The sequence below is a fragment of the Archaeoglobus neptunius genome (assembly GCF_016757965.1).
Taxonomy (GTDB): domain Archaea; phylum Halobacteriota; class Archaeoglobi; order Archaeoglobales; family Archaeoglobaceae; genus Archaeoglobus; species Archaeoglobus neptunius.
The window spans coordinates 56,521-108,347 of sequence record NZ_JAEKIW010000005.1; the positions used below are offsets into that span (position 1 = coordinate 56,521).

The window sequence follows — 51,827 nt, forward strand, 5'->3', positions numbered from 1 at the left end:
TGTGTTTACCACCCTCACTCATATCTCAGCTCCAACCACTGTTTGAGTCTTTGTAACACCCTCAATCGTTCTTATCTCGTCAACCAGCCTGTTGAGATCGGAAAGGCTCTTGGTGTCTATTATGACAACGAAGTCAAACTCTCCAAAAACGTGATAGACCTCTCTCACATCCTTCTTGTTCTTGATTTTGAGATAGACATCTTTCTCCTTTCCCGGAGCGACATTGACCATCGTTACTCCTATTACCATGAAATTCCGTGTATTTCATGATTTAATAGTTTTTCCATCGAGTCCAGTTCATTCGGGTAATTAAAATCTAATTTCAGCAGGCAAATCAACCCTTCTCTCCATCTGGCTCGATCATGGGGCGGTTTGGTTTGAGTAACCTTTTTATCTTCCAAAGCAAAATTAACGTGATGAACACGGGAGAGATCCGCATCGAAATTGAATATCCTGTTTTCAGGAAGATCAAAGGAGAAAAAGATGTAAGCTTAGAGGAAGTCAGAAGGATTCTATCAAAAATTAAAGGCTCTCTTGCTGAAGAAGTCCTGAAAGAGAGGGATGAGGAGTGGAGATAGCCTATTTAGATACAAGCGCTCTGGTCAAGAGATATCACAGAGAGGAGCATTCAGATACAATTGACGAGATTTTCGAAAAATCATCATCGCTATTTCTGAGCTGTCAATTGTCGAATTCACCTCGGCTTTAAGGAGGAAGGCTGACGAAAGGGTGATCAGACAAAAAGAGGTCTCTTACGTCCTTACTAAGTTTCATGAGGATCTCGCCAACTTCATCATCCTGAAATTCGATTCAAACGTCATCAGCAATGCCGTTGAGTTCGTTATGAGGCACCGCCTCAAAACTCTCGACTCTCTGCAACTGTCTTTCGCAATGAAACTCAAAGAATATGACCCTCTTTTTGTTAGTTTTGATCGAAAATTGCTTGATTGTGCGAAATTGGAGGGCTTTAGAGTTCTGGACATTTAGATCTCCCTCAGCTCCCTGAACAGCATCGACCTCGCAAACCAGACAACCATCAGCAAGCTTAAGATGGAAGCGTGCTGACACCCATTCCTCAGAGCTAAAATCATTATCACTCCCGATAATCCCAACCAGAAACAGCGGGAACAAAGTAACGGATTCATTCGGCAACTTAAACCTCTCATTCTCAAAGCTGTAAGCTTGCAAAAACTCAACCAGCTTCTTGTTCTTCAAAGCCTTCCTCCCGTTCTTCACCCCTATCCACCGAGCCTCAACCTTCCCAGCCTTTATCAGATCATCTAAGGAAAAACAGAATCTTGTTACTGTTATCACGATCTTACCTGCAGAGAAAATGTTTAAGGAGTGTAACCGAATATGGGAAAACCCTGTTGGAACTACCGGCTTGTAGTCAAGCAGTAGCCCAACTCTAACCTGTTCGCGAAGCTATCCATATGTCATAGTTCCCGAATCTGTCGGTTGTAAAGGCAACCTTCTTACCATCTGGACTGAAAATCGGAAGCATGTCATGTCTGCTTTTCGTAAGTTCAATCTCCTCCTTAGAGTTCAGACACAAAAGGGTCACGTTGAAGCCGTAATCATGGGCCAATAAAGCGTCATATAGCGTGTAATGTCCAACTCTCTCGGCAATGGTCTTCTGCTCTCTGCTCTCCACATTCGCGCAGTAGAGGGCGGAATTATTGAGGAAACACAGCTCACTTTCTGATCTCCACTCAGGCTGCACTCCGCTGCCGATCCTTCTCTTCCCGCTACCATCGGCATTCATCACCCATATCCCCCTTTTACCCGATATTTTCGCAGAGAAGGCTATTTTGCTCCCATCCGGGCTCCACTTCGGGTTCAGATTTTTGCCGTTCATTTCAAAGCACTCCGTAACTCTTGTTTCGTAGTCCATAACGCAGATATCTGAGCTATCGTTGTGAATTGAAACAAACACTATCTTTTTGCCGTCAGGACTGAACTTGCCGTCGAGAAAGGTGCCATTTTTTGTAAGCCGTTCTCTGGTTTTGCTGTTTAAGTCAAAAACCCAGACTTGGTTCCCGGAGTTATATACATCTTGCTGCTGTCCGGGCTCCAAGAGATGAAGAACTCGTTCTGAGGGGGGATGTGACGGGTGTAAATTCAGCGTTTTGAAATGCCTTGCAGCTGTCTGGAAGGTGTGAACTGCAAATGGCCAAAGCCAGTCCAAATACGCTTATAGCAGTTACGATTGCCAATAAGTTTCTCTTCAACATAAACGCCACCTATAATTTACTGCTTACAGTTTCACCTCCAAAGAAAGCCCAGCAATCGCAAAATAAATCTACGAAACACTCTGGAATATCCTCCACATCAAACCTTTTTGAGGTTGAAGTGAGCGTCCAAAATGCTGTGGGTGTATTTATCATGCTAAATGTTGGTGTGTTACAATTTAAAAATATTGTGCTTTGTTAGACTTTGGGATAAACCAATCTCACTACGAATATGTTTGCAATGGTGTAAAACAGGGCAGTTCGGTTTGTTTATCAGGTACATTGGCTGGAGATCGTCGTCAGGGATTAGGAGAATTTTTGTCCCAAACTACCATGTTATCACGTCCTATCTTGGAATCCCACACAACTCTTTTTTCGAAAAAGGAATTATTTAGAATCGACAATTATAATGGGCCCGGAGGGATTCGAACCCTCGACCGCCCGGTTATGAGCCGGGCGCTCTGACCTGGCTAAGCTACGGGCCCACCTGTTTCAATGTTCAGTTATGGGTTTATTTGTTTTTTGCTTACCGGTATGCGGGGGGAGGGATTCGAACCCTCGAACCCCTGCGGGACTGGACCCTAAATCCAGCGCCTTTGACCGCTCGGCAACCCCCGCTCTTTCGGTCTGTGTGTGCTTATTTTTATAAATTTTACATTGTTTTTGAGCTTTTTGGTAACTGGGAAATCTTTTATACCTTCTTTAACCCTCACCAGATATGGACAGCAGGAAACTGAGCTTGATGATGTTTGCGGGATTCATGGTTTTAGTTATTTTCGCCCTGTATCATTTTGCGTCTCCTTACAAAACACCCTCAGATTTGATTAAAATGGAAAGTGCCGAAAATGTACAGGTTGTGGGTAAAATTGCTGATGTCAGAGCCAATGGTCACGAAACCAGGTTTGTCCTCACAGATGGTAAAAATGAAATTGATGTAGTATATCAGGGGGAAGTGCAGAAGTACGATACTGAGGTTGTTGTTGTTGGTGATTGGAAAAATGGCGTTTTAATAGCCAAGGAAATTCTGAGGAAGTGCCATACAGAATACACAGGTGGTTAGTTGGAGCTGGGAAACTTTCTTCTGCTCTTGTCATTTTTAACGTGCATTGCATCATCGCTTCTGTTTTACGGGAGAAGACGCCTTGTTATAGCCGAAAATTTGCTTTACGCATCATTATCCTTCCTGCTTGCATCTCTTGTTCTGCTCATATATTACTTTGTGACCGACAATTTTCAGATTTGGTATGTTTATGCGAACTCGGATGCAGGGATGCCCCTTATTTACAAAATAAGTGCGGCCTGGGCTGGAAAGGAGGGCAGTCTACTTTTATGGGCTTTCTTCAATCTGTTTCTCCTCTCCATATATCTAAATTCGGGTAAAAAAGACGACTCAAAAGCAATCACGGCCTTTATCGTGACGGTATTCTCGGCCTATCTCTTGCTGATACTTTTTCTCGTGTCAAATCCTTTCGCAACTCTATCCTATGTTCCTTCTAACGGTTATGGACTGAATCCACTTCTGAGAACAATTGAGATGGCTGTGCATCCTCCAGTAGTTTTTCTGGCATATTCTCTCTCAACTCTACTCTTCGCAATCCACCTTTCGAATGCTGAAAAGTCCTACATCGTAAGCCGGGTCACGTGGCTTACCTTAACTCTGGGCATAGTTATTGGAGGGATATGGGCTTATAGGACTCTCGGCTGGGGAGGGTTCTGGGGTTGGGATCCAGTTGAGAATGCGTCTCTCCTGCCCTGGTTAACTCTGACTCTGTATTTTCACGTCAAAAAGAACAGGGAATTTTTTGCATATGCCACATTCACTCTGGTTTTGCTTGCTACTTTCATTACAAGGAGCGGCATCATAAGTTCTGTTCACAGCTTTGGCGGGGAGTATTCAGATTACTTCTATGTTGTCCCGTTTACCGCATCTCTAGTACCCGTCATTCGAAGAGCGATGAGATTCGGTGAATTAAAGAGTGTTTGCTTTTCTCAGCTTCCTGTAGCATTTTCAGCAATGCTTATTGTGGTTTTGCTCGGTACGCTGGCAAATCTTATCGTTAAAGTGGAGAAAGCTTACTACCTGGTGACGTTCCTTCCAATTTTCGCTGTGCTGGCATCTGTCGCTGCTTTGAAAATCAGAAATATGGACACTGCTCGAAAAATGCTTCACTTTGGTATGATACTTCTTTTTGTTGGTTCAGCTTCGGTCTGGCTTTTTGAGCAGCACGAAACGGTAAATCTGGGTAAAAACACTGAGTTCAAGCTCATGGATATGTGGATTGGAGAAGATGCTGAAAAATTTACGGTTTATTCTAAAATTTCCACACCTTATGGCGAGATTACTCCGAAAGTGTTGATATACAAAATTGATAGAGAAGATAGACGGGTTTCAACAGTCAGTGTCATCAGCTATCCCTGGATGGATCACTATTTTGCCATCACATCTTTCGATTTGAAGTCGGGCAGTGTGACCATCGAGTACTACCGTGTACCGTTGATTTTGGCGGTCTGGGTTGGCTCGGCACTCATGATTGCGGGAGAGATGTTCAGATTGAGAGGTCGTGGTTGATTGCGTCAGATGTGACAACAAAGTTTTTAAATTGGGAGTCGAAGTGAGGACATGGGTAAGACAGGCAGTGTAACGTGGGTTAAGATAAAGAAGAGAAACAGTAATGAGTACAGGCTCGTTCCCACAAAGTGGCAGGACTACAAGAAGCCTGGACCGAACCAGAAGTATACATCTGATGGCAAAAAGAGGAGAAGGATAAAGAGATCCCAGAAATCCATCCTTGGAGTGCGGAGTTAAATTTACGTTTTAAATGCTGCCAGGTAGTGGAAAGGCAGCTCCTCAAACTTAACCATTTTGTAGCCCGATAAGTCTGTTATCTCTTCTAGGCTCAGTCTTTCGTTTACCGGTGGTCCAAACTCCGTCTCCTCTTTTTTCCATTCTGCAACAACGACGTAGTCTGCTCTGCTCCCCCATTCAAGGTATTCCTGCGGGTTTTCCATTTCATGGAGAACGTTTGAAAACAGAACAAGGTCAATGTGAAAGTCTATCTCAGGTGGCTTTTCTGAAACTATTATTCCAACATTCAGCACCTTCTCATCTTCAATCCTTTTTCTCAATTTTTCGGCCATTTTTACGTTGATCTCAACAGCATATACTTTTTTGAACATTTTTGCAAGTGGCACTGTGAGATAACCTGTACCAGCCCCGATATCGAACGCAATATTTTTTCGAAGCCCCTCGATGTCGTCAATGAATTTCATTACTCTGTCTGGAGGAAATACTTTTTTTCGCCATTCTGACTCCAGGATATGGGCTTTTTCGGGGTCGAAGATGTGAGGCATTCGTTCACATCTTTATGGCTGAACTTTAATTTTTCCCCAGTTTTCAACATTTTTGATTATTAGGAATAGTTGAAAGGTATTTAAAGTGCATGCTTTCAAAATAATTCGGTAAGGTTAAATTAAGTAAAAATCAGGGATCACATGCTTCTGTCCAGAATGTACGGGGATGTCGAAGCGGTTAGGGTTGGCACTGAGGTTCGGGGGAGAGTTTTTCACTGGGTTTATCTCTACCACTACAGAGGTCTTCTCTTCGATACCGGCTGTGTCAACACCGCACTGGAGGTTTTTCAGCATTTCAGGGAAAGGGAAATAAAGGCTGTACTCATTACACACCACCATGAGGATCACATAGGAGCTGTCAGCCTTTTCAGGAACATTACTGAGGTGTATGTCCCACCGGATTCGGTTGAAATACTCAAAAATCCGCCCGACATTCCGGAGTACAGAAAGATAAGCTGGGGTCAGCCCGAGAGCATCGTGGATGTGAAGGTTGCTGGAGAAAAGATGGTTTTTGATGGACTGGAAGTTCTGATGATTAAAACTCCCGGTCACAGTTTTGACCATGTTAGTTATCTTGTTGATGACAAGCTTTTCTGCAGTGATCTGGTGATCAACACCGCCCAGATGGTCTGCATGAGGGAGGAGGATTTGCTCGAAACCATCGCATCCATTGAGTGGGTTTTGGAATACGATTTTTCCCGTGCGTACACAGGTGTTGGGGTTTCAACGAGAGAGGAAGTTGAGGAGTATGTGGATTATCTCAGAGGTTTGAAGGCGAGGGCCGAGGAACTTTATGCGTCTGGCAGGGGTATCGATGATATTGTTAATGCAATCTTCCCCAGTCCTTCTCAAAAGGCAATTTTAATGGAATTTGTCAGCGAAAAAGAGTGGGCGAGAGAAAACATGGTGAAATCACTTCTCGGTTTGCCCAGAGAGTGATGAGTCGAGCATAAATGCATAGAGGAGAGGAAGTGCGATTGTTGCATCACAGTAGACTGTAACAGCTTTCGCATCTGGCTTAAGCTTGCACCAGCTTTTGGCTTCCTCAAGTGTTGCACCGCTAAGGCCACCCCACTGTGGAGAATCCGTGGTGATCTGCACCGCATAATCAAAGCCATCGGCCAGAAGCATGGCCTGAAGGGTGAAATTTTTTGGAACACCCCCTCCAACAATAATCACACCCATCCTCCTTTTCTGGAAGCAGAGGTCTATCATTCTGTTTACATCTCTAAAAAAATCTATCTGCAGGTCTTTTCTGTATATTGAGACATGCAGGCCGGCTATCGAGTCGTGGAGGGTGGGACAGAAAATAGGAATTTTCTTCTCCCAGGCTATTCTGAGAAAAGAACTGCTGTCGTCAAGTCTTTTTCCAATTTCCCACAGAAATTCGTAACTCGTGTAAGTTCCATCAAGCTCGGTGATAACCCCTGAAAGGAATTCCTCAATTTTCTCAAAAGCCTCCTGAGCTATGAACACGTCGTAAATTCTGTTTATGTTTCTTTCAGCCAGTTCCAGGTCATTGGCGTATGAGGAGCCGATCTCATGGCCAAGCCCCAGAGATTCAGAAATCTCATGCACGATATTTGCCCCGGTTGTTACAAGGCAGTTTACGAACCCATTTTTGAGCATTCCTGCTATTATATTTCTCATACCGGCAGGAACCATCGCCCCTGCAACAGTCATAAAAACGAAGGTGTCGTTTTTTATCATCTCATTGCAAACCTGTGCGGCTTCACCAAGCCTTCTTGCATTGAATCCGGTTCTTTTCATCATTTCTATTAGTTCTGAAACTCTGATTCCCCCTCTGATTTCCGGACTCTGAACTTTCATGAATCTGCATTTCGGCAAGGGTTTAAAGTTCTTTCAAAAGGCATATATACCAGCCAATAAACAACCTCTTGATGAAGGTACTGGTTAGCCCCATGAGTATTGCTGAAGCTGTTGAGGCCATTGAGGGTGGGGCAGACATTATTGACGTGAAAAACCCCGCCGAAGGGTCTCTTGGAGCGAATTTTCCCTGGGTAATCAAAGAAATCTCTGAGCTCGCCAAAAAACATGGTAAGGAGATCAGCGCAACAACCGGGGACATGCCATACAAACCGGGTACAGCGAGCCTTGCTGCATTGGGTGCTGCTGTTGCAGGGGCGGACTACATTAAAGTTGGACTCTATGGAGTTAGAAACGCAGAAGAAGCCTATGAAATGATGATTGCGGTGACGAAGGCCGTGAAGGAGTACAATCCCGATAAAAAAGTTGTTGCCGCAGGGTATGGGGATTTCTATCGGATCAACTCCGTGAATCCACTGGAACTTCCCGATGTGGTTTCAAAGGCTGGAGCGGATATTGTGATGGTGGATACGGCAATAAAGGATGGCACATCTCTTTTCGACCACATGAAGGTGGAGGATGTTAGAAAGTTCATTGGGCTGGCAAAGGACAGCGGTTTGATGGTTGCGTTAGCGGGGAACATCGGCTGGCATCACATAGACCTCCTGAAGGAACTTTCACCGGATATAATAGGCGTGAGGTCAATAGTCTGTGAGAGGGACAGGAACTCGATGATAAAAAGGGAATTCGTTGTAAAGCTCATGGAAGCTGTGCACGGGTAGAGCAGAGCTTCAGAAGCTCACTCTCCCCCTCTCTTGTTCCCTTTGCAATGAGTAAATCACCGCTGAAAATCTTGGTGTTGGCAGTGGGTTTTGTAATCCAGTCATTTTTCCTCTTTATGGCAATTACGTGCATGCCTGTGTTGCTCTCAACTCTTGCCTCTCCAAGTGTTTTTCCATGCAGCGGGGAGTTTTCCGAAACCGTTACCAGCGTGAGCACCTCGTCTGTCTCTCTCATTGCCGCTTTGAAGATCGCTGGAACATCCATTTTGTCCAGTAAAATCTCCGATATGTCTCTTGCTGCATCTGCTATCTGTTCCGAGGAGTAGGCTATTTCGATAATGGACATGAGCGGTTTGAGCTGCTCTCTGTCGAAATATTTGCTGCAAAGCAGGATGTTTCTCTGAATTTCAAACTTCATATTGTCTATTATCTCTTCCAGATAAACTACCTCAAGGGCGATTTCATCATTTCCGTAAATTAAGGAGGAGTAGGCAAGGTCTATTGCGAGTTCGGATAGGTTTTTCATCTCTATAACCATATCAACAGCCCTGTCCAGCTCCTCAATCTGTATATCCTGCGGTTCCGGTGTTGCTGGCACAGGTTTACCCGTTACGTATTCGTAGAACTTCGGAACTGCAGAAGGATCACCTCTTGCAAAAATCAGGTCTTCCTTGTAAACGATCGTGTCTCTATCGGGATTGAAAATCCAGCTAAATCCCCTTTTTATCGCTATGATCCTCATACCTGTTTTGGTATGCAGTTTTAACTCGCCAAGTGTCTTCCCAGTTATGTCCGAATCCTCCGGAACCCTAACTCTAACCACCGTCTCCTCGGAGTGGTAGAGTATCAGCTTCACTATTTCCTCGGAAAGCTTGAAGCCCCTTAAAACGAGTGATGAGATATCTCCTGCAGCACTGCTTATCTTCTGTCCTGCATTGGCGATTGTGAGTATTGACGAAACCTTTTCTGCATCCTCCACCCTTCTTGCTGCAAGAACCGAAACGACCCGTATCTGCTTGAGCAGGTCAAGAACTCTCGATTCCAGCTCAAGAACTTCCTCAGCAATATCCTCGTTGTTGTAAAGAATTGCAGAATATGCGAGATCGACCATAAGTTCTGTTGTGTCTTTAATGTCCACAAGCAGATCTTTAACTGTTCGAGGCATTTCAATTCCTATTAAATTCTTATCCTATATTAATCTTCTTCAACCACCTCAAGTTCAACTTCTTTGCCGCTTCTGTCGTAACACTTCCAGTTGTTCTCTCCGTATGGATAGCAGACAATTATGTGGTATTTTCCAAATCTGGTGAACAGCGACATATCCTCATCCGATGGTCTGCAACTCGGCGATGGATGGCTGTGAACCGTTCCAAAAACCCTCATACCTATCGGAAGCATGTCGAGATGTATGACCGCAGAGACCGAGCCTGAAACAAAAGGGAGGAAGATGAGTTCGCTCATCACTCCTTTGCTGCCACCGAGCAATGCTATGAACTCGTCCGGGTGGGAACTTTTCGCTGCTTCGAGTATTGTCCTTAACAATTCTTTTGAGATCTTCATAGGAACTCTCTCGGATCTGCGATGACACCTTTTACAGCGCTTGCTGCCGCGGTTGCCGGGGATGAGAGGTAGATGTACGCATTTGGGTTTCCCATTCGTCCTTTGAAGTTTCTGTTCTGTGTTGAAATGCAAACTTCCCCATCAGCCAGAATTCCTTGGTGGATGCCAACACAAGGACCGCATCCGGGGGAGAGCACCATACCGCCCGCTTCAACAAAAATTCTGAGCAGCCCCATCTCCATTGCCTTCAGATAGACTCTTCTGCTGGCCGGGACAACGATGAGTCTCACACCATCCTTTACCTTTCTCCCTTTGAGGATCCTGGCCGCTATCTCCAGATCGGAAAGTCTACCATTTGTACAGGTACCTATATAGACCTGATTGACTTCCGTACCCTCCACATCCTCTATCTCCGCAACGTTGTCAACGTTGTGCGGTTTGGATACCATCGGGGCGAGGTTGGACACGTCAACGGTTATTTCTCTCTCGTATTCGGCATCCTCATCGGCAAAAATCTCTCTGAAATCCTGCTCTCTTCCAAGTTCCGCCAGAAATTGTCTTGTTCTTTCATCACTCTCAAAAAGTCCTGCCTTGGCACCGCATTCAACCGCCATGTTGGAGATTGTTAGCCTTTCTTCAACACTCATTCTCTCAGCACACGCTCCATGAAATTCCAGTGCTTTGTACGTCGCTCCACTAACACCAAGATCGCCAATAAGCTTCAGAATAACGTCTTTAGCGTAAACGCCCTTCGGAAAGTAGCCGACAAGCTCGATCCGGAAAGACTCCGGAACCCTGAACCAGTTTTTACCCAGTGCGATGGCGATAGCAACATCGGTGGATCCCATTCCTGTTGAAAACGCCCCAATTCCGCCATATGTGCATGTGTGACTGTCAGCCCCAACCGCAAGGTCGCCCGGCTTAACGTACCTCTCAACCATTAACTGGTGGATGATTCCCTCTCCAGGTGGGTTGAAATCCGCCCCAATCTTCTTTGCAAACTCGAATATTAGCTTCTGGTCGTTGCTCAGTTCTTTCCTTGGAGAGGGTGCTGCATGATCGACGAAGAAGTGCGCCCTTTCTGCTGCTTTGATCTCGGTTCCCAGTTCCGCAAGCTGTCTTATTGCCAGAGGAGCGGTCCCGTCCTGGAGAGCTATCTGGTTGATCTCAGCAACCACAAGATCGCCAGCATAAGCATCGCTTTTTGATTTTTCACTGAGTATCTTTTCCGCAATAGTTTTGCCCATACATTAAAATCAATTCATGGCTTTTTAATCTTTTGAGTTGGAGGCAAACTTTATAGGGTTTCGTGAGTTGAGTAAATTATGAGACATCCAAGAGTTGCTGGTAGCTTTTATCCCTCAAACAGACAGTCACTGATAGCGATGCTGGAGGAGTACACATCACCCTCCAAGGACGAAAGAGTGGTTTCATGTGTTTCCCCGCACGCAGGCTACGTATATTCTGGCAGAACGGCAGGAAGGGTCCATTCTCTTCTCCCCGATGCGGAGACTTTTGTAATACTCGGACCGAACCACACGGGTATGGGGTTGCCGGTCGCAGTTTCGAAGGATACCTGGCTTACCCCCCTGGGGGAGGTTGAGGTTGATGAGGATTTCATAGAGGCGATGCCGGGAATAATCATTGATGTTGACGAGACGGCTCACAGATACGAGCACTCCCTTGAGGTTCAGGTTCCGTTTCTGCAGTTTCTGCACGATAACTTCAAAATTGTTCCCATCTGTCTTGGATTGCAGGATGAAGAAACGGCCAGAGAGGTGGCGGAAGAGATAAGTGCGGCGGAAGAGGAAACAGGTAGAAAAATTGTTGTTATCGCATCCTCGGACATGCATCACTATTTGCCGGATGAGGAGTGCAGAAGACTTGATGAAAAGGTGATCGACGCAATACTTTCGATGGATGTTGGGAAGTACTACGATACAATCTATCGACTTCAGGCAAGTGTTTGTGGTTATGGCTGCATAGCTGTGGCAATGAACTATGCACTGAAAAAGGGGGCAAAAGCCGAGCTTGTGGACTACTCAACGAGCGGTGACGTTGCAGACAGAAACCAGGTTGTTGGTTATGCCGGGATAGTATTCAGGGTGTAAATTTTATCAGTGCCATTCAACTACTTTAAATTACGAATTTCGAACAAAAAACTTATATAACTGGAAAAGTAGTTTTTATTATGAGCGATGCGAAGCAGCTCGTGCTCGAAGCGATGAAGAAGGCTGGAAAACCTGTAAGACCGGGTGAGATAGCCAAGGAGACCGGACTAGACAGCAAGGAGGTGTCGAAAATTATAAAGGAACTCAAAAAAGAAGGTCTGGTCCACTCTCCTAAAAGATGCTATTATGCCGTTAAGGGGTGAGGTGGTATTGTGAGTACGGATGAGAATTTAAGAAACGCATATGCGGGGGAAAGTCAGGCAATGGTCAGGTACAAAATATTTGCGGAGATTGCGAGAAATAAGGGACTGGAAGGTGTGGCAAGAGTATTTGAAGCAGCTTCCTTTTCAGAATTTATCCATGCCAAAAACCATTTGAGGGTTCTGGAGGACTTGAACGACGTTAAAAAGAATCTGGAAACAGCACATGCAGGAGAAACCTATGAGATTACGGAGATGTATCCAAAATTTTACGAGGAGGCTTTGAAGGAAGGGAACAAAAGGGCGACGTCAAGCATAAGGTGGGCTCTTGAAACGGAGAAAGTTCATGCAGAAATATTTAAAAAACTGATAGAGAGCGGAGAGGACTTTGAAGGCAAAATTTATGTCTGTCCTGTCTGCGGGTACGCAATGGAGGGCGAGCCACCGGAAACCTGTCCGCTGTGCAACACATCTAGGGATAGATTTGTTGAATTCTAATTTTTTAAATTTTTGAATTCCAGCTCAAGCAGTTTCATCTTGATTCTTAACCCGCTGGAATATCCGCCAAGCCCGTTCTTTGCCACAACACGATGACACGGAATGATGACGGGGACGGGATTCCTTTTAACAGCCTGACCTACAGCTCGTGGTGAAGATTTCAGTTTTTCTGCAATTTCTGAGTAACTCAGTGTCTTCCCGTACGGTATTCTGGAAACCTCCTTCAGCACCTTACGGGTGAAATCCGAAACTTCAATGTTCAATGGTATCTTGAGCTTTTTTCTCGTGCCTTCGAAGTACTCCTCTATCTGGGATCTGTACTCACCGTCAGACATGTCGAAAGCGGGGGCAGCGGAAAAAAAGGATCGAATTACGGAACCATCTCTCACGACCACGTTGAAGTATATTCTGTCCCAGCAAACCGAAAAGCTCATCAGAAATCCCTGCCGGATATATCCCTCAGCCTTTTTATGCCGTCGATTTCCCGTATTATCTCCGCCACGGCTTTGGGGACGTATTTCTCCCAGTCACCACCCTCGAGCATTTTCTTCCTTATTTCTGTACCGTGGTATTCATTTCTGTTGTACATTCTTGTGTGCATGACATTGAAACCTGCCTCTTTGAAAAGTCTGTAGACAAGCGGATTGTTCGTGTACACAACATCGAAGGGCGGAACCATTGAGCATACATGAGATACCCACAGGCTGTTTCGGTAAATATCCTCAAGCGGAATAATGTAAATTTTCGTATTAACACCCAGCTCGTCCTTTATCTCATCCACAGCCCTTGAAATCATCAGAACTCTTTCGCCGGCTGTGAAGGGATTTTCAATGGAGTGGCTTTCCTGTGCGCTGCCAATCCCTATTATCAGTTCGTCCACCTCTGTGATGATGTTCCTTACAACCTCGTGATGTCCGAGATGGTAAGGCTGAAATCTGCCTACGAAGAAAGCCCTTTTCATCGTGGTCTCCGTACAGGTCTTTTTATGTCATCCTTTAGCTTTCTACCCGTTTTCCTTTCCCACTCCTCTATCGAGATTCCGTACTTTTCATGTATCGCATCCCTGTATTTCTCGGGTATAACGTTGAAGGTGCAAAACGGAATTATTCTGCCGTCAGGACTGCCGTAGTGAATTTCGCACCTTTCAACCCTGGCTATGTCGTAATTGTACAGATCCTGGAAATGCATCATTCCGATGAACAGGGATTTGAGGTGGAACTCACCAAGAGTGGAGTAATCGTGCTTCACCAGCACATCGTACAGTATTCTGGAGACGTTGAAACCTTTTGGCGCTTTTGAGCTATCAATGAACTTTCTCAAATCGATAACGTTTTTCAGTGCCTTTACGGTCTTCATTCTGCTCTTTGCAATTTCCTCTGCCTTCTCGTTCAGAAACTCAAACAAACCCTCAACATCCACAAATCTCGTGATCGGAATCAATCTGCCCCCATCTTTGAATATGTATGTTGCCATTCCACATGCAAAGTGTGTCGTCAGCTCGTACTGAGGCTCTCCGGAAATAACCTCCACGAATCTCGATATGGGTGCTACACTCGGGACAGGATAGAAGTCTTCTCTGCTTATTTCTCCGTTAGTTTGTTCTTCAATAGCCTTAATGCAGTCGGGAATTGTAATCCTGAACTCCTCTCTCTCCTTTTTCGGCATGCTGCCAACCAAGCTGACCGGCTGGAAGTTCACCCCTCTGACGATGTCTATGTTGTCAGCAGCGAATCTTATGATGTCCCCAAGCTGATGGTCGTTAACACCCTTGATTACTGTGGGGACGAGAACTATACCCAGCTGTGCCCTCCTGCAGTTTTCGAGAACTTTCGGAACTTCATGATGATTTTTCGGATTTGTTCTCTCATCCACACCGTCAAAGGAGAGGTAGACTGTATTGACACCTGCAACCCTTACTTTGAGGGCAAGGTCCTCATCCTCCGCAAGCCTCACACCATTGGTGTTGAGCTGGATGTGGTCGTAGCCTTCTTCCTTGATCACCTTTATAATTTCGATTAGATCGTCCCTCAGTGTTGGTTCACCACCCGTAAGCTGCACAGCGTTGCATCCGATAGGTTTCATGTTTTTCGCAATTCTGACCATTTGCCTAACTTGGTCAATCGTAGGCTCGTAGACATAACCGGCTCTTCTGGCATAGAAAAAGCAGTACCAGCAGGCCAGATCGCATCGATTGGTTAGTACTATGTTGAGCAGAGCGGTCTGGCTTTTGTGGTTGTTGCACAGACCGCAACTGAACGGGCAGGTCGTATTTTTTGTGATCGGAGTTGCGATTCCGTGACCGTCAGCAGCAAACCTTGCTGCTTTTTTGAACATCTCTGCGTCTCCCCAGTAGACATCGACAACTTCTCCGTGCTCGTCGCAAATTTTTCTGATCATTATCTTTCCGTTTTCCTCGTAAACCTCAGCTTCCAGGACTTTCAGACATTCAGGACAGAGAGATCTGGTTTTATAAGGAAGCCTGATATTCTTTAATTTCGATTCTGTATGCAACATTAGGATTAAAACTGTGCGCTAAGTATATCAAGTTTTCTGTATGGCGTGGGTGATAACACTTTTATTCCCAATTCTGAGACTCTGTAGAGTCTTCAATTTCGAATCCGTCCATTATGAAGTGATTATCATAATACTTTCTCAAAAGTCTTGCTGCATTGTGTCTGGCCTTTACAATGTTGCATCCAAAAAACGAGAAGAATGTCTCGACCTGCTTTCTCGTCCTCATTTCGTACTCGTTTTCGGCCGCTGTTGTAACCACAAACGGCACGTCAAACTTGTTTATCACCGTGACCTCCTCTCTCAGCCTCTCAAACAGTTGCATTCTCCGGTAACCCCTGTTTCGGATAAATTTGGCAATACCGAGCTCAATCAGAACGTCTTTTTCTGCAGCCAGCTTAATGGTTGCGTAGTCCAGCTGCCTGTCGTCGTGGTCAAGTATCATGTCAACCTTCCTCCTCATCACAGCCTCCTTGCATACGGATTCACTGCCGGTAACCCCGACGATTTTCTCTCCTTTTATTTTTTTAAGCTTCTTCCTGAGCTCGTCTGGTGTGTTAGCCTTCACAACCACTCCGCAGGAATTTGGGTCTTCTAACATGAAAACATAGCCCCTGAAACCGAGATTCATGAGGTTACGTGGAATGAACCTCAGGAAGTCGTACATAATTCCTTTGCAAGCTGAATGACGTTCTCTCTCTTTGCAGGAAATGTAACGAGCTTTACCTTGACCGCAATGGGGTCTCCTCTCTGACTCAGCACAACCTCTCCGAGATAGGCTTTCTGCTTATCAATGCGGATGTGCAAAACGTTCTGCTCGTCAACCCTGTCTTCAACGGTCTCGATGACTTCCTTGACCTGTTCCCCCAGCAGATCAAGAAAATGATTCCAGAAGATCTTTATCTCCCTGTTCCTGCTCAGCTCAACCTCGAGGTATTCTATCGGGTTTCCGTAGTGTCCTTTGGCCTTGCTCACCGCAATTTCAAATTCAAAAGGAAAAAGAGTTGCTATTGCTTCACCAACCTTATTGCGATCTTCTGTAGAGTGGACAACCGCGGATATTTTTATCCACTCTATTCTGCCCTTCATCTGTTTTTGTTCCTGAAATTGGACCTGAGGCTCGGTCTGACCTTCTCTGCTCCCCTGCCCTTTCTTCTTAGACCTCTGGCCTTTCTTCCTGCGGAGGTCAGGCCTCTGTAAACTCTCCCTCTGTGCCTGCTTATCCATGATAGCTGCCTGTCGGATCTGATTGCGGGATGATCCCTGTCCACAAGTATCACCTCGAACCACTTGTATCTCCCGTCTTCTCCGACCCAGTAGGAATTCAGAACCTCCATGTTTGGATACTTTCTGTTTGCCCTCTCTTCCGCAATCCACTGAAGGTTCTTTTTAGGTGTCCTCTTGTTAACCATCAGTCCCTTGCTCTTCCTGCCCTTGTTGGGTCTCGTTGCCCTTCTTCCACCCCTTCTCACTCTAACTCTGACCACTATGATACCTTTCTTCGCCTTGTAGCCCAGAGACCTTGCCCTGTCCAACCTGGTTGGCCTCTCTATTCTAACCACAGCCGGTTCTCTCCTCCATTTTTGCAGTCTCTGCCACATGAGCTCCCCAACGTATCCCTCATACGGCCTCTTCCAGGCTTCCCTGATGTACGCATACATTGATTTCATACTCATCACCACGCAAACTAAGCTACTGCCTCGACAACAGCAGGCTGGGTTTCAATACCTTTAGGCTCTTCAAGAAGCTCTATTTTTCTTATCTCAACCCTTCTGATCGGGTAGATGTGTTTGGCATTTTTGTAGATCTCTGCCGGAACTTTGCCCAGTACGCACTCCTGCAGAAACTGGACGAAGTTAAGCGAACTGCTCTTTTCCAGAACAATGTTTCTCATTATGGCCCTGATTGCCCTCTTCTGACTTGTCTTGCATCTTCTAATTGTGAAAACCACTGTCTTAACCCTTAGCCTGTAGCCGTCTGCTGTCGTAACATCAACAATGTCCTCTATTTTGCTCGTTCTTCTTCTGGTCAGACTGTTCAGATACTCCCTTGTGAGTTCGAACCTCCAGAATTTGGTATAGGCGTTTTCTCCAGCAACTCTGTACACTTTGAAAATTAGCTTCTTGTAGGTGTTCTGGTTTGAGTAATCGTTTGTCAGCTCGGCAAGCGTCGTTTCTACTGTCCTGCCAATGACCTTATTGGCATCATCCGCTGGAGTTTCGCCCAGCTCGGCCATTCCGAAGTACTCAGGAGCGATTAGCGTGAACCACTTTTTCATCGTCCACTTATCCTTAACTCTTGCAGCTCTTCTCTTTCTCGCCATGCTTTTGCAGTTTAGAGGGGACAATTAATAAAACTTTTGGAGACAATAAACCATGAACGCTTTACTGATGTGTGGCGGAAAAGGGACGAGGCTTGGGAGTGGAGAGAAGCCACTTTTCGAAGTATGCGGTAAAAAGCTGGTTGATCATGCAATTTACGAGTTTGACAATTTTGAGATCGTAGCTGTAACCTCTCCGAATACCCCTCAGACTGAGAAATATCTGGATGATTTTGGAATAGATTATTACAGAGCATCGGGAAAAGGCTTCATTGAAGACTACAGAGAGGCCTGCACAGAACTGTCAATTTGTGAGCCAGTTGTAGTTGCCTGCACGGATCTGATTTACTTAAAACGTGGAATTCCGGAAAAAATTGTTGAGGCTTATCTTAAATCGCCTAAAAGGGCTCTGGCTGTATATGTGGACTCCAGTCCGGCTGGGATAAACATAATTGATGCTTTTTTTATTGACGAGGAACAGGAAGAAGAGATATATATTCTCGGGAGAAACAGTATAGTTAATATAAACACAGTTGAAGACGTGAAGAGGGCTGAGGAGTTATGGACTACGATGAAAGGAGGGAGAGGCTCGCAGAAAGGCTGAGGTATGAGCTCAACCTCAGTCAGAGAGTTTACAATGCGATGAAAAATGTGCCGAGACACATCTTCGTTCCCGAAAGGTATAAGATCGAGGCGTACTCCGATACACCTCTGCCCATTGGGTTCGGTCAGACGATCAGTGCCCCGCACATGGTTGCAATAATGTGCGAACTTCTTGATCTGAGGGAGGGGGACAAGGTGCTCGAGGTTGGGACTGGCTGTGGTTATCATGCTGCCGTTGTGGCCGAACTTGTTGGTAAGAGTGGCAGGGTTATATCGGTGGAGTACATTCCGGAGCTTGCAGAAATGGCGAAAGCCAATCTGTCTGCACTTGGTTATGACAACGTTTATGTCGTTGTCGGAGACGGCAGCAAAGGTTACCCTCCGGAAGCCCCATACGATAAAATCTACGTCACAGCATCTGCCCCGGATGTTCCGCAACCCCTGGTAGAGCAACTAAAGCCGGGTGGAAGGATGGTCATACCGGTTGGTGAACACGCTCAATGGCTTATAATTCTCGAAAAGGATAAAAAAGGAAACATAAGGAAGAAGAACTGGGGATCCGTTAGATTCGTGCCACTTCGAGGAGAGTATGGATTCAAGAGTGTGAGATACTGATGCTGGGAGACGCCTTATCCTTCCTGACAACGATTCCGGTTAGGGGCGATGTTGAGGTTCTTCGGAGAAACCTGTGGATGTTCCCATATGCAGCGATAGTAATCGGACTTGTAACCGCAATTCCCGCAATTGTCTATCGGTATGCTGGATTAGACATTCGATTTCTTGCTGTGGCATTTTATGTTGCGATTGAAGGGATCAACCACATAGATGGCCTGGCAGATTTTGGGGACGCCCTCTTCGCTCCTGAAAGCAGAAAAATGGGAGCCTTAAAAGATCTCAACACCGGTACGGGAGGGGTGGTGACGCTCGCCATTTACTTCATTTTGTTGTTCCACATTCTGGCAAGGGCCGAATTCGTGGAAATCGTTTTTTCACAGGTTGTTGCGAAGTACTCAATGATTCTGATAATGTTTGCCTCAAAACCAAGCTGGGAGGGGATGGCATCTTACATGATGGAGTTCACCAGTTTGAGAGATGTTGCTGCCGGAGCCATACCACTTATAGCTCTCTCGTACTTCACCGGCATTAAGTCGGTTTACGCTTTATTTTTTGCGTTTGTAGCTGTTTTTCTGCTGAAGAGATATTCCGAGGCTAAATTTGGTGGAATTAACGGCGATGTCATAGGTGCAGCAAACTGCATTACATTTGTCCTATCTCTCATCACCCTTGAGTTTTGAAATGAAGAATCCTGAACTGTTGTGAAGGTGCGGAAACGACCTCACAACTCTGTTCCAGTCCCTAAAAACCTCGCCTCTAAATTCCTTTATACCTCTGGAAAAGGGTGAATCCAGTTTGACAACCCTGGCCCCAACAGCATTCAGGTTTCCCTCGTTTTCCTCAAACATAATCGAGCAGGTTGAGTAAACCACCTCGTCAGCACCGTTCAGAGCATTTTTCAGCATTTTCCTCTGAACAGCAACAGTCCCCTCAAACTTCCTCCAGTCGAAACTCCATTTAACATTGGGCTGTGATGCGTAGCTTCCTGTCGAGGAGCATGGTGCATCCACGAGAGCCTTATCAGCCATGAAACTAAATCTGCATCCATCACCAAGCTTTATTTCTACATTTTTTACACCGAGCTGTTTAATCTTACTTTTCATCCTTTTTATCCGTTCTTCAGAATTGTCAACGGCAATAATCCTCCCTCTGTTTTCCATCAGCATTGCAATGTGGCTTGTCTTCATCCCCGGAGCGGCTGCAAGATCGACCACAACATCCCCCGGTTCGGGGTTTAAAGCATGGGATACGAAGCAAGAAGCCAGATCCTGAATCACGTATTTTCCCTCAGCATGCCAGTCAAACGATGCCGGATGGACAGAATAGCTTTCAACTCTGAATACCTCATCCATAAATGTGGGAGAAAGCCTTACGCCACGATTTTCAAGATATCTCAGCACACCTTCAATCGATCCCTTCAGCTCGTTAACCCTGATATATGCCGGCGGTTGCCGTAAATTGGCCCGGATTAACTCCAACGCTTCATCTTTTCCAAGAAGCTCTATGGTGTATTTCACGAACCACTCTGGATGGAAGAAGTTAAGAGAAATTCTTTCAATATCGTTTTCGGCGTCAATTTCCAGCTTCTCGACATTCCTCAAAACTCCATTCACGAGCCCCACCAGTTTTGGATTCCGTTTTTTCACAATCCTAACCGCCGAATCGGTGGCCAGTGCAGGATGAACGTCTTTGTACTTCATTTCATAAACGGCTATCCTCAGAAGGTTTTTGATGAAGGGATTGAGAAGGTCAAATTTTGGTACCGTTCTGCGGAGGAAGTGATCTATAGCATTCAACCTTCTCAGCGTTTCAATACTGTAGGCGTGGACGCTTCCTCTAATTTTGTAATCATATCTCCCGGCAACCCTTGCAACGGCTGTTTTAATCGATATTCTGCGTTCCTCAACAAGGGTCAGCACGTCGGCAGCAATCTCCTGAGTTGGGATCACATTACTACCATCTGGGCGTGGGGGCATCCTGCTATTTTTAAAACCCGATTTTTGTCTATAATTCCAATTTTAATTGCCAGATCCACAGCCCTGCTCCCCGTTATGTTGGCGATGGTTGCATTTCTCAGAGCCCTTTTAACTTCCTCTTCGTCAAATTCTTCAGTTCCGTAAAAGCTCTCCTTGACCTCCAGTTTCAGATCTCCCTCTCTGAAGACTTTACCAACTATGTCAGCATCACAAACCGCCACGAGCATTTCTCCCCTTATCCTGTAAACTTTCATTCTGAACATCAGATATTCCTGACGGGATGTTTGGCTCCGCAAGCAAGGCAGCGAATCATCAGAACCCTCTCTTCTTTGACGAACTCGGTATCAGGGGCACCGCATTCTTTGCAGAGAACGTAAAGTCTTACGTAATCGTCAATTTCCTTCTGTATTTCGCTTTCCGTAAACTTTCCGTTCAGAACAAGTCTACCATTATCAACAAAACCGGCGGTACCAAGAGACTTCACCATGTATTTGTAAAGGTGCTCTTCACTTCTGTTCAGGGCTTTTGCGATCTGCGAAAAGTTCTTGAGTGTTGTTCTCGCCCCCTCGCGAACAATGCTGACTCTCGGTATCTCGAACCTCTCTCTCCTTACAACATCCTTATCCGCCAGTTTTTCCAATGCTCTTTCAAGGAGTTCCTCATAGCTTCTCATCACCACTTGTTGGTGTGGAATGGATATATAATTATCGGGTTCCGAACAAATGAAGCTATTAATCCTTACCGTAATCCTCAAAAAACTTTTAAATGCTGAAAATCAGTGTTTGCATGGGTATTGAGAGGGAAGTTGAGAGGCTGATCCGGGAAGGCAAAATTTTTGACGCTTTTGAATATGTGAAGGAGAACGCTCCGGAAGATTTGAGAGACACAATAGAAAAATCATTCAGAGATGCAGAAGCCATAAAACAGCTTGATGGATTCTGGAAGAAGATCATGCTGATTCTTCACTTTGCATACGCTTCGCAGGACGCTTTGGAGAGGAATGATAAGCAGTCACTTGTCTCTTGCGTCGTTTCGTCAGTTAATGCGATAAAGCTGAGCGTTGAACTCGGAATGAAGAGCATCACTCCGATGCTAATGAGAAATGCGGCGAGGGCACTTATAATGATGGATATGAAGGAGAATGCGGAGCGAATGTATCTCGAGGCGGAAAAAATGTGTGAGGAGCTTGGAGATGAAGAGCTGCTGGCAGCAGTGGAAAATGACCTTGCAACTCTCTATTACGACATGGGCAAGTACAATGAGGGGAAGGTAAAGGTAGAGGAGGCGCTTGAAATAAGAAGAAAGTTAGAGGACAAAGAGGCACTGGCGGAAACGCTCTCAACAGCATCGGAAATATACGTGAAACTGGGAAATTTTGATGAAGCGGAAAAGTGTTATTCTGAAGCGGAGGGCATCTACAGAGGGCTTGCCGAAGCAAAAGAGTCTTTCAAACTCAATCTTGCCATACTGTTGAGCAACTTCGCCATGTTTAGAAAGAAGCTTGGTAGGTATCACGATTCGGAAAAGATGCTTCTTGAAGCACTTGGCATATTCAAAGAACTGGAAAAAATCGATCCGGACTTTTCCCAGTTCGTGGCTACCGCCTACAAGCATCTGGGCGATCTTTACAGGGAAATGAAGGAGTACGTAAAGGCGGAGGAGTACTACAAGCTGTCAAGAGAGAAGTTCAGAGACATACAATCAAGATGGGAGAGTATTGCGAGTTAAACGCTGCAACTTTTTATATCTACTTCTTCGATTTTTCCTCCCGGTTCCACTTCCTTGAAGATCTGCCCCTCAAAGCGGTAAACTTCTGCTCCTGTCAACCAGCAGTCAGGTGGTAGACCGGCTTTCATGCAGGTTTCGCTCAGAAACTCCTCGGGATCCATGCTGTACTCAACAGCAACCTGAGGGAGGAGCAATCCTGAAAATGGTCCCATTTTAACGATCAAACCGTGCCTGCCAATTTCAACATGCCTGGGCAGATCTTTGGGCTTGACATCGATCTTTTCGGGTGGTGTCAAGACCGTGACCTCCACAACAATTTCATTCATCTCGCTCAGCCTTACAGGATCAAATCTGGGGTCGTCAACCGCTGCAGCGATGGCGGATTCGATTATCGCCTCATCCAGCCTCTTTATAGGATAGGGGAAACCTATGCAGCCTCTCAGCTCACCGTGCTTTGTCAGGGTTGTGAAAACTCCTCTTTTTTCGGCAAAAACACCATCAAGCCTTTTCTGTAGCATTTTCCGCTCATCTAAGTAAACCTCAATAGCCTCCCTTGCAAGTCTAACAGCTTTCTCACCATCCTCCAGCGTTAGAAGTTTGACCATGGGTGTAGTAGGTTTTAAAATTAATAACGTTGTTGCTGTTCTATGATCCTTGGCATCGACATCGGGGGGACAAACACGGACATAGCTTTAATGGACGGCGAGAACTTCACGCTCAGAACCATTAAAACTTCCGATTTTCATGATATCCACGAAATCATCGACTTCAGCTCTGTCGAGGCTGTGGGAATTGGAATTGCCGCATGGTTTGAGGAAGGTAGAATCATACATTCTCCCAACCTTCCTGCGATCCCGGAAACTGACTTCCCAAAGCCCACCGTAATCGACAACGATGCTAACTGCTTTGCATACTACGCATCAAGAATACTTAACTGCAGGAATCTACTCGGCATAACCGTCGGCACGGGAATTGGAGGTGGAATAATAACCGACGGGAAGATCTACCGCGGTAGAGGGGCTGCGGGGGAGATAGGACACACCCATGTCGGCGGAAACAGAAGATGCAAGTGCGGTGGGACGGGACATCTTGAAACCTACTTCGGGGGGTGGGCCTTAAGCCAGTACGGTAAGGGGGCGGAGATGATGCTGGATACGGGAGAAATCTACGAGTGCGAGGGATTCAGGTTCTTCTGCATTTCCATCGCCAACGCCATAATGCTCCTGCATCCGGATGCTGTCGCTGTGGGTGGAAGAATCGGAGGGAGACTCGACCAGAAGGTTCTCCGGGAACGCATCAAAGAATGGCTGCCGGATGTAATAGAGGTGGAGGTGCACACCATAAAGGACGATCATGCAGTTGCAAAGGGTGCGGCTATGCTTGCCCGCGATACCATACTTCAAACTCATCCATGAGACCTTCTTTTTCGAGCAGATCAAGTGAGACGATGAACTCGTCCTGAACTTCCCTTTTTGTTCCAACAACCAGATAGTAATCCCCATTTATCACTTCAATATCGCCAGCGGCGAGTATCCTCTCTCCCTTAAAGGCCTGACCCACGAAAGTGTGGGTGAAGCAGAGCACAGCCCTTATCCTGTCATGTGCGACCGGATAATACCCTGGATAGTCGAAGATCAGGGAATCATCGGTTAGCTCGGCTTCTACAACCCACTTACCAGCCTTCACACCCATATCTTCCGGCACATCTCTGTCTATCTCGCCGTAATCCCTGACATATAGAAGATCGAAGTACGTGCTGCCAATAAACGCCCTGTGGTACTTCCTGCGCTCATGGGCAAGGAAAACCTCGTAGGGCATCGAGATTTTCCTTTTCCTGTATATGAAGTCCCACGTGTCGCTGTCCGGCTCCTGAACTCTGCCCGTCTCGATACCCTTTTTCAGTTTTTCCCTTGCCTCAAACCACCACTTCCCGTAGACGACGAAATCAACATCGGAATCTTCACCCTCCAGTCCAATCAACCTTGATCCTGTGACTCCCATTTTACTTTCAGGAATTCCCTCAAAAAAATCAACTATCTTTCTAATCTCCGCGGCCCTCTCCGCAAAACCCAACCTCTCCTCAGGTTTGTAAACTTCATCTATGTCCCGGTGCGGGACGTAGAAAATACCATTTTTGACGTACTTGCCCATCCCGATGGCCTCGTCGTGGGTAAGCTTTCTGTACCTTCTCCCGTCCAGAATCCTGTCCCCGCTCTCATCCGGGACATACCTCAGAAAACATTTTACCTCAGGGTCATTTCTGTACCCGATAACTGAGAAAAACCAGTCACCCACCCTGAGAAAATCCCTCAGTCTTATCGGTTTACCTGCCCTCATACTTGGCGTAGACCCTCCTTATATCTCTTGCCCTCGCCCTGCTACCTTCTTTCCTCAAAACACCGCCGTTAATCAGCTTTATCCTGTGTATTCTGTATCTTCTACCATTCACCACCAGTGTCTCCCCGACTTCAAACTCCGCCTCACCATCCACCACCATCTTGAAGGGTGTGGTGACACTCCTCTTATGCAGACTCATTCTGAGTTCAACCTCTCCAACATCTCTCAACCACAGCGTTTCAATTTTCTCCACATCGCTGCTTTCCACCCTCTGACCGTTTTTAAGTTCAATTGAGGTAATTTCTCCGATTTTGTGTCCCCTGTCAGTATCGACTATGTATTCCTCTCCCTTTTCAATCCTGTCTCCCTTGCGAACCCTGACCGTCCCTCTTACGGATTCGGGGCCAGAACTGATTATGGCTCTAAGCTCGATTTCTTTTCTTGGAGTGTATGTGGTGTAGCTTCCGCACTCCGTGCATCTGTAAAGGTTCCTTTCAGCTCTCACGAGTTCGTGGAGTGTTTCCTCCTTGCATGTGTCGCAGTAAATGTATTCCCTCATCCTCCCACCCTACATCGCCAGTGAAGTTAAACTTTCTCACCAAGTCTCTTCTGAATTGTCCTTTCAGCAACTTCTTCGATGTCGAGTCCGTGATGGTAAAGCTCCTCATCAACCTTGAAGCTTTTTTCCGTCTTTTCAAGCATCTGGATTGTGAAAAACTTCCACTTCTTTCTTGGGAGCTTTAGAGCTATATAGGGTTTTGCACCAAAACTCTCTGAAAACATCTCGAGCTGCCTGATCTCGTCTTCGGAGAGGTACAGGGGCAGGTTGGACCTCATTTTAACTTCTATTGCCAGAAAGAGCTTTCCGTTTCCCGCCACGATGTCAGGGCATGGAAAGGGAGACACTCCGCTTCCTGCGACTCTTATGGCTGCAAATCCTTCCTTCCACAACTGTGCGATCAGATCCCTCTCAAACCTCGTTCCCTTATTTTTCATTTAACAAAAAATTTTTAAATTATTTATTAACTTTACGTATGGCGAAGCTGCTCGTTATAATTGCAAGCGGGAAGGAAGCGAAAGAGAAGGCCGTTGCCGGACTGCTTTTCGCTGCAAACACAATCAAATTCAACTGGGCCGAGAGTGTTGAGATCATTTTCTTTGGACCTTCTGAAGACATGCTTGCAGAGGATGAGGAGTTCAGGAACCTGGTTGTAAATAGTCTGGGAGAATACAAGCCCCTTGCCTGCAAGTTCATCGCCGACGCAAAAGGGTATTCGGATAAACTCGATTTCGCACGGCTTGAGTACATTGGTGATCTCGTAAACAAGCTGATTGACGAAGGATACGTCCCAATGGTCTTCTGACCTTTATTTTATTTCTCTGGGGTCAGTTATTTCTCCGTAAATTGCCGTTGCTGCAGCAACTGCAGGATTTACGAGGTAGATTTTGCCTTCAGGGCTCCCCTGTCTTCCTATGAAATTCCTGTTGGATGTGGATACGCTCACCTCCCCACCTGCAATGAGTCCAAAGCTACCTCCCATACACGGTCCACAACATGGAGCTTCAACCAGAGCACCGGCCTCCACGAATACATCCAGAAGCCCGTCTTTCAGGGCTCTGATGTATTCCCTTTTGCTTGCCGGTATGACGATCAGTCTTACGTTTTTTGCAACCTCTTCACCCTTCAGCAATTCTGCAGCGATCTTCAGGTCCTCATACCTGCCGTTTGTGCAGGAGCCGATGAAAACCTGGTCGACCTTTGTTCCCTTCACTTCTGAAATGTCAGCAACATTGTCCACCCTGTGCGGCACAGCTATCTGTGGCTCCATGCCTGTAACGTCCAGTTCGATACTGTGAAATTCGGCATCCTCATCACTTGTCAGAAGTTCCCCATCAAATTCTCTTCCCATTGATTTGATGTAGTTCAGAGTGACGTCGTCGGGCTCCACGATTCCCGCCTTGCCTCCCATCTCTATGGCCATATTGCACATGGTCAGCCTGTCCGCCATGCCAAGCTTCTCAACAACCTCACCGGAGTATATGCAGGCTTTGTAATTTGCCCCATCTGCTCCAACCATTCCGATTAACTTCAGAACGACATCCTTGCCATAAACGAATTTATCAAGCTTTCCGCTTATGTTGAATCTGATGGATTCAGGAACCTTAAACCAGAGCTTACCAAGAGCAAGCACGCATCCCATGTCAGTAGAGCCGATCCCAGTCGCAAATGCTCCCAGTGCACCGTACATGCACGTGTGGCTATCTGCCCCAACAACAAGCATTCCGGGTTCAACGTGGTTTTCCACCATAATCTGGTGGGCGATGCCACCCCTGACATCATAGTTGAGTATACCCTGCTCTTCTGCAAATTTTCTCAACATCCTGTGGTTTTCGGCTGCCTGAACACTGTCAGCGGGTACCTGATGGTCAAAGGCCATTATCACCCTGCCAGAATCCCAAACCCTTGCCCCATCACCAGAAATTTCTTTGAATGCCTTAATTGCAAGAGGAGCTGTAATATCGTGAATCATTGCGAGGTCGATATTGGCAAATACGAAATCCCCTGCTCTCACATCTTTTCCACTTGCCCTCGAGAATATCTTCTCAACCAGAGTCTGAGCCATGCTGAAAGGCAGGTGGGTTGGGTTAAAAATATTGCTGCCTCGTCAAATATAGGCCGACCCATTTGATTGCAGCGTAATGCTTTTAAGCAAATTGGCTTAGTAGGAATTGTACCCGCCTTAGCTCAGAGGTAGAGCGTGGGACTGTAGTTTGCCACTCCGCTGGCAAGCGGAGATCCCATGGTCCCCGGTTCAAATCCGGGAGGCGGGACTCCTACACCCACTTTGGGTCCTGTTTCCTAATTTCCATATTTTTTGTCGTTGGAATCTCAGCACCATGCTGGTTTTGAGGCGTTCTTCAGACTGACAAGGCAAAAATCACTGGGCGGGATAAGACGTATCCATGGCCTGTAGCAATCCTGATTTAGAAATCCACGCATGATCCGTTATATTTCAGCTCTATATCTGCTCAGAATCAGCCCCCTCATCTCCCTTATCATTCGTGGCATGTCAATTTTCATCGGACAGACTTCCCTGCACTTTCCGCAGAGGGTGGATAGGAAGCAGTTTTCTGTTATACCTTCAGTTATCGCACTCCATATAATACCCATCGGACCACCGTAAACATCACCTCCCCAGATGTTGCCTGCGAGCTGGAAAACGGGGCACTCAAGCTGGCATCTTCCACATCTGATACACAGGAGCTGTTCTTTAAACCGGGTGCTTTTCCTTCCATTGTCGAGGAATATCACGTGCATTTCCTGATCTTTGACCTTCTTGTTGACATTGAGGTATGCCGGGGGAAAGGTACCGAAAAATGCCGCCTGAACGAATACGGACTTTAGGCAAAGTTCGTCCGAGGGCAGAATTTTCTCTATGCCAGTGAATACGAGATATGTCTTCGTGAGGGATGTGGACAACCGTATATTCCCCTCGTTTTCTATCAGAAATATTCTTCCGGTTTTTGCTGAGAGGGCATTGCAGCCAGACATTCCGACATCAGCTTTCAAAAACTTTTCTCTCATGAACTTTCTTACATTCTCTGTCATCTCCTTGGCATTTTTCCCCTCAATCCCTATTTTCCTGAGAATGAGCCTAACATCATCCTCAGAGTAGTGCAGAGCAGGAATGATCATATGCATGGGCCTATCATTTGCGAGCTGAACTATCAGCTCTCCCAGGTCTGTTTCCCACACTTCGTTGCCAAGCTTTTCGAGATATTCTCGCAGATGGATTTCCTCGGAAACCATAGACTTCGCCTTTACAACCACCTTTTCTTTTCCCACAATCCTGCCAGCAATCTTCCTCGCTTCTCTAGCATCATTTGCGTAATAGACCCACGCTCCCTGCGATTCCAGCACCGATATGGCTTTATCAATCCAGAAATCGTAGTTTTCAGCCACTTCAAGCTTCGCTCTCCTGACATCCTCGGCGAAGTTCAGTAAATATGGGTGGTTCTGGATGTTCTTCTTGACAGCACCGCTCAGGTTCCCAAGGGACCTCAATATTCCATCTCTGATTGACCTTTTTTGAAGGGCGTCGTAGATGTTCATTTCCTAACCTCCACTATCACAGTAAACTTTTGCGGCCCGTGGACACCGGAGACTGTCTTCCCTTCAATGTCAGCAGTCTTTGAAGCGCTGCTTGAGGCAAAAACGACATCAGATTTGCTGACAGCATGCCTGTAAGCAGAAACAATACCGTTCTTCACGTCCTCCTCCTTCAGTACCACAACGTGGTGCTCTGCTAGGCCAGCCTTTATCCTTTCCTCGAAACCCCCAAAGAAGATTACTCCCGTCTTCTCATCTGCACTCAGCGCTATGCTGATATGGGCACCCTCAAACTTTCCGATCACCTCTCCCGCCTCTGCAGTAACCACCACTTCAACTCCATTTCTCTTCAGCGATTCGATGATCTTCATTTCACCACCATTGAAAAATCAACAGCATTCCCGCCACACCTTCTCAGATTGGCAAGACATATTGGACATAATGTAATTATTTTCGAATTTCCAAGCTTCTCAACTCTTAATCTCGCAATTTCTTTAGAAATTTTTGGAGATAGTGATTCAATTGGACCTCCACAGCAGTTCGTCATATTTTTTGAGCAACTTGTCTCCCGGTAATCAACACCAGCGGCGTTTAGAATATTTCTCACATTGTCAGACAGCTCGAGATATCTGCCGTAATAGCAGGGGTCGTGAATTACATACTCTCCGCTCTCGCCCTCAACGTCTTTCAGCAGTTCAATGTAACTTTTGACCTCAAACTCCACTCCCGTGTATCTTGGATACAGGATCTTTAGCGTGTAGGTTGTATGGGGGTCTGGAGTAACGATCCTTTCGATTCCCGCTGATTTGAGGTTTTTGCAAACGAATTTTGCATGATCCTCAAACACCCTGTCACAACCGAGGTCGTAGAGCAGGGCTCCGCTGTAAAAGTCAAGATACGGGGAGTAGAAAACATCCACACCCGACTTCATAAGGAGAGAATGGATGTTTTGGAGAATGGTTTTGGCCTCTCTTTTTGCTTTTCTTGGCGTAATCAGATTCAGGAGCGGTGAACATTTTGAGAAAAACAGAGGCTTCTGAAATTTTGAGTTTTCGATCATTTCTAAAAATCTCACGGAAGCTTCTATATATGGTGTGAGCTGATAGAGCATCCCAGTAAACAGAAACCACTCGCCTTTTTTCCTGATTTCGCACTCTTTCCACCAGGTGTTAATCTTCTCCTTCCCGATTCCTAGGGGGTCCCCTGTTTTCCTTAAGTTTTTTGAAAGAGTCCCGGCCATGTATTCCGGTCTGATCATTTATCCACTTCCAACATCATTTAACATATACTTTTTGAATGCGATAGTACATGTTGAAGAAACTTTAAAGCAGAAAAAATAATTAAATTTTTATATCACCATATTTTTTAACATAGGCAACGAGACCCCCCTCGTTCAGGATTTTCAGCATGACCTCTGGCAGAGGTTTGGCCCTGATCTCAAGTTTCTTGGTCAGGTCTGTTATCCTTCCCTCACTCAGATCGACTTCGAGCTCATCTCCGCTGTCAATTCCACTCGTATCTGCAATAAGCAGTGGAAGACCGATGTTTATTGCATTTCTGTAGAATATTCTCGCAAAGGATTTGGCTATAACAGCAGAAACCCCTGCAATTTTTAGAGCCAGCGGTGCGTGTTCCCTGCTGCTCCCCATTCCGAAGTTCTCGCCAGCAACTATGAAGTCACCCGGTTTGAACTTATTTGCAAAATCTGGATCGGCATCCTCCATTATGTGCTTTGCCAGTTCGGGCATGTTACTTCTCAGGTGATAGTATCTTCCCGGTGTGATGTGATCGGTGGAAATATCGTCTCCGAACTTCCAGCATCTTCCCCTTACCTTCATCTTAACCACCCTCTTTGACAACAAAGACGGGAACCGGTGAGTGTCTTATAACTGTATCTGAAGTGCTTCCGAGAAGCAGGGATTGCAGCACACCTCTACCTCTGGATCCCATGAAAACTGTTGTTATCCCAACCTTTTTGATCATGGCCAGTATTACCTTGTGTGGAACTCCCGCCTCGACATATACGTTTGCATTGTACCCCTTAACGACCTCCTCAATTCTTTTCATATCCTCTGCTCTGTCTTCAGGTTCTGAAACATGCAAAACGTGCAGCTCTCCTCCTGTTTTGCTGACTACCATTTTGGCGTAGTCAAGAGCCCTTTCTGAACTTTTTGAAAAATCGTATGCAACGAGCACCTTGCTGAAGAGCTTTCTAGCTATCGGGCAGTCATCGTGAAATTTGAAAATGTAAACGGGCTTCTTAGACTCTCTCACAACACCTTCCGAAACACTACCGAGCAGTATTTTTTTGAACGTGCTCGTTCCCCTTGAGTTCAGGACTATAAAGTCATATTCCTTCGAGTTGTTCAGGATTTCGGCCACAGGATCACCGATCGGAAAAGGCTCAATAATTTTTGTTTTTATCCCGGCATTTTCGATTTTTTCAGCAATAGCTCTGGTTTTTTCCTCTCCTTTTTTTGTTTCCTCTTCAATGTAGTGGTCAATATCTATACCCCCGCTGACATCGCTGAGCTTTGTGGTGTTCACCACAAATAGTATTCCTATTTCTTTGACCCCAATTTCTTTAAAGTCATCGATATGGTTCAGAATTCTGAGGCAGCTTTCGGAAAGGTCTGTTGGGTACAACATTTTTTCGAGCATGTAAATTTTGTGGGCGTTAAGTTTAAAACTGTTTCATACATTTTTAGTGTGTCATGTTAACCACATTAATGAGAAGTGCTGAGATTATAGCACGGGAAAACGGAATTGAAACGATAGCCGTAGTCAGTAAGGCAGATTTTGATGGTTATATTCACGGTCTGGAAGTCATTCAGGCGCCCAAAAAGTTTGCGACCCTTCTAGACAGCATGATTCATTACTTTGAGGAAAGCACCGAGAAGATAATCGCTGAAAAGTTTTCGCAGATATACCGGACGAAGGAGTACATATCGTCCTATATGTATCTCAAGGGATTTGAGATTGACAGGGCGGTTGTTGTCATCGACACTGAAATGCTGAAAGGGATCACAATTTTCGAGTCGGAAAAGAGTGCTTTTTTAAAAGCAGTGGAGGAATGTGTTGAAAGGATTGATCCCGAGGCCCTTCGGGCGGTGCTTACCGTTGCCATCAATATTGCCCATAAGGGGAGAGAAGGGAGGAAGATAGGGACAGCGTTCGTTATCGGGGATGTGGAGGAGGTTATGAGCAGATCCAGCCAGCTTATTATAAACCCGTACGAAGGGCACAGGGAAGCTGACAGAGATATCAAAAACCCTGAAAACTGGGAGAGTGTGATGGAGTTTGCTCAGATAGACGGTGTTTTTGTGTTGGATGAAAAGGGCATCATAATCTCGTGTGGCCGCTATATCGAGGCTTCAGCCAGAGATCTGGTTGCGAAGATCAGGCGCGGGCTTGGCGGTAGACATATAGCCTGTGCATCGATCACAAAAGAGACTGAAGCCATTGCGGTTGTTGTTTCGGAGACCGGAGGAGACATCACCGTTTACAAGGATGGCGTGGAGGTAATACACATACCGTCGCTGCTTTTCTGAAAAATTTTTAAGGTGCTGCGGGTGCATAAAAGCATGAAGGATGTTTTTATAGTTGGATGCGGGAGTTACATGGACACCACGTATGGCTGCCCTGGCGAATGGAGGTGCTTGAAAGCGGCAGCACTGGGTGAAGGAAAGTTTGAAGAGCCGGTCAGGGTTGTCGGGTTTGTGAGATGCGAGTGTCCGGGAAACACGCTGATACCCAACATTGGGATGACGATGAAACTATCCGGGATAACTCCTGAAGAGATATACATGAGTTCCTGCATGCTGCGTGATCCGGGATGCCCTTACAGAAGTGCTGAGGAATGGGCAAAAATAATTGAGGAGAACACAGGAATCCCTGTAAGGATGGGAACTCACCAGTACAAGTAGTCAGCAAACCCTCGTTCCCGGATCCACATCCTTCTCGGGAGTTAACAGTATTGCTCTTCCATCTTTCTCGGCTGCCAGTATCATGCCCTTGCTCTCAACTCCCATGAACTTTGCAGGTCTGAGGTTGGCGAGTACGACCACAAGCTTGCCTTCGAGCTCTTCAGGTTTGTAGTCTTCAGCAATTCCTGAAACGATCTGTCTCTGCTCGTCTCCAATGTCCACTATAAGCTTAATCAGTTTTTTACTCTTTTTGATTTTTTCAGCTTTCAGAACTTTTCCGATTCTGATATCGAGCTTCTGGAAATCTTCAATGGTAACCTCTTCCTTCTCTTCCTTTTCTTTTTCTCCCATGAACCTTTTTTCCATGATTTTCTGAAGCCTCTCGATAACATCATCCTCAATCTTTGTAAAGGGAACTTCCGGTTTGTCCAGCTTCATAACCGAATCAACCGAGTAGGCATCGCTTAGCCTGCAGTGCTCGATGTCCAAACTCATCGCTCTGGCCATCTTTTCCATGCTTCTTGGCATAACTGGATAGGCGAAAATGATGAGGGCCTTGGCAAGCTGCAGACATGATGCAACGGCTTTCCTTGCAGCCTCTCTGTCGGTTTTGATAAGCTCCCAGGGCTTTGCACTCTGGAAGTAAACGTTTCCATAAGTTGCGAGTTCCATGAATGCGTCGCTTGCGATCTTGAATTCCCATTCTTCCAGCGCTGTTAAAATCTTCTTCTCCGTCTCTTTGATTTTTTCAATGACCTCTTCATCCACACCTTCCATATTTACCTCGCCAAAGTTCTTCCAGGCAAAGAGCAAAACCCTGTAGAGGAAGTTCCCGAGGGTTGCGATAATCTCATTGTTGACCTTCTCCCTGAACACATCCCATGAGAAGTTCAGGTCTTTCTGATGAGAGGTGTAGTTGACGATGTAGTATCTCAGATAGTCCGGACTGAGGTTGGATTTGAGGTAGTCCTCTTCAACCCACACAACGTAACCCCTTGATTTGGAGAAGGTCTTGCCCTCGACCTTTACCATCCCGCTCGCCACGATGGCGGATGGCAGTGTGTAATCTGCACCTTTCAGCATTGCAGGCCAGAATATGCAGTGATGATAGACGATATCCAGACCTATGAAGTGTATTATTTCTCCCTCTCCATCGATCCAGATCTTTCTCCAGTCACAGTCCTTTTTTTCACAGGCTTTTTCGGTGAAACTTATGTATCCGATTGGGGCATCAACCCAGACGTAAACCACGAGCCCCTCCTCTTTCGGAAACCTCACACCCCATTCCAGGTTCCGGGTTATGCACCAGTCCCTCAAATTTTTTACCCAGTTTCTGGCGTAGTTCAGTGCGTTTTCTGTTCCCTTTAAACTGGACAGATAGTCCTCAAGAAAGTCCCTGAATTCAGTAAGCTTGAAGAAATAGTGCTTCTGGCTTCTGAACTCAGCCTTTGAACCACAGATCTTGCACCTCGGCTCTTTTATTTCCCCTGGCTCCAGATGCCTTCCACATCCCTGATCGCACTCATCACCCCTTGCCACTGCGCCGCAGTGTGGACAGATTCCCTCAACGTATCTGTCAGGAAGAAATCTCTTGCATTTGGGACAGTAGGCGAGCATTATCTCTTTTGGGTAAATATAGCCCTTGTCAATCAGTCTGCTGACGATTTCGGCCGTCCTTCTGTGGTGATATTCTGCGTCAGTCCTGCCGTAATAGTCAAATTTTATGTCCAGTGCATCAAAGATTTTTATAAAATGATTGTGGTAAATGTCTATCAACTCTCTTGGACTAAGACCCTGCTGTTCGGCGTTGACAACTATCGGTGTACCATGACAGTCGCTTCCGCATACGAAAACGACGTCTTCTCCAGCCATTCTGAGGTATCTAACATAAACATCCGCCGGAACGTAGGTTCGGAGATGACCGATATGTGCCTTACCGTTAGCGTAAGGGAGTCCACAGGTTACGAGCTTCATGGAGTGGAAAGAAACGGAGGGGTAAATAACGTTTTTTAATCAGCGGTTTTCAACCTGACCTCGAACACCGTACCACTGGGAGTATTGTCATAGACTGTAATAAACCCATCATAAAATTCAATCAGCTTTTTGGTTATGAAGAGTCCCACTCCAGACCCTGATGTTGAGAACCCCTCATCAAATATCTTCGCTTTGATTTCGTCGGGAATCCCCCTACCATCGTCCCTGACCCTCAGAATCCCCCAGCTCCCGTCCCTCTCCACCTCAACTTCAACGCTTCCCCCTGAATGCTGAACAGCATTCTGAACGAGATTGAACACAATGGTCCTCAACCCCTCATTTGCCAGAACCAGAACCTCCTCACCATTATATGCCACGTCAAAGTTCTCCGCCACCTCCTTCGCAATTAAGTCCATTCTTGTTGGAAACAGCTCTCCAGCCGCCTTCTCGAGATTTGCCATCTCTCTTATCATTTTGGTGATAAAGTCAATGCTCCTTATAGCCTTTTGAGAGAGGTCATCCCCGGTGACTTCAAGAACTGCTCTCACATACGTCAACGCATTTGCTATATCATGTCTGAGTGTTTTATTGAGGAGCTTCAGATACTCCTCCCTTTTACTGAGCTTCTCGTTTAAACTGTGAATCTCAGTTGTCTCAACAACTGTTGCAGCAACGGCAGGAAGCCCCTTGTACATGATTCGATTTGGTCTGGCTGTAATCCACTTGACCTTCCCATCTTTAGTAACTATTCTCCAGCTGTATGTTTCCAGCCTCCTTTTGCCCGTAACCCTCTCAAGGAATCTGGTGTAGACCGTATCCCGATCTGCCGGATGGATGATGGAGAACGGATTTTTTCCCAGAAGCTCCTCTTTGGTATATCCTGTTAGCTCTTCCAGAGCCTTGTTAACGTAAACAAACTTTTCGTTCTGGATGATATAAACTGCAGAGAGAGACTCTTCTATCAGAGCTCTGTAAAACTCCTCGCTCTCTTTCAGCCTGTTCTCAAGCTTTTTCATTTTTGTGATGTCTATCCAGTTTCCGAGGACAAGGTTCTCATCACCGATTTTTATTGGTCTTGCAAATCCGAGAACCCACCTGACCTTGCCATCTTTTCTCACATACCTGGCTTCATAAAAAGCTTCTTCACCTTTTATGGCTTTCCTTGACGCACCAACCACCTTTGGCAAATCCTCTTCATAGGCAAGATCGACGATTTTCATGCTGTAGAGTTCCTTTTTACTGTATTTTGTGGCCTTCTCTACTATGTCATTTACGTAAATTACATTGAAATTCCTGTCATGAACATACACGGCCACCAGAGCCTTGTCCACAAGATCCCTGAACTCGATCACGTAAAAGAGTTCACTTACAGGTTTTTAAAAATTTTTCAAAAAAAATTAGAATTCAGGCATTTCGGGCATATCACTGCCCTTGCCCTTTTCCTTCTCGAGACCTTTTGCTGCTATAACGTCGTCGATTCTCAGGATCATTACCGCCACTTCTGTGGCTGACCCTATGGCCTGTGTCTTGACTCTGAGAGGCTCAAAGACACCTTTTTCCTTCATGTCAACAACTTTTCCACTCTCAACGTCGACTCCTGCGTATGTCTGTCCGTTTTCATGGGCGGACTTCAGCTCGACAAGGACATCAATCGGGTCAATTCCTGCGTTTTCAGCAAGGGTTCTTGGAATGATCTCAAGGGCTGTGGCGAATGCCTCAACTGCAAGCTGCTCCCTTCCACCGAGGGACGGCGCCCACTCCCTGAGCTTCAGGCTGACTTCGATTTCAGGAGCCCCTGCGCCAACAACGACCTTACCATCCTCTACGGCGCAGGCCACAACTCTGACAGCATCTTCAAGCCCTCTTGCGATCTCCTCAACCACGTGTTCGGTTCCTCCCCTGACGAGTATTGTTACGGCCTTCGGGTTCTTGCAGCCAGTTACGAAAACCATCTTCTCATCGCCAACCTTTCTCTCCTCGACCACTGCCGCCTCTCCGAGGTCTTCACCGCTTATATCTCTGAGGTCTGTCAGAATCTTTGCTCCGGTTGCCTTTGAAAGTTTCTCCATGTCGCTCTTCTTAACTCTTCTCACTGCGAGAACTCCTGCCTTCGCCAGATAGTACTGGGCAAGGTCATCAATACCCTTCTGGCAGAACAGCACGTTCGCACCGGCGTTGACGATCTTGTCCACCATCTCCTTGAGCATCGCCTCTTCCTGCTCAATGAACTTCTGGAGCTTCTCCGGGTCGGTAATTCTTATCTTTGCATCTATTTCAGTCTCCTTAACCTCAAGGGCTGAGTCAAGGAGCAGGATTTTTGCGTTTTCTATTTTCTTGGGCATTCCGGGGTGCACAACCTCTTTATCAAGAACGATGCCGTCAACAAGTTCGGTCTCCTCAATACTTCCACCCTGCCTCTTTTCGATCTTGATGAAGTCAGTGTTGACCTCCACCTTACCGTCCTTCTCCTCTGCAATCATTTTAACCGCTCTAACCGCAATGTCTGCAAGTTTCTCCAGTGCAACCTCTGCACCCTTGCCCGTCATTGCGGTTGAGGCAATCTTCCTCAGAACATCGTCGTCATCCCTGCTGATCGGGATTGCCACCTCACTCAAGATTTGAAGAGCTTTTTCTGCTGCAAGCCTGTAACCATTTGCGATTATTGCAGGATGGATATCCTGATCAAGCAACTCCTCAGCCCTTTTCAGCAGCTCTCCAGCCAGAACTACCGCCGTTGTGGTACCATCTCCAACCTCGTTGTCCTGGGTCTTTGCAACCTCTATTATCATTTTGGCCGCCGGATGCTCCACATCAATTTCCTTCAAAATCGTGACACCGTCATTGGTTATGACCACATCTCCGAGGCTATCGACAAGCATCTTATCCATTCCTTTTGGCCCGAGAGTACTCCTCACAGCCTCTGAAATCACTCTTGCGGCCATAATATTCATCCTCTGAGCATCTCTACCAATCGTCCTCTGAGTTCCCTCTCTCAATATCAACACAGGTTGACCCTGTAACGTTGCCATTTACATCACCTCCTTATTTGCAGATATTGGTGGATTGGGACTTCTATATAAACTTTTCGCTCAGTAAGATGACCTGTCTTTTCCCGAAATTATCTCCCAACTTCAACAAACCCATATGTGAAACTCGACGAGATGCGATCACTTACGCTCAGCATAGGAGTGTTAACGACAGGAAGCGATAAAATGGATAAGGAAGAAAGAGAAGGGAACACCAACCAGAACAATAGCAGAGATTGAAAACATAACACCAAGAAGAGTAAACGATTACAGGCAATACAAAGAAGCTGGAGAAATTCCCGAACTAAGAAGGCCGGGGAGACCTAAAAAAGAATTATCAGAAGAAGAAATAGAAGCTATTAAAGACGCCTAGGAGGAATACATGTGCAATGCAATAGTTCTCCAGAAAATACTAAAGGAACGAGGTTACAGCATAAGCAAGAACAAAATCCATGTTGAAAATGGTTGAAGAAGTTATGTGGTCACGGCCTTGTTTTATTTGTTGTATTTTGTTATATTTTTGATTATTTATTTAGTTAAGATATCGATCACTGGTAATATCAAATAAGATAAAGTTCCGAAATATTAATATTTCGATTAACCTAAATTTAACTATGGACAAGAGCGAACTGCTGAAGAGAAAGCAGGAGTGGCTCGAAAAGATTAAAAAGGAAGGGAAGCTGAGAGATCCAACGGAAGATCACAAAATAGGTTTGATCGCTCTGCAGAACAAGATAAGAAGAGAGATCCTAAAATTTATCGGAATCGGTAGCAAAAGGACTTTTGGTGAGATAAAAGAGATGTTCAGACTCAGCGATACTCAAGCCAAGATGCATTTGGATTTACTTGAGCAAGCTTTGTTTGTCGAATCTTTCGATGAGAATGGCAAGAAGTGTTATGCACTAACGCCAAGAGGAAAAGCTTATCTTGAAAATGTGGAGTGGAGGTGAATTATGGTTTATGAAGTGTTAAAAAAGAAGGGATAGACTTTGAAGTTTCAGCAAAGAGATCATGAAAGATGGAGCGATACCGGCAAGGATGAAGAGGCTAATTGCGATCGCAAGTGCGGTAGCTGTTGGCTGCGACTTTTGCGTTGATCACCATGTAAAGCTTGCGTATCAAGAGGGAATAAGCAGAAAGGAGATTGTAGAGGTGATATTAGTGGCATCCCTTGTCAGATTCGGCTCTGGAGTTAGATATGTTTTGGGTGAAAGCGATGAAAATACTGGTGTGCGGTAAAGGTGCTTGCGGAAAGAGTGTTGTGGTTGCCTTAATTGCAAAAGAACTTGCGAAAGAAGGTAGGGTTCTTGTTGTTGATACAGATGAGTCCAATTTCGGTATGTACAGAAATTTCGGTGTTGAGTATCCCAAAGACTTTATGGAGTTCTTAGGAGGCAAGGATGTCGTAAGAACAAAAGTAGTGATAGAACAAAGATGTTCAAAGAAATTACGAAATTCCAGATGATTACCTCGTTAGCTGGAGGTAAACCAAAACCAACTTAACTGACCGTGTGAATCACGTAAATAGATGCAGATGCCGTATTATCTCAACAGAGCATAGATTAACCACATCGTATGGAATCTCCTGGTACAAAGCTGGTAACTTCCAGAATAAAGCATCCCCAAACAAACGGCAAGATAGAGAAATCTTTGACTGCCACAGCAGGTACAGAGATGGCTTCGTTTACTGGTACAACAACGTTATAACGTTAGATTCCATGAGAACCTTGCACCAAACACCATCTCCAGACGCCAGAAGATGCATTCTGGAGCAGGTAGCCTGTTGAAGTTAAGGGTTTGTTTGGCAGCTAAGCTTTTCGATGAGATGTTGGGGAATGAGTGAGTTTAGAAGGGTTTAAAAGGTCAAAAATTTTTGGACCATATAAACCCACTAGCTTTACAAAAACTTTATAAACGTTTATTTAACAGCGTTTAATATGGAGCAGGACAGGATAAACGGCATCATCATCCACAGCGGTGAGTGGGATAGGATATATCACGGATTCAGCATCGCGAGCGTTCTTGCATCAATGGGGGAGGAAACACAGGTGTTCCTGTCATACTGGGCATTGAAAAACCTGTGCAGAGGATATGAGGTGTTTGAAAGCGAAGAGGCTGAAAGGGAGATACGAGAGGGTATGAAAAAGGGAATTGTGAAAAGAATCGAGCAGGTTGTGAATGTTGGCAAAGCTTTCGGAACACTCAGGGTCATTGCCTGTTCCGGAAGCATGGCCCTTTTCAACATCAGGGAAGATGAACTTCCATCCTGGGTTGATAAAGTGGGGGGCCTAACCGAGGTTCTCGGTGCAGATAATGTGATCTTTATTTAAACTTCTTTATTCAAAATAATTGAATTTGACTGCAGCAAATTTGGAGTAAACCGAAAGTTTTAGGGAAAAAGTAGACATCCACTGAAATCTCAGGTTATTCCATGAGACAGTGGCCGGTTAAGATACTGCTTGTCCATCCGAAGGCGGAATTTATGCAGGATAGGAAGCTAACACTCGCCGCAGATTGCGCTGTGCTTATAAACAGAGAACTTGGAGATCGATTCGCCAAGGAGACAGTTATAATAGGCTGTCCGATGCTTGAAGACCCGAAAAGAACGTTTGAGAAAATAAAAATGATAATGGCCGAATCCAGTGCTGAAGAGATAGACGTCTACACCATGGAGGTGCCCTGCTGCATTGCCATGCAGATGATGGTTGAAAAATCTGCAGGGGATAAGAAGGTTAACAGGTATATTGTGAGAGTGGGAGGAGAGGTCGAGGATTACAGGGGGTTTATAGATGAGAGGATGATTGAGGCAGAGAAGAGAGCTCACAGAGGACATTGAGATTGGACAGGTGATCGGTGTGAGGAGGAAGATAATAGCGATCGATAGAGAGATGTGCATAGGGTGTGGCAGGTGCGTCAATGCCTGCCCCACATCAGCCTTAACTCTCGAAGACGAAAAGGCGAAGCTCGTTGATGAGAAACTGTGCGATGGATATGGATCATGCATAGCAGTCTGCCCCAGCAATGCTCTGTACATCGAAATCAGAGATGCCGAACCGTTTGACTGGAGCATTCTGGAGAGAATAGATTTTGATTCCTTCCTTGAAAAGCTTGCGAAGCACCACAAGCCTGCAGAGCTATGAAACTGCAGAAATTTAAGCTGGAAAATCGCAAGCGGTTCTTGAATCTGATTCCGCGAATGGGTGGAGCATGGAGTATATGGCTCGCATCCACAATTATGGGATTGAAATTTTTCTCGATAGAAGGTCTGACTGCCAGCCTGCTGGTTCTTCTCTCTGTCAACTCTCTGCTGGATAAAAGGCCGGGTAAAAGGGGTCGTGTCTTTCTGCTGATGCTTGCAGCTCTCATCACGTTCGGAATTTTTAAAAATTCGGATTTTCTGGTTGTTGTTATCCCGTACTCCTTGCTCTTTGCCATTAACAGACTTACCAGTTCACAGAGATTGTTCATTGTAACCGGTTCTCTGCTTCTTACATTTCCCTTTCCGCTTATGGCAGGATTGTCTGGCGAAATTAGCCTGAAAATTCTCAGTCCGCTGGTACTGCTCATATCACTGACTATCTTTAACCTGCTCACGGCGGAGTCAGCAATCTTCAGAAAAAGAACAGACTGGAGGAACTATCTGAGTCTGACAGTTCTCTCATCACTGTTTTACATTCTCGCTCCAGTTTTTGTATTTGCTGCCGTTACGGCCTGCTCACTGTTCGTTCTCATTTTCTCATCACGCATCACTCTGAAGAAGCTTGGTTTCTCTCTTTTAGGACTGCATCTACTTTATGCGGTTACCTATCTAATCTATATCGATTAATAGTTTTATTTAAATTAACCATCAAAAAATTTAAATATTTTGTAAACACAGTTAATAACACTGTTTAGGAGGTGGTAGTATGGTAGCACCGGGTATGGAAGCGGGGATTCACGTATTTTTTGCACTCCTTTCAGGTTTACTTGGAGCAGCAACTCTTGCTTTACTTGTCAAAAAAGCTGGAGATCTGTCTACAATCAGAATTCTGAGCTTATTGATTGCCATATTCGTCTGGTTATCCTGGGTAACAGTTATACCGGTCTACACAACAGAGTACGGCACGGACAAGGCAGTGATAAAATCTTTCGATGATACGAGAGCAGCACATTCTCTGGGGATGGAGACCAAGGAACACATATTTTACACTGGTCTGATACTTTCTGCACTTCTGCCGATAACTGCTTATTCTGTAAATCCGGCAGGTGAAGCTGGAAGGAGACTGCTGATATCAATTCTGATCATCCTTCTGCTGGGATTCCTTCTGATGGATGCGCTTGGAGCCTGGATAGGTCTAGCGGCAAAGCAGGCGTGGATGATGAGGGCAGGTGGTTGAGATGGCGGAGATGAACAGGCCGGGCGTTGTTGTCGGATCCGTTGCAGGATTTGCAGTGGCAGCGTTATTCAATGCGATACTGGTGGTTGCCAAGGAAACTGACGAGAGCATCTACAAATGGCTGGCAGATACCTTTGGCCATCACTGGGTGGGGCAGGGAATCCTCGTCATCGCTGTATTCGTGGCTGTCACTCTTGTGAGCATGTGGGGTTATAGAGGGGAGGAGCTTACGGAGAGAGCTGCAAGCAAGCTGGCTGTAGTAGTTGCAGTATTCTCGCTGCTGAGCGTTGTAATAATAGCAGGTTTCTTCGCCCTGCACCTTTAATTTTTTAACTGAGGCAGCGGAAATTAAGCATGGAGGAAAAACTCGAAAAGTTGAGGAACTTCATTTCCAGTTTTGAGAGCGTAGCTGTCGCTTTTAGCGGAGGGGTTGACAGCTCAACACTGCTTGCTCTCACCAAGGAGGTCAATGAGGAAGTTATCGCAGTTACAGCCATCTCCCCCACAACCCCAAGAAAAGATTTGAGGGATGCGGAAAGAATTGCCCGGGAGATCGGTGTTAAACACGAGTTTATCGAGACAAATGAACTGGAAATTGATGAATTTGTCAGGAATCCCCCTGACAGGTGTTACTACTGTAAAAAGAATCTTCTGACAGCTCTGGTCAATTTTGCCAGGAGAAGGGGCATTCAGGCAGTGTTCGAGGGTACGAATGCCGATGAGCTGAAAGGACACAGACCGGGATTCAGGGCTGTTGAGGAGTTCGGGATGGTTTATTCTCCATGGGCAATGTTTGGATTTGCTAAAAAGGAGATCCGTGAGATAGCAAGACAGAGAGGTTTCTCGTTTGCCGACAAACCCTCAATGGCCTGTCTGGCGTCAAGAATACCGTTTGGAGAGAGCATAACACAGGAAAGGCTCAGGAGGGTGGAGAAGGCGGAGGAGTTAATTGTGGAAATAGTAAATGTCAGGGAGTTAAGGGTGAGGGATTTTGGCAGCATGGCTGTGATTGAGGTTGGCAAAAGTGAGAGGAGAAAACTGTTCAGTGAGGTGGTTATGGACTCAATCGTCGATGGTCTGAAGAAGCTCGGATATGAGTATATCCTCTTTGATATGGAGGGATACAGAACCGGTAAACTCTCCGGGTTTAAAGGTCACCGTCGCTCGGAGGAGGGTTAGCAGCGTGGTTTGGAGAGATGTCATCTCTGCACGAGCTTTGCCAGTACCTCTCCTTCTTTCGTCAGCCTGATCGACTCCCCGTCATAAACTATGCAGTCTGCCTTCTCCAGCGTGTCGAGATGGTACTTGAGCAGCTTTACGTCCAGTCCAAGTTCAGCTCTGAGTTCTTCAACTTTTCTGGGACTTTTTGATAGCTCTTCAAGAATTTTTCTTCTTGTAGAGTTGGCTATTGCCATTTTAAACCTTTTCCGGTACTCTTCCGCCTCCTCCGGAGACCCGGCTGCAATCCAATCCTCGAACTTCACATATCACCTTCTCAAGAGCGGGATTAAATTTTTTCCGAATCTACTTCTTTCTCACAACTATTCTCCATACATCGCCATCTCTGCGAACGTCAATAACCTCATGCCCCTCACTTTCAATGCTTTTTGGCACATCTCTCGCTGCAGGCTCGTGATCCACAATAACCTCCAGAACTTCTCCGCTTTTCATCTCTTCAAGCTTCAATTTTGTCTCGATGAATGTGAAGGGACATACTTCTCCTCTCAGATCAAGCTCGAAGTCTGCATGTTTCCTCATATGCATCCTCTCTCATCTCCTTAATCCCATTTTTTCCACATGCGGGGCAGAATTCGTTTTTACTCACCTCCACAATATCGAAATCGTAGCTGAGCAGGTCAGCACACAGGATTCTGTTTGTCATCAATTCTCCCATGTTCAGAAAAAGCTTTATGATCTCGTTGGCCTGGAGAAGACCGAAAAATCCGGTTGTAATCCCAGTAATTCCGGCCTCTCTGCATGTTTGGTAGTCTGAGGGTGCCTCGGGAAGAAAGCACCTGTAGCACGCTGTACCGGGCAGAACCGTCATCAGCTGACCGAAAAATCTCAGAACTGCAGCGTGAACGAGCGGAACCTTTTCGAGCACGCATGCATCATTGAGGATATATCTCGGCGTGAAACCGTCCGTACAGTCAGCCACCACATCATAGCACCTTACAATTTCTCTTGCATTTCTCGGTGTGATGTTGAAGGGGTAAACCTTAACACTCACATCTGGATTCAGCCTTTCAACAAACATCGCTGCTGACTCTGCCTTGTTCATTCCCAGATTACCTGCGTGGATCGTCTGTCTGTTCAGATTGGAGATTTCGACAACGTCTCCGTCTGCTATCCCTATCTTTCCCACCCCCGCAGCGGCAAGATACTGAATCACCGGGCTGCCAAGCCCTCCAGCACCCACCACAAGAACGCTTGAACTAAGCAACCTTTCTTGCTTGTCTCCTCCAAAGATTATCAACTGTCTGCCGTATCTTTTTATCTGCTCTTTTGAAAGCATACCTCTCACCGATGTATCTTAATTATAACAGTGTTAAGTAAGGACTTAAAATTTTTGGTTGGTCAAGAACCTGTAAAATACGTTCAGGCTGTGAGCAGTATCGCAAACTATTAAATGTTTCTCCCGGTACTACCATCATGAACTTTGAGCTTACTCAGGAACAGAGGGATATTAAGAATGCTGCAAGAGAGTTTGCAACAAATGAATTCACCAAGGAGAGAGCTGAAGAGTATGACAGAAACGAGGAGTTCCCATTTGATCTGTGGAAAAAAGCCTGCGAGCTGGGTTTTATCGGGGTACACTTCCCCGAAGAGTATGGTGGAGCAGGAATGGGCGTTCTTGAGAACATTTTGATAGTCGAGGAATTCTGCAGAGCGGACAGCACGATAGGCAGTGCCATAATTCTCTCGGATTTCTCGTCTGAGGTTGTGATGAGGTTTGGCAGCGAGGAACAGAAAAAGGAGGTTCTGCCAAAGGTCGCATCGGGAAATGCCATAACTGCCGGCTGTTATACAGAACCTGAGGCTGGCAGCGATTTGACTGCAATAAAAACGAAGGCGGAGAAAGATGGCGATGAATGGGTGATTAACGGTACGAAGACGTTCATCACAAACGGCCCGATAGCCGATTATTACGTGGTGCTGGCTGTAACAAATCCCGATGCTCAGCCCCGCTACAGAGGCTTCACAACATTTCTGGTAAAAAAGGATACTCCCGGACTCAGCACGAACAAGATCACAGGAAAACTTGGTATAAGGTCGTCTCCAACAGCCGAGGTTGTTTTCAAGGATGTCAGGGTTGACGATTCAGCGGTAATCGGGGAACTGAACAGGGGATTCTATCAGGTTCTTGAGTTCTTCGATGAAAGCAGGATTGAGATCGCAGCTCAGGCCTTGGGCATTGCTCAGGGTGCTTTTGACAGAATTGTTGGTTACGTTAAGCAGAGGAAGCAGTTTGGGCAACCAATAGGAGCTTTTCAGGCACTTCAGCACAGAATAGCCGACATGAAAACTCAGCTTGAAGCAGCAAGACTGCTTATCTACAAGGCAGCCTGGAATTATGATCAGGGCAGGATTGATCCGGAGCTGACCTCAATGGCGAAATACTATGCAGGAAAGCTCGCTGTCAGGATATCTGATGAGGCTGTGCAGATGCACGGTGGGTATGGTTATATAGCTGAATACGAGGTCGAGAGATTTTTCAGGGACGCAAAGATAACAGAAATTTATGAGGGCACGAAGGAAGTCCAGTTAAACACAATAGCGAGAAGCGTAATAGGCAAATTCAAGTAGCACATCAGATACCTTTTTATATATTTTTAAGACTTTGTTTTAATGGTGAAAAAGGTTGTTCTGGTTATAGACAGGGACGATGACCTCGGTCAAAAAGCTGGCATATCTTCACCTGTAATCGGAAAGGATAATGTGGTTTCTGCGGCAGTAAGGCTTGGAACTGCTGATCCCGAAGATTCGGATGTGAACGCTCTGTTTGCGGCTGTTAAGGTTTATGATGAACTCAAGAATGCCGGAGAAGATGTGGAGGTTGTGGTGGTTTGCGGGGACAAGAGTGTTGGTGTCGTTTCGGATTCTAAAATTGCCGACCAGCTGGACAGGGTGATGATGCGCCTCCACCCGTCAAGTGCGATTGTTGTTACAGACGGATCGGAGGACGAGTTCGTGCTGCCAATAATTTCATCGAGGGTTAAGATCGATTCAGTTCACAGGGTGGTGGTAAAGCAAAGCAGGACGATAGAGAGCACGTACTTCATGATCAGAAGAATGTTAAACGATCCGAAAATTGCAAGAATTACCCTCGCACCGATAGGTATGATATTTCTCGTGTATGCCATATTTCTGGTTTTACAGCATCCTGAGTGGGGTCTGGGAGGTATAATCTTCTTCCTGGGGATTTATTTCATGGTAAAAGCCTATGGCTGGGAGAAGAATATCGGCGAGTTCTTGGATTCTGTAAGGATATCTCTTGTTGAGGGTAGACTATCGTTTGTGTTTTACGTCACATCTGCAATTCTGCTTATCATCAGTATAGTCAACGGATTCAATGCTTCTGCGAACATCATAAATCCGTCGGAGGCTGTGGCAAACTTCGTATTTTTCAGCACCTGGTGGTTTGTTCTTTCGGGCATATTTTCCCTGCTGGCAAAGGCTGCCGATGCCTACGCAGAGAACAGAAAGGTTTCAAAGTACTTTACGATGATATTCCTTCTCATCGCCTTTGGTCTGCTCGTCTGGGCGTCCTCGTCATATGTGCTGAACCCCAAATCTCCAAACTCTATCCAGCAGCTAGGAGGTGCTATATTTGGAGCGATACTTATCGCTGCTATCGGAGTTTTCACTCTAAGAAGGTTTTGAGAGCTTTTATCTCCTTGAACAGTCTTTCGAGTTTCTGCTTTCCCTTACTTAGCTTTTTGTTGGCCAGCGCAACAACCTCTTCAAGATAACTCTCCGAAATTATTAACCGACCACTCCTCGCTATCGGCAGTTCGATTCTTTCAAGTGAGGCTATTTCGACGACATGGTTCTTCAGAGAAATGATACCGGATCTTCTGAAACCGGTGTTGTTCGCCACCTTCATAATAACTTCCGCAAATTCAATATTTTTGCACGAGAGGTGGATTATGGGTGGATACTGAATAAACCAGCTTAGAAATCTCCCCCTCTTCGCGGCCTCCACAACTTCCTCCTTGCCCACCTTACAGTGCCACTTGCCCAGAAAGGATGATCTCTGCTTATCTCCGATCTCAGGAGTATCTATAACAGCTATCCTCCCGCTGCAGCTTGAGAGAGTTACAAGACCTTCGATGGAGTTGATCAGATCAAGAAGCGGTACTATGTCTTTATCAACCTCTCCACTTCTTTTCGCTGCAATGTACCTTTCAAGTTTGTCTTTCCTGTAGCGCTCCCACATCACTTCTTTGCAAGTGTGCAGAGATACGCTAAATATGCATCAAGCTGAATCCTCTCGTTTGCTCCTTCTGTGAGTCTGAAGTCAATCTCTCCGAGCTTGTCTATCAGGTAAACTTTTACCTTCTCGTTTACTGGCAGCGATATGATCTCTCTGAAAAGCTGCGATACTATGTCCTCTCCACTCATCCCGTATTCAATCATGAGTCTGTCAAGCATCTGTCTTGCCTCAAGGAAGTTGCCCTTCAGAGCAGTTTCTATGAGCTGGCCAAGTTCTTCAGGTTTGGCAGTTGCTGTTATCTGATAGATTGTATCAGCATTGATTTCCTCGCCGATGGCAGCAGCTCCCTGCAGGGCGTTGATTGCTTTTCTAAAATCTCCGCCGGAGATATACAGCAGGGCCTCAAGCCCATCCTCGGTTATCTTCACACCCTCCTTTTCGCATATCTCCAGTAACCTTTTTTTCATCGCCTCTTTAGGAACAGGACGGAATTTGAACACTGCACACCTGCTCTGTATCGGCTCTATAATGCGGCTGACATAATTACAGCTGAGAATAAACCTGCAACTCTTTGAATACATCTCCATGGTTCTTCTCAAGGCAGCCTGAGCATCTGCAGTCAGTGCATCAGCCTCATCGAGAAATATTATTTTGAATGGAGCGCCACCAATCGGTGCAGTTCTGGCGAATTCCTTTATTTTGTGCCTCACCACGTCTATTCCTCTTTCATCGCTGGCGTTCATCTCTATGAAGTTGTCTCTCCAGTTTTCGCCGAACAGGTCTCTTGCGAGGGCTATGGATGTTGCAGTCTTGCCAGTACCGGGTGGACCTGAAAACAGAAGGTGAGGAATGTTTTTCCTTTCAGCGTAACCCCTGAGTCTTCTGATAACATCCTCCTGACCAACGACCTCATCAAGCGTCCGGGGGCGGTATTTTTCTACCCAGATCTCAAAGTTTTCCATCGGTGCTATTTATCGTCTCATGCATAAAAACTCTGCTGTTACAAAACCAAGGTGGATGGAAAAGTTTAATGACGTGATGATGACCCATGTTATTCGCTGCCGGATATTTGCTCGTACTCTCTGACCAGCTCCTCTCTTATCACTTTTCCGGTTGCCGTAAGCGGTAACTGCTCGCGAATTATTATCCGTTTTGGAACGTTATAGGGTGCCATGTTTTCTCTACACCATTTCAGCAAATCCTGCTCGGTGAGCTGATATCCCGGTTTTAATTTTACAAAAGCTATGGGTACCTGTCCTTTTTCAGGGTCTGGAGCTCCAATAACCCCGACCATCTCCACAGCCGGATGGCTGAGCATTATGAACTCTATCTGTGTTGGATAAACACTGATTCCGGACACTTTGAGCATGTATTTTTTACGGGATATGTAATAGAAGAAACCGTCCTCATCGTACATGCCGATATCTCCGGTGAACAGCCAGCCATTTTTGAAGGATTTTGCGGTCTCCTCTGGCCTTTCAACATACTCACTGACTACCGAGGGGGATTTTATTACGACCTCCCCTTTCTCTCCAAGTGGAACCGGATTGCCATTTTCGTCGACAATTTTTATGTATGTTTCTGGAATAGGAATACCGCAAAAGGATCCGCCATACCTTTCCGATCTTTCGATGTCCATGTCATTTTTGTGAAAGCCGGCAGTAAATGTATCGCTGGTGTAGGTTTCTGTTAAACCGTAAGCAGCCTCTCTGAGTATTGCACCCGTGAGCTCTCTCCATTTTTGTCTGAGATCTTTCGTAAGGCTCTTAACAAAACTGGAGCCGGTGCAGCTTCTCAGAGATGTAAGATCATACTTTCCAACATCCGGATAGTTTATGATTTCCCAGTAGAGGTCAAACGGGGCGTAGAAGGTTGTTACCCTGTACCTGTCAATTGCCTCAACTGCCGCCCTCACATCCCATCTCGTGAGCAACACCACGGTTGAACCCGAAATTGTGGGAGAAACGATGCCCATGTTGTTGCCCGCAACCCAGAATATCGGCATCGCTGCCAGTGCTACATCGCTTTCCGCAACTTCTTTCGCAAATTTTTCAAAGTCAACATTTCGATCAGGGTAGAGCTCTACAAGCAGATGTGCATTGTAATATGTGTACATACCGGCACCGGTGTATATGATGTCCAGATGCCTGTGGTAGACTCCTTTGGGTAAACCGGTGGTGCCTCCGGTGAAATTCATCGTTGCGTAGTCCTCAATTGTTGTTGTTATGCTGACTTTTTTTGGAGAACTGTCTGATAGCAGGTCTTGCAGGCAAGGAGCATCATCAATTTGTGACTCCGTCTTCATTGATGGGTGGGGCGGGATTTCCGGGGTTTCGGGCAGGAAATCTTGAAAGGATGCCGCTACAACATGACTTCTGTTTGAGACCTTTTTTGCGGCTCTGTCCACCAGGGGATATAGCAAGTCCAGAGTCAGTACAAATTTGGGTTTGGATTGCTTGAGAAAGTATTCCAGTTCCATTTCCTTAAGCATTGGGTTGAGAAACACACAAACTCCGCCAGCTTTTAGCGTACCAAAAAATCCAATGTAAAACTGCGGCATGTTTGGGAGGATAAGGGCCACCTTGTCTCCTTTCCCGAAGCCATTTTGAAGCAGGTAGTTTGCGAGTCTGTTACTCAGTTCATCCATTTCCTTGTAAGATATTCTCCTACCGTAGTATATTATGTAGTCTTTCTGAGGCTGCATTTCGGCGTATTTTTCCAGATATTCGTGTATTGGTATCTTTCCCAGAGGATAAATAGGTTTTCTGGGAAGCGATGGATGTGGCCATACTCTACTCCACCTTTCTTCTAAAATGCTGAAATATTCTGTTTCGTTCATTTTACACCTCTATTTATCTTGTTTGATTTTGTTAAAAATCTCTACCTTAAAACCCTTTCGCTGGAAACAAATATGCGGGGGGAGGGATTCGAACCCTCGAACCCCTGCGGGAGTGGATTTCTCCCCTTCAGGTCTTGAGTCCACCGCCTTTGGCCACTCGGCAACCCCCGCTCATGTCTACTTCTATAATCTGCTTATCAAAATTTTGGTTCACAGGAGAGATTCGAGTTTCTCAATCACCTCTTCTTTTCTTGCCCTAACTCTCACCTTCTTGAACCGTGATTTTTCCCCGCCAACAATTTCTGCCTCGCCAAAAATCTCGCTCAGAATCTGTAAAAGCTCTTTATTTGCTCTGCCCCCCCTGGGTGGGCTTTTAAGCCGTATTTCTATTGTTTTTCTCCACTGATTGTAGCCAAAACCAACGCTTTTTGAATTCGGTGTGACTTCCACACTCAGAACAGTCCACTCTCCTGCCTCGTTTAAGGCCTTCTCTATCATCCTCAGAAAACTCTATATTAAGCCTCTTAATCTTTTCCTCATGAAGGTCGGAATAATAGGAGCAAGCGGGTACACGGGTTCTGAACTTCTCCGAATTCTCGTCACACACCCCGAGGCGAATGTTACGGCAGCATCCTCAAGAAGATACGAGGGAAGGGAAATTTGGAGGATTCACAGATTTCTCAAGGGATTTTATGACCTGAAATTTTGCAGTCCCGATATTGACAACTTCACGGATTGTGATGTTGTGTTTACTGCCGTTCCTCATGGAGAGGCGATGAAGTATGTTCCCGATCTTCTGAATTCCGGAATTAAGGTTGTGGATATCTCGGCAGATTACAGGCTGGATAAGGAAACATACGAGAGAGTTTACGGAAAAGAGCATGTTGGTTATGTTGAGGCGGTTTATGGTCTGCCCGAACTTCACAGAGAAAAGATAAAAAGGGCAAACCTTGTTGCAAATCCCGGGTGCTACCCTACAGGCACAGTACTTGCTGTGGCCCCTCTTGCAAAACTTGAACTTGTTGAGAGGGTGGTTTTTGACTGCAAGAGCGGAATAACGGGTGCGGGGGATTCTCCGTCGGCCTTTACACACTATCCCAATCTTCACGAGTCGATAGTCCCATACAAGATTACGGCCCACCGGCATTACTATGAGATGGTCCAGGAGCTGGGAAAGCTTCAGAGCGACATAAGGATATCGTTCACACCTCAGGTGTTTCCGGGTTCAAGGGGGATTCTGACCAACGCTCATGTTTTTCTCAGGGGAGAGCTGGACAGGGATGAGTTATACAAGATTTATGAAAAATTTTACAGCAACTGCTTTTTCATCAGACTGCAGGAAGGTGTGAGCCTCTCTCAGGTTAGAGGTAGCAACTTCTGCGACATATCGATTCATCCTGGAGAAGACAGGGTAGTTGTGGTTTCAGC

69 protein-coding genes and 4 tRNA genes (2 of these 73 only partly in view) are annotated in these 51,827 nt (G+C 45.8%); 32 read left to right on the forward strand and 41 right to left on the reverse strand.

What is annotated here, in order from left to right:
• On the reverse strand, nt 1-22 hold the 5' portion of the coding sequence (locus JFQ59_RS04675; RefSeq protein ID WP_202319257.1) for a DNA topoisomerase VI subunit B. Its footprint begins 1,790 nt before the window's first position; 22 of the gene's 1,812 nt are visible here — the first part of the coding sequence; its start codon is at nt 20-22; its stop codon lies off the left edge, out of view.
• Nucleotides 19-249, reverse strand: a complete 231-nt coding sequence (locus JFQ59_RS04680; protein ID WP_202319258.1) for an Lrp/AsnC ligand binding domain-containing protein — start codon at nt 247-249, stop codon at nt 19-21. The genes JFQ59_RS04675 and JFQ59_RS04680 overlap by 4 nt, the downstream gene beginning before the upstream one ends.
• A gap of 167 nt (nt 250-416) precedes the next feature.
• Between JFQ59_RS04680 and JFQ59_RS04685 the strand changes: the two genes are divergently transcribed.
• Both JFQ59_RS04685 and JFQ59_RS12780 read left to right on the forward strand, forming a co-directional pair.
• A complete protein-coding gene (locus tag JFQ59_RS04685; RefSeq protein WP_202319259.1) occupies nt 417-578 on the forward strand; it encodes a hypothetical protein in 162 nt (53 codons plus the stop codon).
• A gap of 106 nt (nt 579-684) precedes the next feature.
• Nucleotides 685-987 (forward strand): type II toxin-antitoxin system VapC family toxin, encoded by a 303-nt coding sequence (locus JFQ59_RS12780; RefSeq protein WP_407928334.1) that lies wholly within the window; start codon nt 685-687, stop codon nt 985-987.
• A gap of 421 nt (nt 988-1,408) precedes the next feature.
• Here JFQ59_RS12780 and JFQ59_RS04695 read toward each other — a convergent pair whose 3' ends face one another.
• The 3 genes from JFQ59_RS04695 to JFQ59_RS04710 form a co-directional block, all read right to left on the reverse strand.
• A complete protein-coding gene (locus JFQ59_RS04695; protein ID WP_230972308.1) occupies nt 1,409-1,894 on the reverse strand; it encodes a TolB family protein in 486 nt (161 codons plus the stop codon).
• Nucleotides 1,895-2,641: 747 nt separating this feature from the next.
• Nucleotides 2,642-2,716 (reverse strand) — tRNA-Ile (locus tag JFQ59_RS04705).
• Nucleotides 2,717-2,766: 50 nt separating this feature from the next.
• Nucleotides 2,767-2,849: transfer RNA gene (locus JFQ59_RS04710), tRNA-Leu, on the reverse strand.
• Between the two features lie 100 nt (nt 2,850-2,949).
• Here JFQ59_RS04710 and JFQ59_RS04715 point away from each other — a divergent pair.
• From JFQ59_RS04715 to JFQ59_RS04725, 3 genes are read left to right on the forward strand one after another with little or no spacing between them, the layout of a single operon-like run.
• Nucleotides 2,950-3,291, forward strand: coding sequence for a cytochrome c maturation protein CcmE domain-containing protein (locus tag JFQ59_RS04715; protein WP_202319261.1), 342 nt, complete (start codon nt 2,950-2,952; stop codon nt 3,289-3,291).
• On the forward strand, nt 3,292-4,800 hold the full coding sequence (gene ccsA, locus JFQ59_RS04720; RefSeq protein ID WP_202319262.1) for a cytochrome c biogenesis protein CcsA: 1,509 nt from the start codon (nt 3,292-3,294) through the stop codon (nt 4,798-4,800).
• Nucleotides 4,801-4,851: 51 nt separating this feature from the next.
• A complete protein-coding gene (locus JFQ59_RS04725) occupies nt 4,852-5,037 on the forward strand; it encodes a DUF5350 domain-containing protein (RefSeq protein WP_202319263.1) in 186 nt (61 codons plus the stop codon).
• Between the two features lie 2 nt (nt 5,038-5,039).
• Here the strand turns inward: JFQ59_RS04725 and JFQ59_RS04730 are convergent, their stop codons facing one another.
• On the reverse strand, nt 5,040-5,582 hold the full coding sequence (locus JFQ59_RS04730) for a class I SAM-dependent methyltransferase (RefSeq protein WP_202319264.1): 543 nt from the start codon (nt 5,580-5,582) through the stop codon (nt 5,040-5,042).
• A 141-nt stretch (nt 5,583-5,723) separates the two neighbouring features.
• Between JFQ59_RS04730 and JFQ59_RS04735 the strand changes: the two genes are divergently transcribed.
• Nucleotides 5,724-6,521 (forward strand): MBL fold metallo-hydrolase, encoded by a 798-nt coding sequence (locus JFQ59_RS04735; RefSeq protein ID WP_202319265.1) that lies wholly within the window; start codon nt 5,724-5,726, stop codon nt 6,519-6,521.
• Here JFQ59_RS04735 and JFQ59_RS04740 read toward each other — a convergent pair.
• Nucleotides 6,495-7,412, reverse strand: a complete 918-nt coding sequence (locus JFQ59_RS04740) for a deoxyhypusine synthase (RefSeq protein ID WP_202319266.1) — start codon at nt 7,410-7,412, stop codon at nt 6,495-6,497. The two genes, JFQ59_RS04735 and JFQ59_RS04740, sit on opposite strands and share 27 nt — an antisense overlap.
• A gap of 71 nt (nt 7,413-7,483) precedes the next feature.
• Between JFQ59_RS04740 and JFQ59_RS04745 the strand changes: the two genes are divergently transcribed.
• Nucleotides 7,484-8,191 carry a (5-formylfuran-3-yl)methyl phosphate synthase gene (locus tag JFQ59_RS04745; protein WP_202319267.1) on the forward strand — a complete coding sequence of 236 codons (708 nt, stop codon included), beginning with the start codon at nt 7,484-7,486 and terminating at the stop codon, nt 8,189-8,191.
• Here JFQ59_RS04745 and JFQ59_RS04750 read toward each other — a convergent pair.
• The 3 genes from JFQ59_RS04750 to JFQ59_RS04760 are packed head-to-tail and all read right to left on the reverse strand — an operon-like array spanning nt 8,169 to nt 10,998.
• On the reverse strand, nt 8,169-9,356 hold the full coding sequence (locus tag JFQ59_RS04750; protein ID WP_202319268.1) for a potassium channel family protein: 1,188 nt from the start codon (nt 9,354-9,356) through the stop codon (nt 8,169-8,171). The two genes, JFQ59_RS04745 and JFQ59_RS04750, sit on opposite strands and share 23 nt — an antisense overlap.
• Before the next feature lie 29 nt (nt 9,357-9,385).
• Nucleotides 9,386-9,751 (reverse strand): Mov34/MPN/PAD-1 family protein, encoded by a 366-nt coding sequence (locus JFQ59_RS04755; RefSeq protein ID WP_202319269.1) that lies wholly within the window; start codon nt 9,749-9,751, stop codon nt 9,386-9,388.
• Nucleotides 9,748-10,998, reverse strand: a complete 1,251-nt coding sequence (locus JFQ59_RS04760; RefSeq protein ID WP_202319270.1) for a 3-isopropylmalate dehydratase large subunit — start codon at nt 10,996-10,998, stop codon at nt 9,748-9,750. The genes JFQ59_RS04755 and JFQ59_RS04760 overlap by 4 nt, the downstream gene beginning before the upstream one ends.
• A 78-nt stretch (nt 10,999-11,076) precedes the next feature.
• Between JFQ59_RS04760 and JFQ59_RS04765 the strand changes: the two genes are divergently transcribed.
• The 3 genes from JFQ59_RS04765 to JFQ59_RS04775 all read left to right on the forward strand — a co-directional run bounded on the left by JFQ59_RS04765 (nt 11,077) and on the right by JFQ59_RS04775 (nt 12,620).
• Nucleotides 11,077-11,862, forward strand: coding sequence for an MEMO1 family protein (locus JFQ59_RS04765; protein ID WP_202319271.1), 786 nt, complete (start codon nt 11,077-11,079; stop codon nt 11,860-11,862).
• An 80-nt stretch (nt 11,863-11,942) separates the two neighbouring features.
• On the forward strand, nt 11,943-12,125 hold the full coding sequence (locus JFQ59_RS04770) for a MarR family transcriptional regulator (RefSeq protein ID WP_202319272.1): 183 nt from the start codon (nt 11,943-11,945) through the stop codon (nt 12,123-12,125).
• Between the two features lie 9 nt (nt 12,126-12,134).
• Nucleotides 12,135-12,620 (forward strand): rubrerythrin family protein, encoded by a 486-nt coding sequence (locus JFQ59_RS04775; protein WP_202319273.1) that lies wholly within the window; start codon nt 12,135-12,137, stop codon nt 12,618-12,620.
• On the opposite strand, the gene JFQ59_RS04780 is transcribed toward JFQ59_RS04775, so the two are convergent.
• From JFQ59_RS04780 to JFQ59_RS04810, 7 genes are all read right to left on the reverse strand, one after another.
• A complete protein-coding gene (locus JFQ59_RS04780) occupies nt 12,617-13,054 on the reverse strand; it encodes a methylated-DNA--[protein]-cysteine S-methyltransferase (protein ID WP_202319274.1) in 438 nt (145 codons plus the stop codon). The two genes, JFQ59_RS04775 and JFQ59_RS04780, sit on opposite strands and share 4 nt — an antisense overlap.
• Entirely contained in the window at nt 13,054-13,581 is a 528-nt protein-coding gene (locus JFQ59_RS04785) for a nicotinamide-nucleotide adenylyltransferase (protein ID WP_202319275.1), read from the reverse strand. The genes JFQ59_RS04780 and JFQ59_RS04785 overlap by 1 nt, the downstream gene beginning before the upstream one ends.
• On the reverse strand, nt 13,578-15,134 hold the full coding sequence (gene tes, locus JFQ59_RS04790) for a tetraether lipid synthase Tes (protein ID WP_202319276.1): 1,557 nt from the start codon (nt 15,132-15,134) through the stop codon (nt 13,578-13,580). Before tes ends, JFQ59_RS04785 begins: the two co-directional genes overlap by 4 nt.
• Nucleotides 15,135-15,195: 61 nt before the next feature.
• Complete coding sequence (locus JFQ59_RS04795) at nt 15,196-15,798, reverse strand: RNase P subunit p30 family protein (RefSeq protein WP_202319277.1); 603 nt, start codon at nt 15,796-15,798, stop codon at nt 15,196-15,198.
• Nucleotides 15,783-16,220, reverse strand: a complete 438-nt coding sequence (locus tag JFQ59_RS04800; RefSeq protein ID WP_202319278.1) for an RNA-binding domain-containing protein — start codon at nt 16,218-16,220, stop codon at nt 15,783-15,785. Before JFQ59_RS04800 ends, JFQ59_RS04795 begins: the two co-directional genes overlap by 16 nt.
• Nucleotides 16,217-16,801: a 50S ribosomal protein L15e gene (locus JFQ59_RS04805; RefSeq protein ID WP_202319279.1), complete on the reverse strand. Its 585-nt coding sequence runs from the start codon at nt 16,799-16,801 to the stop codon at nt 16,217-16,219. The genes JFQ59_RS04800 and JFQ59_RS04805 overlap by 4 nt, the downstream gene beginning before the upstream one ends.
• A gap of 17 nt (nt 16,802-16,818) precedes the next feature.
• Nucleotides 16,819-17,454, reverse strand: coding sequence for a 30S ribosomal protein S3ae (locus tag JFQ59_RS04810; protein ID WP_202319280.1), 636 nt, complete (start codon nt 17,452-17,454; stop codon nt 16,819-16,821).
• A gap of 52 nt (nt 17,455-17,506) precedes the next feature.
• Here JFQ59_RS04810 and JFQ59_RS04815 point away from each other — a divergent pair, with 52 nt between their 5' ends.
• The 3 genes from JFQ59_RS04815 to cobS are packed head-to-tail and all read left to right on the forward strand — an operon-like array spanning nt 17,507 to nt 19,349.
• Nucleotides 17,507-18,055, forward strand: coding sequence for a TIGR00454 family protein (locus JFQ59_RS04815; protein WP_202319281.1), 549 nt, complete (start codon nt 17,507-17,509; stop codon nt 18,053-18,055).
• A complete protein-coding gene (locus tag JFQ59_RS04820; protein ID WP_202319282.1) occupies nt 18,013-18,669 on the forward strand; it encodes a protein-L-isoaspartate O-methyltransferase in 657 nt (218 codons plus the stop codon). The genes JFQ59_RS04815 and JFQ59_RS04820 overlap by 43 nt, the downstream gene beginning before the upstream one ends.
• The gene (gene cobS, locus JFQ59_RS04825) at nt 18,669-19,349 is read left to right on the forward strand and encodes an adenosylcobinamide-GDP ribazoletransferase (protein ID WP_202319283.1); all 681 of its coding nucleotides are present in this window, start codon (nt 18,669-18,671) and stop codon (nt 19,347-19,349) included. Before JFQ59_RS04820 ends, cobS begins: the two co-directional genes overlap by 1 nt.
• On the opposite strand, the gene JFQ59_RS04830 is transcribed toward cobS, so the two are convergent.
• From JFQ59_RS04830 to JFQ59_RS04840, 3 genes are read right to left on the reverse strand one after another with little or no spacing between them, the layout of a single operon-like run.
• Nucleotides 19,323-20,618, reverse strand: coding sequence for an RsmB/NOP family class I SAM-dependent RNA methyltransferase (locus JFQ59_RS04830; protein ID WP_330999843.1), 1,296 nt, complete (start codon nt 20,616-20,618; stop codon nt 19,323-19,325). The genes cobS and JFQ59_RS04830 overlap by 27 nt on opposite strands.
• Nucleotides 20,615-20,908: a DUF424 domain-containing protein gene (locus JFQ59_RS04835; protein WP_230972309.1), complete on the reverse strand. Its 294-nt coding sequence runs from the start codon at nt 20,906-20,908 to the stop codon at nt 20,615-20,617. The genes JFQ59_RS04830 and JFQ59_RS04835 overlap by 4 nt, the downstream gene beginning before the upstream one ends.
• Complete coding sequence (locus JFQ59_RS04840) at nt 20,908-21,318, reverse strand: translation initiation factor IF-2 subunit beta (RefSeq protein WP_202319285.1); 411 nt, start codon at nt 21,316-21,318, stop codon at nt 20,908-20,910. The genes JFQ59_RS04835 and JFQ59_RS04840 overlap by 1 nt, the downstream gene beginning before the upstream one ends.
• Nucleotides 21,319-21,431: 113 nt before the next feature.
• On the opposite strand from JFQ59_RS04840, the gene JFQ59_RS04845 reads away from it, so the two are divergent.
• Complete coding sequence (locus JFQ59_RS04845) at nt 21,432-22,373, forward strand: tetratricopeptide repeat protein (protein ID WP_230972310.1); 942 nt, start codon at nt 21,432-21,434, stop codon at nt 22,371-22,373.
• Here the strand turns inward: JFQ59_RS04845 and JFQ59_RS04850 are convergent.
• Nucleotides 22,370-22,978, reverse strand: a complete 609-nt coding sequence (locus JFQ59_RS04850) for a TIGR00296 family protein (RefSeq protein ID WP_202319287.1) — start codon at nt 22,976-22,978, stop codon at nt 22,370-22,372. The two genes, JFQ59_RS04845 and JFQ59_RS04850, sit on opposite strands and share 4 nt — an antisense overlap.
• Nucleotides 22,979-23,020: 42 nt before the next feature.
• On the opposite strand from JFQ59_RS04850, the gene JFQ59_RS04855 reads away from it, so the two are divergent.
• Complete coding sequence (locus tag JFQ59_RS04855; protein WP_202319288.1) at nt 23,021-23,788, forward strand: ROK family protein; 768 nt, start codon at nt 23,021-23,023, stop codon at nt 23,786-23,788.
• Here the strand turns inward: JFQ59_RS04855 and JFQ59_RS04860 are convergent.
• The 3 genes from JFQ59_RS04860 to hjc are packed head-to-tail and all read right to left on the reverse strand — an operon-like array spanning nt 23,748 to nt 25,706.
• Nucleotides 23,748-24,710 carry a nucleotidyltransferase domain-containing protein gene (locus JFQ59_RS04860; protein ID WP_202319289.1) on the reverse strand — a complete coding sequence of 321 codons (963 nt, stop codon included), beginning with the start codon at nt 24,708-24,710 and terminating at the stop codon, nt 23,748-23,750. The genes JFQ59_RS04855 and JFQ59_RS04860 overlap by 41 nt on opposite strands.
• Nucleotides 24,697-25,269, reverse strand: a complete 573-nt coding sequence (locus tag JFQ59_RS04865; RefSeq protein WP_202319290.1) for an HVO_0476 family zinc finger protein — start codon at nt 25,267-25,269, stop codon at nt 24,697-24,699. Before JFQ59_RS04865 ends, JFQ59_RS04860 begins: the two co-directional genes overlap by 14 nt.
• A 26-nt stretch (nt 25,270-25,295) precedes the next feature.
• Complete coding sequence (hjc, locus tag JFQ59_RS04870) at nt 25,296-25,706, reverse strand: Holliday junction resolvase Hjc (protein ID WP_202319291.1); 411 nt, start codon at nt 25,704-25,706, stop codon at nt 25,296-25,298.
• Nucleotides 25,707-25,744: 38 nt separating this feature from the next.
• Here hjc and JFQ59_RS04875 point away from each other — a divergent pair, with 38 nt between their 5' ends.
• Nucleotides 25,745-26,074 carry a hypothetical protein gene (locus JFQ59_RS04875; protein ID WP_202319292.1) on the forward strand — a complete coding sequence of 110 codons (330 nt, stop codon included), beginning with the start codon at nt 25,745-25,747 and terminating at the stop codon, nt 26,072-26,074.
• 3 nt (nt 26,075-26,077) lie between these two features.
• On the opposite strand, the gene JFQ59_RS04880 is transcribed toward JFQ59_RS04875, so the two are convergent.
• Nucleotides 26,078-27,334 carry a 3-isopropylmalate dehydratase large subunit gene (locus JFQ59_RS04880; RefSeq protein ID WP_202319293.1) on the reverse strand — a complete coding sequence of 419 codons (1,257 nt, stop codon included), beginning with the start codon at nt 27,332-27,334 and terminating at the stop codon, nt 26,078-26,080.
• 111 nt (nt 27,335-27,445) lie between these two features.
• Between JFQ59_RS04880 and JFQ59_RS04885 the strand changes: the two genes are divergently transcribed.
• Nucleotides 27,446-27,542 (forward strand) — tRNA-Tyr (locus JFQ59_RS04885).
• Nucleotides 27,543-27,717: 175 nt separating this feature from the next.
• Here the strand turns inward: JFQ59_RS04885 and JFQ59_RS04890 are convergent.
• From JFQ59_RS04890 to JFQ59_RS04910, 5 genes are all read right to left on the reverse strand, one after another.
• Nucleotides 27,718-28,824, reverse strand: a complete 1,107-nt coding sequence (locus JFQ59_RS04890; RefSeq protein WP_202319294.1) for a LutB/LldF family L-lactate oxidation iron-sulfur protein — start codon at nt 28,822-28,824, stop codon at nt 27,718-27,720.
• Complete coding sequence (locus JFQ59_RS04895) at nt 28,821-29,192, reverse strand: LUD domain-containing protein (RefSeq protein ID WP_202319295.1); 372 nt, start codon at nt 29,190-29,192, stop codon at nt 28,821-28,823. Before JFQ59_RS04895 ends, JFQ59_RS04890 begins: the two co-directional genes overlap by 4 nt.
• A complete protein-coding gene (locus tag JFQ59_RS04900) occupies nt 29,189-30,079 on the reverse strand; it encodes a (Fe-S)-binding protein (protein WP_202319296.1) in 891 nt (296 codons plus the stop codon). The genes JFQ59_RS04895 and JFQ59_RS04900 overlap by 4 nt, the downstream gene beginning before the upstream one ends.
• A gap of 82 nt (nt 30,080-30,161) precedes the next feature.
• A complete protein-coding gene (locus tag JFQ59_RS04905) occupies nt 30,162-30,659 on the reverse strand; it encodes a 3-isopropylmalate dehydratase small subunit (RefSeq protein ID WP_202319297.1) in 498 nt (165 codons plus the stop codon).
• Nucleotide 30,660: 1 nt separating this feature from the next.
• Nucleotides 30,661-31,482: a universal stress protein gene (locus JFQ59_RS04910; protein WP_202319298.1), complete on the reverse strand. Its 822-nt coding sequence runs from the start codon at nt 31,480-31,482 to the stop codon at nt 30,661-30,663.
• 68 nt (nt 31,483-31,550) lie between these two features.
• Here JFQ59_RS04910 and JFQ59_RS04915 point away from each other — a divergent pair, with 68 nt between their 5' ends.
• Together JFQ59_RS04915 and JFQ59_RS04920 are read left to right on the forward strand one after the other, a co-directional pair.
• Nucleotides 31,551-32,372, forward strand: coding sequence for a DNA integrity scanning protein DisA nucleotide-binding domain protein (locus JFQ59_RS04915; RefSeq protein ID WP_230972311.1), 822 nt, complete (start codon nt 31,551-31,553; stop codon nt 32,370-32,372).
• A gap of 33 nt (nt 32,373-32,405) precedes the next feature.
• Nucleotides 32,406-32,747 carry a CGGC domain-containing protein gene (locus JFQ59_RS04920; protein ID WP_202319300.1) on the forward strand — a complete coding sequence of 114 codons (342 nt, stop codon included), beginning with the start codon at nt 32,406-32,408 and terminating at the stop codon, nt 32,745-32,747.
• On the opposite strand, the gene metG is transcribed toward JFQ59_RS04920, so the two are convergent.
• Genes metG through thsB form a run of 3 tightly spaced genes read right to left on the reverse strand, consistent with a single transcriptional unit; the run spans nt 32,748 to nt 37,750 of the window.
• Entirely contained in the window at nt 32,748-34,721 is a 1,974-nt protein-coding gene (gene metG, locus JFQ59_RS04925; RefSeq protein WP_202319301.1) for a methionine--tRNA ligase, read from the reverse strand. It lies immediately after the preceding gene.
• Nucleotides 34,722-34,756: 35 nt separating this feature from the next.
• Nucleotides 34,757-36,073: a PAS domain S-box protein gene (locus tag JFQ59_RS04930; protein WP_202319302.1), complete on the reverse strand. Its 1,317-nt coding sequence runs from the start codon at nt 36,071-36,073 to the stop codon at nt 34,757-34,759.
• Between the two features lie 45 nt (nt 36,074-36,118).
• Complete coding sequence (gene thsB / locus JFQ59_RS04935) at nt 36,119-37,750, reverse strand: thermosome subunit beta (protein WP_202319303.1); 1,632 nt, start codon at nt 37,748-37,750, stop codon at nt 36,119-36,121.
• Nucleotides 37,751-38,361: 611 nt separating this feature from the next.
• Between thsB and JFQ59_RS04940 the strand changes: the two genes are divergently transcribed.
• From JFQ59_RS04940 to larE, 10 genes are all read left to right on the forward strand, one after another.
• On the forward strand, nt 38,362-38,697 hold the full coding sequence (locus JFQ59_RS04940) for a winged helix-turn-helix domain-containing protein (protein WP_230972312.1): 336 nt from the start codon (nt 38,362-38,364) through the stop codon (nt 38,695-38,697).
• 58 nt (nt 38,698-38,755) lie between these two features.
• Nucleotides 38,756-38,986: a carboxymuconolactone decarboxylase family protein gene (locus JFQ59_RS04945; RefSeq protein ID WP_330999847.1), complete on the forward strand. Its 231-nt coding sequence runs from the start codon at nt 38,756-38,758 to the stop codon at nt 38,984-38,986.
• Complete coding sequence (locus JFQ59_RS04950) at nt 38,964-39,212, forward strand: ATP-binding protein (RefSeq protein ID WP_202319305.1); 249 nt, start codon at nt 38,964-38,966, stop codon at nt 39,210-39,212. Before JFQ59_RS04945 ends, JFQ59_RS04950 begins: the two co-directional genes overlap by 23 nt.
• A gap of 472 nt (nt 39,213-39,684) precedes the next feature.
• A complete protein-coding gene (locus JFQ59_RS04955; RefSeq protein ID WP_202319306.1) occupies nt 39,685-40,077 on the forward strand; it encodes a hypothetical protein in 393 nt (130 codons plus the stop codon).
• A gap of 101 nt (nt 40,078-40,178) precedes the next feature.
• A complete protein-coding gene (locus tag JFQ59_RS04960) occupies nt 40,179-40,583 on the forward strand; it encodes a hypothetical protein (protein WP_202319307.1) in 405 nt (134 codons plus the stop codon).
• On the forward strand, nt 40,549-40,887 hold the full coding sequence (locus JFQ59_RS04965; RefSeq protein WP_230972313.1) for an ATP-binding protein: 339 nt from the start codon (nt 40,549-40,551) through the stop codon (nt 40,885-40,887). Before JFQ59_RS04960 ends, JFQ59_RS04965 begins: the two co-directional genes overlap by 35 nt.
• Nucleotides 40,888-40,925: 38 nt before the next feature.
• A complete protein-coding gene (locus tag JFQ59_RS04970; RefSeq protein WP_202319308.1) occupies nt 40,926-41,573 on the forward strand; it encodes a hypothetical protein in 648 nt (215 codons plus the stop codon).
• Between the two features lie 79 nt (nt 41,574-41,652).
• Nucleotides 41,653-42,123 (forward strand): hypothetical protein, encoded by a 471-nt coding sequence (locus JFQ59_RS04975; protein ID WP_202319309.1) that lies wholly within the window; start codon nt 41,653-41,655, stop codon nt 42,121-42,123.
• Nucleotide 42,124: 1 nt separating this feature from the next.
• The gene (locus JFQ59_RS04980) at nt 42,125-42,448 is read left to right on the forward strand and encodes a hypothetical protein (RefSeq protein ID WP_202319310.1); all 324 of its coding nucleotides are present in this window, start codon (nt 42,125-42,127) and stop codon (nt 42,446-42,448) included.
• Between the two features lie 29 nt (nt 42,449-42,477).
• Nucleotides 42,478-43,302 carry an ATP-dependent sacrificial sulfur transferase LarE gene (gene larE, locus JFQ59_RS04985; protein WP_202319311.1) on the forward strand — a complete coding sequence of 275 codons (825 nt, stop codon included), beginning with the start codon at nt 42,478-42,480 and terminating at the stop codon, nt 43,300-43,302.
• A 20-nt stretch (nt 43,303-43,322) separates the two neighbouring features.
• Here the strand turns inward: larE and JFQ59_RS04990 are convergent, their stop codons facing one another.
• The 3 genes from JFQ59_RS04990 to JFQ59_RS05000 are packed head-to-tail and all read right to left on the reverse strand — an operon-like array spanning nt 43,323 to nt 44,638.
• Nucleotides 43,323-43,607 carry an ArsR/SmtB family transcription factor gene (locus JFQ59_RS04990; RefSeq protein ID WP_202319312.1) on the reverse strand — a complete coding sequence of 95 codons (285 nt, stop codon included), beginning with the start codon at nt 43,605-43,607 and terminating at the stop codon, nt 43,323-43,325.
• Between the two features lie 40 nt (nt 43,608-43,647).
• Entirely contained in the window at nt 43,648-43,881 is a 234-nt protein-coding gene (locus tag JFQ59_RS04995; protein WP_230972314.1) for a sulfurtransferase TusA family protein, read from the reverse strand.
• Entirely contained in the window at nt 43,853-44,638 is a 786-nt protein-coding gene (locus JFQ59_RS05000; protein WP_202319314.1) for a HesA/MoeB/ThiF family protein, read from the reverse strand. Before JFQ59_RS05000 ends, JFQ59_RS04995 begins: the two co-directional genes overlap by 29 nt.
• Nucleotides 44,639-44,775: 137 nt before the next feature.
• Between JFQ59_RS05000 and JFQ59_RS05005 the strand changes: the two genes are divergently transcribed.
• A complete protein-coding gene (locus tag JFQ59_RS05005) occupies nt 44,776-45,930 on the forward strand; it encodes an acyl-CoA dehydrogenase family protein (RefSeq protein ID WP_202319315.1) in 1,155 nt (384 codons plus the stop codon).
• Between the two features lie 42 nt (nt 45,931-45,972).
• Entirely contained in the window at nt 45,973-47,007 is a 1,035-nt protein-coding gene (locus JFQ59_RS05010) for a DUF373 family protein (RefSeq protein ID WP_202319316.1), read from the forward strand.
• Here the strand turns inward: JFQ59_RS05010 and JFQ59_RS05015 are convergent.
• The 5 genes from JFQ59_RS05015 to JFQ59_RS05035 form a co-directional block, all read right to left on the reverse strand.
• Nucleotides 46,988-47,563, reverse strand: coding sequence for a tRNA(Phe) 7-((3-amino-3-carboxypropyl)-4-demethylwyosine(37)-N(4))-methyltransferase (locus JFQ59_RS05015; RefSeq protein WP_230972315.1), 576 nt, complete (start codon nt 47,561-47,563; stop codon nt 46,988-46,990). The two genes, JFQ59_RS05010 and JFQ59_RS05015, sit on opposite strands and share 20 nt — an antisense overlap.
• Nucleotides 47,563-48,522, reverse strand: a complete 960-nt coding sequence (locus JFQ59_RS05020; RefSeq protein WP_202319318.1) for a replication factor C small subunit — start codon at nt 48,520-48,522, stop codon at nt 47,563-47,565. Before JFQ59_RS05020 ends, JFQ59_RS05015 begins: the two co-directional genes overlap by 1 nt.
• Before the next feature lie 89 nt (nt 48,523-48,611).
• A complete protein-coding gene (locus tag JFQ59_RS05025) occupies nt 48,612-50,399 on the reverse strand; it encodes an AMP-binding protein (protein WP_202319319.1) in 1,788 nt (595 codons plus the stop codon).
• 73 nt (nt 50,400-50,472) lie between these two features.
• Nucleotides 50,473-50,570: transfer RNA gene (locus JFQ59_RS05030), tRNA-Leu, on the reverse strand.
• Between the two features lie 39 nt (nt 50,571-50,609).
• Nucleotides 50,610-50,897: a DUF167 family protein gene (locus tag JFQ59_RS05035; RefSeq protein ID WP_202319320.1), complete on the reverse strand. Its 288-nt coding sequence runs from the start codon at nt 50,895-50,897 to the stop codon at nt 50,610-50,612.
• Nucleotides 50,898-50,937: 40 nt separating this feature from the next.
• On the opposite strand from JFQ59_RS05035, the gene argC reads away from it, so the two are divergent.
• Nucleotides 50,938-51,827, forward strand: partial view of an N-acetyl-gamma-glutamyl-phosphate reductase gene (gene argC, locus JFQ59_RS05040; RefSeq protein ID WP_202319321.1) — the 5' portion only. 109 nt of this gene lie beyond the right edge of the window; only the first 890 of its 999 coding nucleotides appear in the window; the start codon lies at nt 50,938-50,940; its stop codon lies off the right edge, out of view.

Coding starts and splice junctions, on each gene's coding strand:
- JFQ59_RS04865 (WP_202319290.1), bottom strand. CDS start 25,269: ATGAGGGAATACATTTACTGCGACACATGCAAGGAGGAAACACTCCAC.
- JFQ59_RS04725 (WP_202319263.1), top strand. CDS start 4,852: ATGGGTAAGACAGGCAGTGTAACGTGGGTTAAGATAAAGAAGAGAAAC.
- JFQ59_RS04745 (WP_202319267.1), top strand. CDS start 7,484: ATGAAGGTACTGGTTAGCCCCATGAGTATTGCTGAAGCTGTTGAGGCC.
- JFQ59_RS04680 (WP_202319258.1), bottom strand. CDS start 249: ATGGTAATAGGAGTAACGATGGTCAATGTCGCTCCGGGAAAGGAGAAA.
- metG (WP_202319301.1), bottom strand. CDS start 34,721: ATGAAGCTCGTAACCTGTGGACTCCCTTACGCTAACGGTAAGGCACAT.
- JFQ59_RS04980 (WP_202319310.1), top strand. CDS start 42,125: ATGGCGGAGATGAACAGGCCGGGCGTTGTTGTCGGATCCGTTGCAGGA.
- JFQ59_RS04995 (WP_230972314.1), bottom strand. CDS start 43,881: ATGAGGAAACATGCAGACTTCGAGCTTGATCTGAGAGGAGAAGTATGT.
- JFQ59_RS04920 (WP_202319300.1), top strand. CDS start 32,406: ATGAAGGATGTTTTTATAGTTGGATGCGGGAGTTACATGGACACCACG.
- JFQ59_RS05035 (WP_202319320.1), bottom strand. CDS start 50,897: ATGATAGAGAAGGCCTTAAACGAGGCAGGAGAGTGGACTGTTCTGAGT.
- JFQ59_RS04855 (WP_202319288.1), top strand. CDS start 23,021: ATGATCCTTGGCATCGACATCGGGGGGACAAACACGGACATAGCTTTA.
- tes (WP_202319276.1), bottom strand. CDS start 15,134: ATGTTGCATACAGAATCGAAATTAAAGAATATCAGGCTTCCTTATAAA.
- JFQ59_RS04900 (WP_202319296.1), bottom strand. CDS start 30,079: ATGATCAGACCGGAATACATGGCCGGGACTCTTTCAAAAAACTTAAGG.
- JFQ59_RS05005 (WP_202319315.1), top strand. CDS start 44,776: ATGAACTTTGAGCTTACTCAGGAACAGAGGGATATTAAGAATGCTGCA.
- JFQ59_RS04785 (WP_202319275.1), bottom strand. CDS start 13,581: ATGAAAAGGGCTTTCTTCGTAGGCAGATTTCAGCCTTACCATCTCGGA.
- JFQ59_RS04715 (WP_202319261.1), top strand. CDS start 2,950: ATGGACAGCAGGAAACTGAGCTTGATGATGTTTGCGGGATTCATGGTT.
- JFQ59_RS04800 (WP_202319278.1), bottom strand. CDS start 16,220: ATGAAGGGCAGAATAGAGTGGATAAAAATATCCGCGGTTGTCCACTCT.
- JFQ59_RS04750 (WP_202319268.1), bottom strand. CDS start 9,356: ATGCCTCGAACAGTTAAAGATCTGCTTGTGGACATTAAAGACACAACA.
- JFQ59_RS04810 (WP_202319280.1), bottom strand. CDS start 17,454: ATGGCGAGAAAGAGAAGAGCTGCAAGAGTTAAGGATAAGTGGACGATG.
- JFQ59_RS04795 (WP_202319277.1), bottom strand. CDS start 15,798: ATGTACGACTTCCTGAGGTTCATTCCACGTAACCTCATGAATCTCGGT.
- JFQ59_RS04890 (WP_202319294.1), bottom strand. CDS start 28,824: ATGAACATCTACGACGCCCTTCAAAAAAGGTCAATCAGAGATGGAATA.
- JFQ59_RS04730 (WP_202319264.1), bottom strand. CDS start 5,582: ATGCCTCACATCTTCGACCCCGAAAAAGCCCATATCCTGGAGTCAGAA.
- JFQ59_RS04770 (WP_202319272.1), top strand. CDS start 11,943: ATGAGCGATGCGAAGCAGCTCGTGCTCGAAGCGATGAAGAAGGCTGGA.
- JFQ59_RS04735 (WP_202319265.1), top strand. CDS start 5,724: ATGCTTCTGTCCAGAATGTACGGGGATGTCGAAGCGGTTAGGGTTGGC.
- JFQ59_RS04850 (WP_202319287.1), bottom strand. CDS start 22,978: ATGGTCAAACTTCTAACGCTGGAGGATGGTGAGAAAGCTGTTAGACTT.
- JFQ59_RS05000 (WP_202319314.1), bottom strand. CDS start 44,638: ATGCTTTCAAAAGAGCAGATAAAAAGATACGGCAGACAGTTGATAATC.
- JFQ59_RS04905 (WP_202319297.1), bottom strand. CDS start 30,659: ATGAAGGTAAGGGGAAGATGCTGGAAGTTCGGAGACGATATTTCCACC.
- JFQ59_RS04840 (WP_202319285.1), bottom strand. CDS start 21,318: ATGAGAAGCTATGAGGAACTCCTTGAAAGAGCATTGGAAAAACTGGCG.
- JFQ59_RS04910 (WP_202319298.1), bottom strand. CDS start 31,482: ATGCTCGAAAAAATGTTGTACCCAACAGACCTTTCCGAAAGCTGCCTC.
- JFQ59_RS05015 (WP_230972315.1), bottom strand. CDS start 47,563: ATGTGGGAGCGCTACAGGAAAGACAAACTTGAAAGGTACATTGCAGCG.
- JFQ59_RS04975 (WP_202319309.1), top strand. CDS start 41,653: ATGGTAGCACCGGGTATGGAAGCGGGGATTCACGTATTTTTTGCACTC.
- JFQ59_RS04760 (WP_202319270.1), bottom strand. CDS start 10,998: ATGGGCAAAACTATTGCGGAAAAGATACTCAGTGAAAAATCAAAAAGC.
- JFQ59_RS04940 (WP_230972312.1), top strand. CDS start 38,362: ATGGACAAGAGCGAACTGCTGAAGAGAAAGCAGGAGTGGCTCGAAAAG.
- JFQ59_RS04780 (WP_202319274.1), bottom strand. CDS start 13,054: ATGAGCTTTTCGGTTTGCTGGGACAGAATATACTTCAACGTGGTCGTG.
- JFQ59_RS04915 (WP_230972311.1), top strand. CDS start 31,551: ATGAGAAGTGCTGAGATTATAGCACGGGAAAACGGAATTGAAACGATA.
- JFQ59_RS04805 (WP_202319279.1), bottom strand. CDS start 16,801: ATGAAATCAATGTATGCGTACATCAGGGAAGCCTGGAAGAGGCCGTAT.
- JFQ59_RS04765 (WP_202319271.1), top strand. CDS start 11,077: ATGAGACATCCAAGAGTTGCTGGTAGCTTTTATCCCTCAAACAGACAG.
- cobS (WP_202319283.1), top strand. CDS start 18,669: ATGCTGGGAGACGCCTTATCCTTCCTGACAACGATTCCGGTTAGGGGC.
- JFQ59_RS04755 (WP_202319269.1), bottom strand. CDS start 9,751: ATGAAGATCTCAAAAGAATTGTTAAGGACAATACTCGAAGCAGCGAAA.
- JFQ59_RS05020 (WP_202319318.1), bottom strand. CDS start 48,522: ATGGAAAACTTTGAGATCTGGGTAGAAAAATACCGCCCCCGGACGCTT.
- JFQ59_RS04740 (WP_202319266.1), bottom strand. CDS start 7,412: ATGAAAGTTCAGAGTCCGGAAATCAGAGGGGGAATCAGAGTTTCAGAA.
- thsB (WP_202319303.1), bottom strand. CDS start 37,750: ATGGCAACGTTACAGGGTCAACCTGTGTTGATATTGAGAGAGGGAACT.
- JFQ59_RS04955 (WP_202319306.1), top strand. CDS start 39,685: ATGGAGCAGGACAGGATAAACGGCATCATCATCCACAGCGGTGAGTGG.
- JFQ59_RS04835 (WP_230972309.1), bottom strand. CDS start 20,908: ATGTTCAGAATGAAAGTTTACAGGATAAGGGGAGAAATGCTCGTGGCG.
- JFQ59_RS04875 (WP_202319292.1), top strand. CDS start 25,745: ATGGCGAAGCTGCTCGTTATAATTGCAAGCGGGAAGGAAGCGAAAGAG.
- JFQ59_RS04960 (WP_202319307.1), top strand. CDS start 40,179: ATGAGACAGTGGCCGGTTAAGATACTGCTTGTCCATCCGAAGGCGGAA.
- JFQ59_RS04695 (WP_230972308.1), bottom strand. CDS start 1,894: ATGGACTACGAAACAAGAGTTACGGAGTGCTTTGAAATGAACGGCAAA.
- JFQ59_RS04815 (WP_202319281.1), top strand. CDS start 17,507: ATGAACGCTTTACTGATGTGTGGCGGAAAAGGGACGAGGCTTGGGAGT.
- JFQ59_RS04880 (WP_202319293.1), bottom strand. CDS start 27,334: ATGGCTCAGACTCTGGTTGAGAAGATATTCTCGAGGGCAAGTGGAAAA.
- JFQ59_RS04860 (WP_202319289.1), bottom strand. CDS start 24,710: ATGAGGGCAGGTAAACCGATAAGACTGAGGGATTTTCTCAGGGTGGGT.
- JFQ59_RS04820 (WP_202319282.1), top strand. CDS start 18,013: ATGGACTACGATGAAAGGAGGGAGAGGCTCGCAGAAAGGCTGAGGTAT.
- JFQ59_RS04950 (WP_202319305.1), top strand. CDS start 38,964: ATGAAAATACTGGTGTGCGGTAAAGGTGCTTGCGGAAAGAGTGTTGTG.
- larE (WP_202319311.1), top strand. CDS start 42,478: ATGGAGGAAAAACTCGAAAAGTTGAGGAACTTCATTTCCAGTTTTGAG.
- JFQ59_RS04845 (WP_230972310.1), top strand. CDS start 21,432: ATGGGTATTGAGAGGGAAGTTGAGAGGCTGATCCGGGAAGGCAAAATT.
- hjc (WP_202319291.1), bottom strand. CDS start 25,706: ATGAAAAATAAGGGAACGAGGTTTGAGAGGGATCTGATCGCACAGTTG.
- JFQ59_RS05025 (WP_202319319.1), bottom strand. CDS start 50,399: ATGAACGAAACAGAATATTTCAGCATTTTAGAAGAAAGGTGGAGTAGA.
- JFQ59_RS05010 (WP_202319316.1), top strand. CDS start 45,973: ATGGTGAAAAAGGTTGTTCTGGTTATAGACAGGGACGATGACCTCGGT.
- JFQ59_RS04685 (WP_202319259.1), top strand. CDS start 417: ATGAACACGGGAGAGATCCGCATCGAAATTGAATATCCTGTTTTCAGG.
- JFQ59_RS04895 (WP_202319295.1), bottom strand. CDS start 29,192: ATGAAGATCATCGAATCGCTGAAGAGAAATGGAGTTGAAGTGGTGGTT.